Source organism: Pseudomonas sp. Q12-87 (assembly GCF_001269755.1).
Taxonomy (GTDB): Bacteria; Pseudomonadota; Gammaproteobacteria; order Pseudomonadales; family Pseudomonadaceae; genus Aquipseudomonas; species Aquipseudomonas fluorescens_S.
The window spans coordinates 169364-220920 of record NZ_LHVI01000029.1 but is presented as its reverse complement, the minus strand read 5'-3'; the positions used below and the strand labels follow the sequence as shown (position 1 = coordinate 220920).

General features: G+C 60.3%; 44 protein-coding genes, 2 tRNA genes, 2 rRNA genes and 2 pseudogenes (1 of these 50 cut by a window edge). 26 read left to right on the top strand and 24 right to left on the bottom strand.

All coding sequences use genetic code 11. The features are described 5' to 3' along the window. The 5 genes from AD663_RS29195 to AD663_RS22765 all read left to right on the top strand — a co-directional run. A 23S ribosomal RNA gene (locus AD663_RS29195) occupies positions 1 to 766 on the top strand; the annotation flags it as partial. Between the two features lie 168 nt (positions 767 to 934). After that, positions 935 to 1050, top strand: a 5S ribosomal RNA gene (rrf, locus tag AD663_RS22780). 148 nt (positions 1051 to 1198) lie between these two features. Next, on the top strand, positions 1199 to 1858 hold the full coding sequence (locus AD663_RS22775; protein WP_053214583.1) for a paraquat-inducible protein A: 660 nt from the start codon (positions 1199 to 1201) through the stop codon (positions 1856 to 1858). Further along, complete coding sequence (locus tag AD663_RS22770; protein WP_033046286.1) at positions 1845 to 2468, top strand: paraquat-inducible protein A; 624 nt, start codon at positions 1845 to 1847, stop codon at positions 2466 to 2468. Before AD663_RS22775 ends, AD663_RS22770 begins: the two co-directional genes overlap by 14 nt. Beyond that, on the top strand, positions 2461 to 4764 hold the full coding sequence (locus AD663_RS22765; protein WP_053214586.1) for a PqiB family protein: 2304 nt from the start codon (positions 2461 to 2463) through the stop codon (positions 4762 to 4764). The genes AD663_RS22770 and AD663_RS22765 overlap by 8 nt, the downstream gene beginning before the upstream one ends. Before the next feature lie 175 nt (positions 4765 to 4939). On the opposite strand, the gene mksF is transcribed toward AD663_RS22765, so the two are convergent. Genes mksF through mksB form a run of 3 tightly spaced genes read right to left on the bottom strand, consistent with a single transcriptional unit; the run spans position 4940 to position 9751 of the window. Continuing rightward, on the bottom strand, positions 4940 to 7780 hold the full coding sequence (gene mksF / locus AD663_RS22760) for an Mks condensin complex protein MksF (RefSeq protein ID WP_053214582.1): 2841 nt from the start codon (positions 7778 to 7780) through the stop codon (positions 4940 to 4942). Then, positions 7777 to 8481, bottom strand: a complete 705-nt coding sequence (gene mksE, locus AD663_RS22755) for an Mks condensin complex protein MksE (protein ID WP_003185441.1) — start codon at positions 8479 to 8481, stop codon at positions 7777 to 7779. Before mksE ends, mksF begins: the two co-directional genes overlap by 4 nt. Continuing rightward, complete coding sequence (gene mksB / locus AD663_RS22750) at positions 8471 to 9751, bottom strand: Mks condensin complex protein MksB (protein WP_033046284.1); 1281 nt, start codon at positions 9749 to 9751, stop codon at positions 8471 to 8473. Before mksB ends, mksE begins: the two co-directional genes overlap by 11 nt. 180 nt (positions 9752 to 9931) lie before the next feature. Between mksB and AD663_RS22745 the strand changes: the two genes are divergently transcribed. Together AD663_RS22745 and rimI are read left to right on the top strand one after the other, a co-directional pair. Next, positions 9932 to 10717, top strand: a complete 786-nt coding sequence (locus tag AD663_RS22745) for an energy transducer TonB (protein ID WP_172680629.1) — start codon at positions 9932 to 9934, stop codon at positions 10715 to 10717. Further along, positions 10710 to 11162, top strand: coding sequence for a ribosomal protein S18-alanine N-acetyltransferase (rimI, locus tag AD663_RS22740; protein ID WP_053214580.1), 453 nt, complete (start codon positions 10710 to 10712; stop codon positions 11160 to 11162). The genes AD663_RS22745 and rimI overlap by 8 nt, the downstream gene beginning before the upstream one ends. Before the next feature lie 199 nt (positions 11163 to 11361). On the opposite strand, the gene AD663_RS22735 is transcribed toward rimI, so the two are convergent. Beyond that, positions 11362 to 11766, bottom strand: coding sequence for a hypothetical protein (locus AD663_RS22735; protein WP_003185434.1), 405 nt, complete (start codon positions 11764 to 11766; stop codon positions 11362 to 11364). Positions 11767 to 11898: 132 nt separating this feature from the next. On the opposite strand from AD663_RS22735, the gene can reads away from it, so the two are divergent. Next, positions 11899 to 12543 carry a carbonate dehydratase gene (gene can, locus AD663_RS22730; protein ID WP_003185433.1) on the top strand — a complete coding sequence of 215 codons (645 nt, stop codon included), beginning with the start codon at positions 11899 to 11901 and terminating at the stop codon, positions 12541 to 12543. A gap of 125 nt (positions 12544 to 12668) precedes the next feature. Here the strand turns inward: can and AD663_RS22725 are convergent, their stop codons facing one another. Then, entirely contained in the window at positions 12669 to 13829 is a 1161-nt protein-coding gene (locus AD663_RS22725; RefSeq protein ID WP_003185431.1) for a hypothetical protein, read from the bottom strand. A 111-nt stretch (positions 13830 to 13940) separates the two neighbouring features. Next, a complete protein-coding gene (locus AD663_RS22720) occupies positions 13941 to 15359 on the bottom strand; it encodes a short-chain fatty acid transporter (RefSeq protein WP_053214579.1) in 1419 nt (472 codons plus the stop codon). Between the two features lie 112 nt (positions 15360 to 15471). Between AD663_RS22720 and AD663_RS29700 the strand changes: the two are divergent. The 4 genes and pseudogenes from AD663_RS29700 to AD663_RS22705 all read left to right on the top strand — a co-directional run. Continuing rightward, positions 15472 to 16359, top strand: a pseudogene (locus AD663_RS29700) (PAS domain-containing protein); the annotation flags it as partial. A gap of 108 nt (positions 16360 to 16467) precedes the next feature. Then, positions 16468 to 16899, top strand: a complete 432-nt coding sequence (locus AD663_RS29695) for a methyl-accepting chemotaxis protein (RefSeq protein ID WP_371261232.1) — start codon at positions 16468 to 16470, stop codon at positions 16897 to 16899. 94 nt (positions 16900 to 16993) lie between these two features. Beyond that, the gene (locus tag AD663_RS22710) at positions 16994 to 17548 is read left to right on the top strand and encodes a DUF2975 domain-containing protein (RefSeq protein ID WP_053214577.1); all 555 of its coding nucleotides are present in this window, start codon (positions 16994 to 16996) and stop codon (positions 17546 to 17548) included. Between the two features lie 7 nt (positions 17549 to 17555). Beyond that, positions 17556 to 17789, top strand: a complete 234-nt coding sequence (locus tag AD663_RS22705; protein WP_053214576.1) for a helix-turn-helix transcriptional regulator — start codon at positions 17556 to 17558, stop codon at positions 17787 to 17789. Here AD663_RS22705 and ggt read toward each other — a convergent pair. From ggt to AD663_RS22690, 3 genes are all read right to left on the bottom strand, one after another. Continuing rightward, positions 17771 to 19624: a gamma-glutamyltransferase gene (gene ggt / locus AD663_RS22700; RefSeq protein WP_053214575.1), complete on the bottom strand. Its 1854-nt coding sequence runs from the start codon at positions 19622 to 19624 to the stop codon at positions 17771 to 17773. The genes AD663_RS22705 and ggt overlap by 19 nt on opposite strands. A gap of 147 nt (positions 19625 to 19771) precedes the next feature. Beyond that, positions 19772 to 19848 (bottom strand) — tRNA-Met (locus AD663_RS22695). A 103-nt stretch (positions 19849 to 19951) separates the two neighbouring features. After that, entirely contained in the window at positions 19952 to 22009 is a 2058-nt protein-coding gene (locus AD663_RS22690) for a methyl-accepting chemotaxis protein (RefSeq protein ID WP_053214585.1), read from the bottom strand. A 332-nt stretch (positions 22010 to 22341) separates the two neighbouring features. Between AD663_RS22690 and AD663_RS22685 the strand changes: the two genes are divergently transcribed. The 6 genes and pseudogenes from AD663_RS22685 (at position 22342) to AD663_RS22665 (ending at position 29819) form a co-directional block, all read left to right on the top strand. Continuing rightward, entirely contained in the window at positions 22342 to 23559 is a 1218-nt protein-coding gene (locus AD663_RS22685) for an MFS transporter (protein ID WP_003185389.1), read from the top strand. Between the two features lie 612 nt (positions 23560 to 24171). Further along, a pseudogene (locus tag AD663_RS29690) lies at positions 24172 to 25434 on the top strand (HAMP domain-containing protein); the annotation flags it as partial. After that, positions 25429 to 26346, top strand: coding sequence for a methyl-accepting chemotaxis protein (locus AD663_RS29685; protein WP_371261231.1), 918 nt, complete (start codon positions 25429 to 25431; stop codon positions 26344 to 26346). The pseudogene AD663_RS29690 and the gene AD663_RS29685, both read left to right, overlap by 6 nt. A gap of 100 nt (positions 26347 to 26446) precedes the next feature. Continuing rightward, complete coding sequence (locus tag AD663_RS22675; protein ID WP_033046277.1) at positions 26447 to 26890, top strand: DUF3592 domain-containing protein; 444 nt, start codon at positions 26447 to 26449, stop codon at positions 26888 to 26890. 4 nt (positions 26891 to 26894) lie between these two features. Further along, positions 26895 to 27482, top strand: a complete 588-nt coding sequence (locus AD663_RS22670; RefSeq protein ID WP_003185382.1) for a hypothetical protein — start codon at positions 26895 to 26897, stop codon at positions 27480 to 27482. A 273-nt stretch (positions 27483 to 27755) separates the two neighbouring features. Further along, positions 27756 to 29819, top strand: a complete 2064-nt coding sequence (locus tag AD663_RS22665) for a calcium-binding protein (protein ID WP_053214574.1) — start codon at positions 27756 to 27758, stop codon at positions 29817 to 29819. An 89-nt stretch (positions 29820 to 29908) separates the two neighbouring features. Here AD663_RS22665 and AD663_RS22660 read toward each other — a convergent pair whose 3' ends face one another. The 9 genes from AD663_RS22660 to AD663_RS22620 all read right to left on the bottom strand — a co-directional run bounded on the left by AD663_RS22660 (position 29909) and on the right by AD663_RS22620 (position 38244). Next, entirely contained in the window at positions 29909 to 31117 is a 1209-nt protein-coding gene (locus tag AD663_RS22660; protein WP_003185378.1) for an MFS transporter, read from the bottom strand. A gap of 207 nt (positions 31118 to 31324) precedes the next feature. Continuing rightward, entirely contained in the window at positions 31325 to 32425 is a 1101-nt protein-coding gene (gene ychF, locus AD663_RS22655) for a redox-regulated ATPase YchF (protein ID WP_003185376.1), read from the bottom strand. Between the two features lie 22 nt (positions 32426 to 32447). Continuing rightward, entirely contained in the window at positions 32448 to 33032 is a 585-nt protein-coding gene (gene pth / locus AD663_RS22650) for an aminoacyl-tRNA hydrolase (protein WP_003185374.1), read from the bottom strand. Positions 33033 to 33198: 166 nt separating this feature from the next. After that, entirely contained in the window at positions 33199 to 33801 is a 603-nt protein-coding gene (locus AD663_RS22645; RefSeq protein ID WP_003185372.1) for a 50S ribosomal protein L25/general stress protein Ctc, read from the bottom strand. 142 nt (positions 33802 to 33943) lie between these two features. Continuing rightward, positions 33944 to 34885 carry a ribose-phosphate pyrophosphokinase gene (locus AD663_RS22640; protein ID WP_003171603.1) on the bottom strand — a complete coding sequence of 314 codons (942 nt, stop codon included), beginning with the start codon at positions 34883 to 34885 and terminating at the stop codon, positions 33944 to 33946. A 47-nt stretch (positions 34886 to 34932) separates the two neighbouring features. Next, a tRNA-Gln gene (locus tag AD663_RS22635) sits at positions 34933 to 35007 on the bottom strand. A gap of 37 nt (positions 35008 to 35044) precedes the next feature. Beyond that, positions 35045 to 35896, bottom strand: a complete 852-nt coding sequence (gene ispE / locus AD663_RS22630) for a 4-(cytidine 5'-diphospho)-2-C-methyl-D-erythritol kinase (protein WP_053214573.1) — start codon at positions 35894 to 35896, stop codon at positions 35045 to 35047. Position 35897: 1 nt separating this feature from the next. Further along, positions 35898 to 36515, bottom strand: a complete 618-nt coding sequence (gene lolB, locus AD663_RS22625) for a lipoprotein insertase outer membrane protein LolB (protein ID WP_003185367.1) — start codon at positions 36513 to 36515, stop codon at positions 35898 to 35900. 4 nt (positions 36516 to 36519) lie between these two features. Then, a complete protein-coding gene (locus AD663_RS22620) occupies positions 36520 to 38244 on the bottom strand; it encodes a tetratricopeptide repeat protein (RefSeq protein ID WP_053214572.1) in 1725 nt (574 codons plus the stop codon). A gap of 172 nt (positions 38245 to 38416) precedes the next feature. Here AD663_RS22620 and hemA point away from each other — a divergent pair, with 172 nt between their 5' ends. From hemA to AD663_RS22590, 6 genes are all read left to right on the top strand, one after another. After that, positions 38417 to 39706, top strand: coding sequence for a glutamyl-tRNA reductase (gene hemA / locus AD663_RS22615; RefSeq protein WP_003185360.1), 1290 nt, complete (start codon positions 38417 to 38419; stop codon positions 39704 to 39706). Further along, positions 39703 to 40785: a peptide chain release factor 1 gene (gene prfA / locus AD663_RS22610; protein WP_003185358.1), complete on the top strand. Its 1083-nt coding sequence runs from the start codon at positions 39703 to 39705 to the stop codon at positions 40783 to 40785. Before hemA ends, prfA begins: the two co-directional genes overlap by 4 nt. A 14-nt stretch (positions 40786 to 40799) precedes the next feature. Further along, the gene (gene prmC / locus AD663_RS22605) at positions 40800 to 41630 is read left to right on the top strand and encodes a peptide chain release factor N(5)-glutamine methyltransferase (protein WP_003185356.1); all 831 of its coding nucleotides are present in this window, start codon (positions 40800 to 40802) and stop codon (positions 41628 to 41630) included. Further along, positions 41624 to 42379, top strand: a complete 756-nt coding sequence (locus AD663_RS22600; RefSeq protein WP_003185354.1) for a molybdopterin-synthase adenylyltransferase MoeB — start codon at positions 41624 to 41626, stop codon at positions 42377 to 42379. Before prmC ends, AD663_RS22600 begins: the two co-directional genes overlap by 7 nt. Next, complete coding sequence (gene murI, locus AD663_RS22595; RefSeq protein ID WP_003185352.1) at positions 42372 to 43163, top strand: glutamate racemase; 792 nt, start codon at positions 42372 to 42374, stop codon at positions 43161 to 43163. The genes AD663_RS22600 and murI overlap by 8 nt, the downstream gene beginning before the upstream one ends. 114 nt (positions 43164 to 43277) lie before the next feature. Continuing rightward, positions 43278 to 43796 (top strand): acyloxyacyl hydrolase, encoded by a 519-nt coding sequence (locus AD663_RS22590; protein ID WP_003185350.1) that lies wholly within the window; start codon positions 43278 to 43280, stop codon positions 43794 to 43796. Between the two features lie 48 nt (positions 43797 to 43844). Here the strand turns inward: AD663_RS22590 and AD663_RS22585 are convergent, their stop codons facing one another. From AD663_RS22585 to AD663_RS22560, 6 genes are all read right to left on the bottom strand, one after another. After that, complete coding sequence (locus tag AD663_RS22585) at positions 43845 to 44150, bottom strand: YkgJ family cysteine cluster protein (protein WP_003185348.1); 306 nt, start codon at positions 44148 to 44150, stop codon at positions 43845 to 43847. Between the two features lie 27 nt (positions 44151 to 44177). Next, positions 44178 to 44951: an SDR family oxidoreductase gene (locus AD663_RS22580; protein ID WP_053214571.1), complete on the bottom strand. Its 774-nt coding sequence runs from the start codon at positions 44949 to 44951 to the stop codon at positions 44178 to 44180. A gap of 120 nt (positions 44952 to 45071) precedes the next feature. Beyond that, positions 45072 to 46523, bottom strand: coding sequence for a deoxyribodipyrimidine photo-lyase (phrB, locus tag AD663_RS22575; protein ID WP_053214570.1), 1452 nt, complete (start codon positions 46521 to 46523; stop codon positions 45072 to 45074). Positions 46524 to 46535: 12 nt separating this feature from the next. Then, on the bottom strand, positions 46536 to 47474 hold the full coding sequence (locus tag AD663_RS22570; RefSeq protein WP_053214569.1) for a MerR family transcriptional regulator: 939 nt from the start codon (positions 47472 to 47474) through the stop codon (positions 46536 to 46538). Beyond that, positions 47474 to 48436 (bottom strand): DUF523 and DUF1722 domain-containing protein, encoded by a 963-nt coding sequence (locus tag AD663_RS22565; protein ID WP_053214568.1) that lies wholly within the window; start codon positions 48434 to 48436, stop codon positions 47474 to 47476. Before AD663_RS22565 ends, AD663_RS22570 begins: the two co-directional genes overlap by 1 nt. 173 nt (positions 48437 to 48609) lie before the next feature. Continuing rightward, positions 48610 to 49596, bottom strand: coding sequence for an NAD(P)/FAD-dependent oxidoreductase (locus AD663_RS22560; protein ID WP_003185338.1), 987 nt, complete (start codon positions 49594 to 49596; stop codon positions 48610 to 48612). Positions 49597 to 49792: 196 nt separating this feature from the next. On the opposite strand from AD663_RS22560, the gene AD663_RS22555 reads away from it, so the two are divergent. Both AD663_RS22555 and hemH read left to right on the top strand, forming a co-directional pair. Continuing rightward, positions 49793 to 50692 (top strand): TIGR01777 family oxidoreductase, encoded by a 900-nt coding sequence (locus AD663_RS22555; protein WP_053214567.1) that lies wholly within the window; start codon positions 49793 to 49795, stop codon positions 50690 to 50692. A gap of 13 nt (positions 50693 to 50705) precedes the next feature. Further along, positions 50706 to 51557, top strand: the 5' portion of a protein-coding gene (gene hemH, locus AD663_RS22550; protein ID WP_053214566.1) for a ferrochelatase. The gene runs 174 nt beyond the window's last position; the window shows 852 of its 1026 coding nt (coding positions 1–852); it begins with the start codon at positions 50706 to 50708; the stop codon falls past the right edge of the window.

Genomic DNA, 51557 nt, shown 5'->3' with positions numbered 1-51557 from the left:
AAAAAGMCAGTTCGCGTGGAGCCATCCTTGAAATACCACCCTGGCAACTTTGAGGTTCTAACTCAGGTCCGTTATCCGGATCGAGGACAGTGTATGGTGGGTAGTTTGACTGGGGCGGTCTCCTCCTAAAGAGTAACGGAGGAGTACGAAGGTGCGCTCAGACCGGTCGGAAATCGGTCGTAGAGTATAAAGGCAAAAGCGCGCTTGACTGCGAGACAGACACGTCGAGCAGGTACGAAAGTAGGTCTTAGTGATCCGGTGGTTCTGTATGGAAGGGCCATCGCTCAACGGATAAAAGGTACTCCGGGGATAACAGGCTGATACCGCCCAAGAGTTCATATCGACGGCGGTGTTTGGCACCTCGATGTCGGCTCATCACATCCTGGGGCTGAAGCCGGTCCCAAGGGTATGGCTGTTCGCCATTTAAAGTGGTACGCGAGCTGGGTTTAGAACGTCGTGAGACAGTTCGGTCCCTATCTGCCGTGGACGTTTGAGATTTGAGAGGGGCTGCTCCTAGTACGAGAGGACCGGAGTGGACGAACCTCTGGTGTTCCGGTTGTCACGCCAGTGGCATTGCCGGGTAGCTATGTTCGGGAAAGATAACCGCTGAAAGCATCTAAGCGGGAAACTTGCCTCAAGATGAGATCTCACTGGGACCTTGAGTCCCCTGAAGGGCCGTCGAAGACTACGACGTTGATAGGCAGGGTGTGTAAGCGCTGTGAGGCGTTGAGCTAACCTGTACTAATTGCCCGTGAGGCTTGACCATATAACACCCAAGCAATTTGCTTGCTTCGAGCTGAAAAGCGAACGAGCACCAGATTGCGGTGTGTGAAGACGAAACGAACCGAAAGTTCGAACGTCACAAAACACCGAAACCTATCACATACCCATTCGCTGGAACGTGACCGCAAGGCACGCGCTGGCTACCGAATTTCTTGACGACCATAGAGCATTGGAACCACCTGATCCCATCCCGAACTCAGCAGTGAAACGATGCATCGCCGATGGTAGTGTGGGGTTTCCCCATGTGAGAGTAGGTCATCGTCAAGATTAAATTCCGAAACCCCTATCTGCTGACGCAGGTAGGGGTTTTGTTTTGCACGTAATAAAAGTCTTGGAAAGCTCGGAATAAATTTGCACAGTTATTTTCGAGCCTGAGCACTAGAATAGCCCCACCTTAGCTGAGCCAGAGCTCTTTATGCCCGATCCGTCAGACACTGAGAGGTTGTCAGAGCTACCCCTGGAGGATCTGGTAGCGTGCCATGAATGCGACCTCTTGATGAAAAAACCGCAATTGGCCCATGGCGAAAAAGCCGAGTGCCCCCGTTGTGGATATGAACTTTATGCTCACCGACACAATGTGGTCGAACGCAGTCTTGCCTTGGTGATCGCCGCGTTGCTGTTATATGTGCCGGCCAACTTTTTACCCATCATGCAACTCAATCTGCTCGGGCAGTCTGCGCAGGATACCGTTTGGAGTGGCGTGGTCGGCCTGTTCGACACGGGCATGCAAGGCGTATCGATGGTGGTGTTCCTGTGCAGCATGGGTATTCCGCTGCTCAAGTTGCTTTGCCAGTTGGTTGTGCTGCTGACCATCCGCTTGAATGTTGGTCGTGGCTACGGGTTGTTGCTGTATCGCATTTATCACCACTTACGCGACTGGGGCATGCTTGAGGTCTACCTCATGGGCGTACTGGTGGCCATCGTCAAGCTGGCAGACATGGCAGCTATTACCGTAGGCCTTGGCCTGGTGTGTTTCATCAGTCTGTTGCTGGTCCAGGTCTGGCTGGAGGTGGTGATGTCACCGCATCAGATCTGGCAAGCGTTATCAGGAGAAGATGCCCATGCGGGCGATTGATGCAGGGATACTGATCTGTACTGAATGCCATGAATTGAATCGGCAGGATGCCGAGGCCGACAACCAGACCTGTACTCGTTGCGGCGCACGGGTTCATCCCCGTCGCCCAAACAGCCTGATGCGGACCTGGGCCTTATTGCTCACTGCCGCGATCCTTTATATCCCGGCCAATTTGTTGCCGATCATGACGATCAACTCGCTGGGCCAAGGAGCCCCGAGCACTATCATGGCCGGCGTCATCGAGCTGGTGCATCACGGCATGATTCCTATCGCCGCCGTGGTATTCATCGCCAGTATCGTGGTCCCCACCTTTAAATTGGTCGGTATCGCCTTGTTGCTGTTTTCCGTGCAGCGGCACCAGCCCATGTCGGCCCGGCAACGCATCCTGATGTACCGCTTCATCGAGTTCATCGGCCGCTGGTCGATGCTGGATATTTTCGTGATCGCCATTCTGGTGGCCGTCGTGAATTTTGGCCGGCTCGCCAGTGTCGAAGCCGGTCTCGGCGCGATTGCCTTTGCCAGCGTAGTGATTTTGACAATGATTGCCGCAGTAACTTTCGATCCCCGACTGATTTGGGATAACACGGAGTCGGATGACGACCATGACTGATTTGCCTACCGCTAAAACCCGACCGGCTTCGAACTGGTCGGCCATCTGGATCTTGCCGCTGATCGCATTGATCATCGGCGGCTGGCTCGGCTGGCGCGCCTATAACGACACCGGCATCGAGATCAATGTGCGCTTTGAGAGTGGCGAAGGCATTCAGGTCAACAAGACTGAAGTCGTCTACAAAGGCATGTCAGTCGGCAAAGTGAAGACCCTGACCCTCGATGACGAAGGCAGCTCGAAAGGCGTGATCGTGACCATCGAGATGAACAAGGACGTCGAGCAGTACCTGAAGACCGGAACACGTTTCTGGCTGGTCAAGCCGAGCGTGACCCTGGCCGGGATTACTGGTCTGGAAACCTTGGTATCAGGTAACTACGTCGCCATCAGCCCTGGTGAAGGAGAGTCGACACGTAAATTCAAGGCGTTGGTCGAAGAGCCTCCATTGTCCGACACCAAACCGGGTTTGCACCTGACCATCAAGGCTGACCGGTTGGGCTCGTTGAATCGTGGCAGCCCGGTGTTCTACAAACAAATCCAGGTCGGCCAAGTAAAGAGTTATTTGCTGTCCGAAGACCAGAGCAAAGTTGAGATCAAGGTTTTCATCGAACCAACTTATGCCAGCCTGGTGCGCAAGCACACGCGTTTCTGGAACGCCAGCGGCATCAGCATCGATGCCAACCTGTCGGGCGTCAAGGTACGCAGTGAAAGCCTGGCCAGCATCGTCGCCGGGGGGATCGCCTTCGCTACGCCTGAGAACCGCAAGGACAGTCCGCCCACGGATCCGAGCCTGCCGTTTCGCCTCTACGAAGATTTTGATGCCGCCGCAGCGGGTATCCGGGTGAAGGTCAAGCTCAGCGATTTCGAGGGCTTGCAGGCTGGCCGCACGCCGGTGATGTACAAAGGCATCGAGGTCGGCAGCCTGAAGACCCTCAAAGTCGATCCGGACCTGTCCAGCGCCACCGCCGAGTTGACGCTGGACCCGTTGGCCGAAGACTACCTGGTGACTGGCACTCAGTTCTGGGTCGTCAAGCCATCGATCTCCCTGGCAGGGATTACCGGCCTGGAAGCGTTGGTCAAGGGTAACTACATTGCTGTGCGACCGGGTGACAAGGGCGGCGCGCCGCAGCGCGAATTCGAAGCCCGGGCGAAAGCGCCACCGCTGGACTTGCGTTCACCGGGACTGCACTTGGTGTTGCTCACCGAAAACCTCGGATCGCTGGAGGTCGGCAGCCCGATCCTCTACAAGCAGGTGAAGGTCGGATCGGTACAGAGCTATCAATTCTCCCGCAAGAAAAAGCAGTTGATCATTGGTGTGCACATCGAGAAGGAATACGAAGGGCTGGTCAACGGCTCAACACGGTTCTGGAACGCCAGCGGCATTACCCTCACCGGCGGTTTGACGGGCGGGATACAGGTCAAGAGTGAGTCCCTGCAAAGCCTGATGGCCGGGGGGATTTCCTTCGAGACACCGGAACCCAATGTGCCGCTCAAAAGACGCATCCCACGGTTCCGGCTGTTTGCAGACCATGAAGCCGCGCAACAGCGGGGCACCGAGGTAACGATCAAGGTTGACCGTGCCGACGGCCTGCGCATCGGTACGCCGATTCGTTTCAAGGGGCTGGACGTGGGCAAGATCGAGAATGTGGATCTCAGTGCCGATATGCAATCGGTGCTGCTCACCGCGCGGATCACCGAAGTGCCGGAGCGTATCGCCCGGACCGGTACGCAGTTTTGGGTGGTCAAGCCTGAGTTGGGCTTGATGAAGACGTCCAACCTGGAAACGCTGGTGACAGGCCAATACATTGAGGTGCAGCCTTCGGCAAAAAGCGTTGGGCCGCAAAAAAGCTTCGTCGCGCTGGCCAATCCACCGGAAAGCGTCGTACCTGAAGCCGGTCTGAGCCTGGTGTTGAGTGCGGCCCGTCGCGGTTCGTTGAAAACCGGCGTGCCGGTGACCTATCGCGAGATCACGGTGGGCAAAGTCACCGGTTATGAATTGGGCCAGACGGCGGATCGCGTGCTGATCCATATCCTGATCGAACCCAAATATGCGCCATTGGTCCGTAGCGGCACGCGGTTTTGGAACAGCAGCGGCTTTGGCCTGGACTTCGGTTTGTTCAAGGGCGCGACAGTGCGGACCGAGTCGCTGGAGACATTGATACAGGGCGGCATTGCGTTCGCGACACCGGACGGCGAGAAGATGGGTAACCCGGCGCGACCGGAGCAGACCTTCCCGCTGTTCGATAAGTTTGAAGATGAATGGCTGACCTGGGCGCCGAAGATCAGTCTCGGCAAATAACAAGCTCGGCGTTGTCTGTGTTGACGCCATCGCGAGCAAGCTCGCCCCCATTGGAGGGGCGGTGGATCTCGATGCCGTAAACACCGCACCCCCCCTGCGTGAGCGAGTTTGCTCGCGATATGAAAAAGGCCGCGATCCAATGGATCGCGGCCTTTTTCATATCCGGATAATCACATCACACCGGATCCAGCTCCGGCTCATCGGCCTGTACATTCACCGTGGCCTTCACGGCATCGTGGCGACGGATGTATTTCCAGTCTGCTTCGTCGATGTAGATACCGTTCGGGCCGCTGCCGCCCTCCAGGTCGATGGCGACACTGGCGCACACTTGCGGCTTAACGCTGGCCAGGATCGGCACGAAGCCCAACTGCAGGCTGGTTTCCAGCAGCGCGGCCTGGTTCTTCTCGTCGATGTCCGCCGCTTCGTCCAAGTAGTACGGCAGGCGCACGCGACCAGCTTGTTCACGGTCCATCAAGTGCAGCAACAAGTACATGTTGGTCAACGCCTTGATAGTCATGGTGGTGCCGTTGGATGCCGCGCCGTCGATGTCGGTGTGGATCACCGGCTGGCCGTTGACCTTGGTGATCTCGAACGCCAGCTCGAACAGGTCCTTGAGCCCGAGTTGGTTGTGGTTAGCGGCCACCAGGCGCGCGAGGTATTCCTTGGCCTCTTCGTTCTTGTTGTCCTGCTCGGCGCTCTGGCTGAGGTCGAACACTGACAGGGTCTCGCCTTCCTCGTACTGGCCGGCGCTGTGGATGATCTGGTCGATGTGCTTGAGCGCTTCCTTGTTCGGCGCCAGCACGATCCGGAAGCTCTGCAGGTTGGACACCTGGCGCTTGTTGATCTCGCGGTTGAACAGCGCCAGTTGGTGTTCGAGGCTGTCGTAGTCGCTGCGGATGTTGCGCAGGGTACGGGCGATATCGGTCACGGCCGCACGGCGCGCCTTGCCCAGGGTCAGGGCCTCGTCGGTGCGGTGGGCATAGGCGTTGATCAGCAATTGCAGGCGCCGCTCTATGTCGTCTTCGCTGTCGAACTTGGCCACGCCCTTGAGACGTACTTGGGCATACAGCGCTTCGATCTGGCCGTCGACCCGCAACAGACCTTGCCAGCTGTCCTGATAGTCGTTGAGCAGCGGCAGCAGGTTGTCCATGGAGTCGTCGACCGGGTCCATGAACGGCGTGCCGAACGGCAGGTCCGCCGGCAGCAATTGACGGCGGCGCAGGGCGTCGTCGAGGGTGCGCTGCTTGGCTTCCATGTCGGCGATCTGCCGGCCCACCAGTTGCAACTTGGCGGACAACTGCTGGACGCGCTCGGTGAAGGCGTCGCTGGAACGCTTGAGTTCGTCCTGGGCCGCTTCCATCTGCGCCAGCTGTTCAAGCTTCTCGCCTTCTTCGGCGCTCAGGGTCTGGGTCCGGCGGAAATCTTCCAGGGCTTTTTGCGCGTCCAGGACCTGTTGATACAACGCTTCGGTCTGGGTCTTGCTCGCTGCACGGTCGGCCGCCACGGCTTGTTGGGTCTTGAGCTGCTTGAGTTCTTTTTCCAGGCGTTCTTTCTGGTCACGCAACGCCGCGCGGTCGGCCAGGGCTTGCAGGGCTGGCGGTTCGATGTGGGACAGGTCGATGGACAGGCCCGGCACTTCGAAACGTTCACCCTTGAAGCCGTCGAGGATCACTTCCATGGATTTGACCCACTCGCCGTTCTCGTCCAGCGCGATGCCGTGTTCGCCCAGCGGCAGGCTGAAAAGGGCACTGTTGAACAGGCGCATCAGGCGCTCGACGTCCTGCTGCGAGAACTCTTCCCGCAGGCGGGCGTAGCTGTTGTTGTCGGCGTGATCGAGTTGCTGCTTGACCGATTTCAGGCGTTTTTCCAGATCCCGCAGGCGCTCTTCCAAATCTTCGGCGCTGAACTGCCGCGACTGGGCCAGGGCGCCGGCCAGTTCATCGTGGGCGTCCTTGGCGGCGAGCAACTGCTGCTCCAAGACCTTGACGTCATCCACCAGGGCGAAGCGGTTCTTGAGCACCGACAATTCGCCGATCCAGCGCTGGATGCCGCTGATCTCCCGCTCCAAGCGCATCAGCTCCTGAGTGCCGCCGCGTTGGTCGTTCTGCAGCGAATCCTGTTCGTTGCGGTAATGTTCGGCCTGGATCGTCAGCTCTTCCTTGCGCGCGCTGGCATAGTCCGACCAAGTGCCCAGCAACGAGTCGAGCAAGGGCGAGAGGCGATGCAGTTTGCCGCGCAAAATGTCGCGCTGCTTCACGCCATTGGCCAGGGCTTCGACCAACGGGCCGGCCGCTACCAGGGAGTTGTAGTCCTGCTCCATGCGTCGTACATCGCGGAAGGCTTCTTCGCACGCGGCGATGTAATCCACGCTACCGGAACGCAGGCTGTGTTCGAACGCGTCGAGGAACAGTTGCTTGAGCTTGGCCGCAGTGATTTCGCGCATGTGCAGCAGGTTGATGAACAGCGCGCGGAAGGTCTTTAGGCTTTGCTCGCTGGTGGAACGCAGCGGGATCAGCGTCAGGTCCAGTGGGATCGATGTGTGCCCACCCACCAGCAGGCGCCGCAGTTCATCCGGTTTGAGTTCGTAGGCCTTGAGGCCTTCGCGCTCCAGGTTGGTGAACAGCTCTTTCTGACGCAGGCAGGTGTCGTCTTTCTGGTAGTGAGCCAGGTCCAGCTTGCCGGCGTAGGCAAAAAACTGATGACCGAAACCGCCGCCAGGGCCGCGACCGACCACGCCGATCACGTGCGGGCCGTGGGGCAGGGCGACTTCCACCAGGATGTAGCTGGTGTCCGAGGCAAAGTAGAAACGCCGGGACTGCTCCAGGCTGTACTTGCCGAAGCTCATGTCCGACATGCGCGCCAGGATCGGGAACTGCAGGGCGTTGATCGAAGCGGATTTGCCGAGGTTGTTCGCGCCGTACACCGACAACGGTTCTTCCAGCGGGAACAGGCCGAGGCTGTAGCCGGCGGTGTTCAAAAGGGCAAAGCGGCGGATGCCGTAGCGTTCCTTGCTCATGCGTCGGTCTCCTGTTCTTCGGCAATGGCGCGGGCCAGTGCGTCGTCTTCGCTTTCTTCGCCGTCAAAGGGGCTCAGGTCGAGCGGATCGTCGGTCTGTAGCAGTTTTTCGTCGCTGTCCTCGTCGATCAATACCGGCGCGGGCAATGGCAGCACGCTGTGCAGGCTGGCCGCCAGGTCGCGATCCTGCTGGACCGACAGGCAGACATCGAGGAAACGGTGCATCGGTGGCAGGAAGCGGTAGATGCCGTTTTCTTCGCCGGCAAAGCCCAGTTGGGTCATGCGGCGCATGATTTTTTCTTCCAGCTCTTCCTGGGTCTGCACTTCGGCCTGGATGAACAGGTCGCGGTACTTCTCCAGCAGCGAAGGCAATTCATCGCGGCCCAGGCTGCCGCCGTCGAGCACGGCGATCGGGTCGCGGCCCTGGTCGGCCAGATGTTCGACCAGGATGAAGGTGAACAGGGCCAGGCGCTGGGCGGTCTTGTTCACTGCCGCGGCGGCCAGGTCCGGCACGAAGTAATAGAAGCCACGGGTGTCGCACACCAGTTCGAAGCCCAGGGCCTTGAACAGCGTGCGGTACTGGTCCTGGAAGTTGGACAGTTGCGCGTACAGCTCCGGGTCGCGGCGGCTGACGTGGTAGCCCTTGAACAGCTCGCGAAAGATCGGCGCCAGCTGGGACAGTTCGGATAGATCAAGATGCATGGGGAATGCTCGCAGAATCCTCGGCGGCGGTGTCGCGGGCCGAGAGCAGGGCGAAGGAGCGCAGGCTGACCTGATGCTCGTGAGTGTGGTAATCGCGGCGTTCCAGACGCTCGCGCTTGAAACGTTTTTCCCGCGACAGGCGCGAGAACCAATACAGCAATTCGTCGGTGGCGCCGTCCGGCTCCTGCTCCAGCAGCCAGGTCATCAGGTCCGGCATCGGCAAGGCGTCTTCGCAGCGCTCGACCATCTCGCGCACGGTGCGTGGCGCACGCGGTGCCTCGCCGCCCTTGTGGGTCTTGTGGGACTTGGGGAAGCGTGCCGGTTTCGGTTCGAAACGAGCCAAGGCATAGACATAAGCTTCGACCTGGCTCGCACTGCCCAGGAAGGTACTTTGCGGCCGGGTGAACAGCGGCATGGCGGCTTGCGGCACGGCATCGATGCCTTTGCGGCGAATGGCAGACAGGGCCAACGCGGCGCCACGGGTCACGGCGTTATGGCGGCGAGCCTCTTCACGCAATGGCAGCAGCAGTTCCCGGGCGTGACGCAGCGTCAACTGGGCGCTGGTCTGCATTTCAAGGATGCGCGCGTGGGTGCGCAGCAGCATGTCGTCGTCCACCAGGTGGCCGAGGCGCTGCTGTTCGGTGAGCATGCGCAACAGCACGTTCTCGACTTTGCGCACGCCTTGCTCGAACGCCCCGTCGGCGTTCACCAGTTGAATCATCGGCTCGACATATTCGTCCCAGGTCGCCAGTACTTCGGCGTAGCGCTGGCGCAACGGGATCTGCCGGTCGCTGGTCTTGGCGCGTTCGGCCACGGCCACCAAGGCCTGCTCGTCGTTGGCGAGTTTCTTGAGAACATCGCGCACGCGCATGTCCAGCAGGCGCAGCTGGCGGGCCAGGTCGTTGCCGTCGCGCACGTCGAAAGCGTCCTGGATGTAGCCGGCCAGGCGCTCGAGGTGGCGCAGGTAGGCTTCGATTTCCAGGCACAGGCCCAGGCGGTGTTCGCGGCGCAGGTAGGCGAGGAAATCATGGATCTGGGCGTTGAGCTCGAAGCGGTTCGGGCTTTTCGCCACCGGCACGAGAATGTCCAGGCGGATCCACACGTCCAGCAGGCTGGTGATGTCCTGGGGCGTGCTGTCCAGTTGTTGGGCGGCCAGCTGTGAACGCAATTCGTTGAGGCTCAGGGTGCCCTGGTCGAAGTGCTCGCACAAAGGTTCCAGCAATGCCCAGTGTTCAGCGAGGGCGCGCAAGACGCGCTTGGGTTCGATCATCGCAATGGCCGTCGGGTTGGCAATTAAAAGCGGCGATTGTACTGCATCGGGCCGGTTGCGATTCACCCCTGAGACGGACTGTCGTTCGGATCGAGCAACTATTGATGCAACAGGGAAGCGATCTGCGTCGAAGGGCGGTAGAATCCCCACCACTTTCCGTCATCCACAAGTGGCCGACCCTTGCTTATCGAGTCCCGTCGCCGCGCCTATCTGACCGCCATGCAGGTGGTCAATTGGCTGCCGCGCACCGAATTGCCGTTCGCCGCCCCGTCGCGGCCCGAGCTGCTGGAAGCGCCCGAGCCCGAGTACATCGCGCCGGTCGTGATCGCGCCTGAGGCCAAGACGGTTGCCGAGCCAGTGGCACCTGCCGTCGAACGGCCGAAAATCGAGGTACCGCGTCCGAGCCTGGCCTCGACCCGCACCAACGCCAAGCCGGTTGAGGCGGTCGATGACACCCCGGCCCCAGCCAAGGCACCCTACGTCGCACCGCCGCGCTTCGCCCTTCAGTTGCTGCGGGCGGGGCGTTGCCTGTTACTCGTCGAGCTGCCCACGGGCGAACCCTTCCAGAGCCGCGATCCGGCATACCTGCTGCTCAAGGACATGCTCCGCGCCGCCGGCTTGCCCGATGCGCCACAGATCATTGGCGAACCGGTGCGCTGGCCGCTGTTGTCCCGCGGGACCATGGACCAGGGACCGGAAGCAGCACGGGATTTCGTCCAGGGTTTTGTCTCGGCGCGGCTCGAAGATGAGCCGTGTGTATGCCTCTGGCTGATCGGCCTGCCGGCGGTGAAGTTTGCCGGCGAGGCGGATGCCGAAGCGTTCAATCGCGAATTGCAGGTCGAAGGCCTGGGCTCGGCCTGGGCGTTGCCCGGGCTGGAACTGTTAATGGAAACGCCACAGCGCAAGGCTGAGGTCTGGCAAGCCATGCGCCGGCTGATGGCGCGCTGGAAAGAATCGAATGAGTGACGCTGTATCGTTCCGCCCGATGACCGAGGCGGACCTCGACGCTGTGCTGAAAATCGAATACGCGGCCTACAGCCATCCGTGGACGCGAGGCATATTTCTCGATGGGTTGGGCAAGTATCAGATCTGGCTGATGTTCGAAGGCCAGCAGCAAGTGGGCCACGGTGTGGTGCAGATCATCCTGGATGAAGCCCACCTGCTCAACATCACCGTCAAGCCGGAAAACCAAGGCCGTGGCCTGGGCTTGTGCCTGCTGGAGCACCTCATGTCCATCGCCTATAAGGCTGAGGCCCGGGAGTGCTTCCTGGAAGTGCGCGACAGCAATCGCACGGCGTTCCGGCTGTACGAGCGCTATGGCTTCAACGAGATCGGCCGGCGCCGGGATTATTACCCGGCGGTCGGTGGGCGTGAGGACGCGGTGGTCATGGCCTGCACCCTCGTTGATTGAGGCGGCTGCGAGCCAGCAACACAACTTCCTATCCACAGCAGATCCAATGTGGGAGCGAGCTTGCTCGCGAAAGCGTTGGTTCAGCTTGCATCGATGTTGAACGTACCGCCGCCTTCGCGAGCAAGCTCGCTCCCACAGGGGATCTGTGGCGTACGTGACCTTCGCGTTCAGCCGCTAAGCAGTGCCTGAGCTGCTCCGATCAACGCTTGCCATCCAGCGGATCGATGTCCGCCATTTCCGCCTCATCCAGCCCGTCGCCGCCGCCGATATCATTTTCACCTACCACGCTCAGGTCCCAGTCGGCCTGTTCGTCCTCGCCGGCTTCGTGGGCGTCGCGGGCGCCGTCGTCGCGGATCAGGGTTTCGGGGCTCAGGTCGTCGTCGGTCGGCTGATGATCATCCGTGGACGCGCCGGTCATGCCTGCTTCGCGGACCCGTTCACCCGGCATCAGTTTTTCCCGTTCGTCTTCCGGCAACTCGTCGCCGATTTTCGCGCTGGGCTGGTCCTCGTCGAATTCCAGTTCGTGCATCGAGCCCATGCGGTCTTCGTTGTCGTCGATGGGTTCCGGTTGCGCCGCATCGAAAGGACGTCGTGAATCATTCATGGCAATTCCTCATACTGTGGGCCTTACTGTTGTCGACCGGCAGGGCAGCCAGGAATTCCAATGCATTGTCGACGTGACCTGGACGGAGGGTCGTCTGTCACAGTTGCGCACTCTCTATCGAGGCTGGACAGCATGAACGAATTACAAGATCTGATTGATAACAACGCGCGCTGGGCCGATGCGATCAAGCAGGAGGATCCTGACTTCTTCGCCAAGCTGGCTCGTCAGCAAACCCCGGAATACTTGTGGATCGGTTGTTCCGATGCGCGGGTGCCGGCCAACGAGATCGTCGGTATGCTGCCGGGCGATCTGTTTGTGCACCGCAACGTAGCCAACGTGGTGCTGCACACCGACCTCAACTGCCTCTCGGTGATCCAGTACGCCGTGGACGTGCTCAAGGTCAAACACATCCTGGTCACCGGTCACTACGGCTGTGGCGGTGTGCGCGCCTCGATGCAAGACCGCCAACTGGGCCTGATCGACGGCTGGTTGCGCTCCATTCGCGACCTGTACTACGAGCATCGCGAGGCATTGGGCCAGTTGCCGACCGAAGAGGAACGTGTGGATCGCTTGTGCGAACTCAACGTGATCCAGCAGGTGGCGAACGTCGGCCATACCAGCATCGTCCAGAATGCCTGGCATCGCGGCCAGAAACTGTCGATCCATGGCTGCATCTACGGCATCAAGGACGGACGCTGGAAAAGCCTGGACACCACGATCAGCGGTTTTGAACAGCTGCCGCCGCAGTATCGGCTGCGTCCGGTCGGCGCGCCCTGAGTCCAAGTAGCCAGGCGCGATGACATTTATCCAGGGCGACGGCTTTTCCCATCTGAAATGAAACCGCGAATCGATGGGTGCCTCCTCGCATCAGCACCGGCTGGCGCGGTGAGGCACCCGTCGGTTTACACCGCTTCAGCCGGTAACGGCATCGGCACTTTCAATTGCGGCAGCTGCGACTTGATCGCGGGTGTCTCGCATGTCTTGGTCGCTTCCTCTGGCGTCAGCTTGCGAACCGAGGTGTAGAACAGCTCGCAGGTTTTCTCCTTCTGCGTGACCTGCCAGGTCTGCGTGCACTGGTTCAACAACGTGGTCGGATCGGTGCCGGGCTTGCTGCCCATGCCCGCTTGCCAGCACGCAGCGCTGAGGTCCTGGCCCATGACTTTCAGGCCTGCGGCATCCGCCTTGGCTTCGTCACCGTCGTAGTTTTCCTTGTCCGCGGCGTACCAGATATAGCTCGGGTGGTTGGAGCCCAGCACCGGCACCTTGACCCCTGGTGTCGGCGTGATGGTCGCCAGGCCGAGCACGCCCACGGTCTGGCCGTACTGGGTCTTGATCCAATTGCGCACTGGGGCGCCGAAGGCCACCATCGGTAGCGCGGTCCCGCTGGTGCCCTGGGTGACTTGCTTGACCATGGTGGTCTGGTAATCGTTGAAGTAGCCGTAGAGCCCCTCCAGCGTCTGGCCAGCATTGGACGGCGCCGCGATAGGTGCGATGTCGATGATGGTCTGGTAGGCCGGCGTCTGGTCAGCGGCAATGCCGTTGATGGTCAGCAGCGTGGCCCAGCGGTCAGTGGTAGCCGATTCCAGATAATCCTGAGCCTGGGTCAGGGAGTAATCCGGCGGGAAGTGCAGCAGTTCGACGCTCTTGCGGTTTTCCAACGCCATGCCCAGCGGCAGGAACAAATACCAGTTATAGGACCATTTCTTGTCGCTGTTGAGCTTGCTGGCCCCGTTGTACGCCAAATCCCCAGCATTGAGCAGCGCGGTCAGCGGTTGGCCGTAGCTCTTGGGCACGCCGCTGAAGTGGGCATGAATAACGCCTTTTTTGTTTTTGACGCTGACCTTGGCCGCGCTGTAGCCGTCGCGCTGGACGCTTTGGGTCAGGTAATGCTCGACAGTCTGTTCCAGGGTCCAGTTGCGAAAGCAAATGACGTTGCAGTTGTTGGGGAAAGCGAAGAGGCGGGTGACGCGTTCAGTGCTGCCAAGTTGCACGTCGATGTCGGCGGCGTTGGCGGCGGCACTGAAGGCCAGGGCGGCAAGTGAAAATACGGCAAGTCTGGACATGCTCAGATCCTTTTCAGCGTGTGGACCCCTTGAAACAGGGTGTCTCCATACTGAAACAGACCGAGGCGAAGAAGAAGTGGGCCGATGAAAATATCGGCCCTGTTTATGGCTTTATGGCATCACTGGCGGCAAATAACTCAATGTCGTCCCCAGCGCCCACAGCAGCAACAGCACCAGCGGCGTGTGGACCAGCAACTGTACGAAGGAAAACCCGATCAGATCCCTGGCCTTCAGCCCCAGCACACCCAGCAACGGGAGCATGTAGAACGGGTTGATGAGGTTCGGCAGCGCTTCGGCGGCGTTGTAGATCTGCACGGCCCAGCCCAGGTGATAGTTCAGGTCATTGGCCACCTGCATGACATAGGGCGCCTCGATAATCCATTTGCCACCGCCCGAGGGAATGAAGAAGCCCAGTACCGCCGAATAGACGCCCATCAACAACGCGTAGGTGTCGTGGGAGGCGATCTGTACGAAAAAGGTCGAGATGTGGTGGGCCAGTGTCTGGGCGTCGCTGCCCTTCACGGTGGTCAGCAGGGCGGCGATCGAGCCGTACAGCGGAAACTGGATCAGGACGCCGGTGGTGGTCGGCACCGCCCGGGCGACGGCGTCGAGGAAACTACGCGGGCGCCAGTGCAACAATGCACCGAGCATCAGGAACAGCAAATTGTACGTGTTGAGCCCGGAGATGGCGCTGATCGCGGGTTTCGTCGAAAACTCATGGAACAGCCAGCCGGCTGCCAACAGCACCAGGGCGATGGTCAGCAGCGGGCTGTGCTCCAGCCATTCCCCAGGACGGGTGCGTGGCTGCAACGCCGGCATGCTGAAACTCGGGTCGATGCCGCAGGCGGCGGCATCGCGGGCGCTGTTCGGCCCAGGGGCGGTGGCATAGGCGACAATCAACGAGATCACGATCAGCGCCAGTAACATCACCCCGGACTGCCAGAGGAAAATGGTCTGGGTGAAAGGAATGACGCCGGTGATCGACAGGATCGAAGGCGGCAGGCTCGCCGGGTTGGCCTGCAATTGCGCCGCTGACGAGGACAGCCCCAGGGCCCACACCGCGCCGAGGCCCAGATAGGCGGCGGCACCGGCGGCGCGATAGTCCATCTTCAGATCGGTACGCCGGGCGAGGGCGCGTACCAGCAAGCCGCCGAACACCAGCGACAGGCCCCAATTGAGCAGTGATGCGACCATGGAAATCAACGCCACCCAGGCCACCGCGGAGCGGCCGTTCTTGGGAATGCGTGCCAGACGATCGATCAACCTGACGGCCGGTGGCGAGCTGGCGACCACGTATCCGCCGATCACCACGAAGGCCATTTGCATGGTGAACGGGATCAGGCTCCAGAAACCGTCGCCGAATGCCATGGCGGCGGCCGTGGGCGTGGCGCCGATCAATTGCGTCGCCAGCGCGACGACCAGCACTGCCAGTGCGGCGAAAACCCAGGAATCGGGGAACCAGCGCTCGGCGAAACTGGAGCAGCGCAAGGCGAAGCGAGCGGAACGGCTATCTTCTATGTCGGTGGTCACGGCAATTACCTCGTTTTTATGGTTATGGGTATTCGTGGCGGCATGGCTTCGGTGGCCCAGTGCCAACAATAGGTCAAACCACTGACCATGGCAGGTTGATCAGGGTTCGAGGATGTCGCCGATTATTTTTCAGGTTCGGCCCGCCATGCTCTTTAGAAAAAAATCGCCGGGCCGATGGCTAAGAGACACGCCACATTTCTCTCCTGCCTTCGGAGCATGCCCCATGTTCAACAACCGCTTGAAGCAGGAGCTGTCGGCTCTTCGCCAAGAACTGTCCAGCCTCATGCAAGTAAAAGAAAGCCTGGACCGCGAGATGCTGGCCGTTACGCTGGATGCCGAGGGGCGGATACAAACGGTCAACCAGAATTTCCTGGACACTATGCACTACAAGAGCCAGGACCTGATCGGTCGGACCTTGGAAGAGTTTGTTCCTGGCTACTTGAAAACCAACGAATTCCAGATTCGTTTCAAGTCGGCGATCAGCCGTGGCGAGCATTTTTCCGGTGCCGTGCGGCTGTTGCGAGGCAATGGCCAGGAAGCCTGGCTACGCTCAATCCTTCAGCCGGTACGGAACGCTGACGGGCGGATCCGCTACTTTTCGATGTACTCCAATGACCTGACCCGCACCATCGAGGCCTCTCGCGAGCATGAAAACCTCATCGGCGCGTTGGTGCGTTCAACGGCAGTGATCGAGTTCGACTTGAGCGGTCACGTGCTGACGGCCAATGACCGCTTCCTCCAGGCCATGGGTTACAGCCTGGCGCAGATCAAGGGCAAGCACCACCGCACATTCTGTGAAGCTGAAGAGTACAACAGCCCGGCCTACCAGCAGTTCTGGAAACGGCTGAACAGTGGCGAATTCGTCGCGGGTCGCTTCAAGCGCCTGGACAGCAATGGCCGTGAGGTTTGGCTGGAAGCGTCCTATAACCCCGTGGTCGATGCCAATAATCGGCTCTATAAGGTGGTCAAGTTCGCCACTAACATCACCGATCAGGTCAACCAGGAAAAAGCTGTTGCACAAGCAGCCAACATTGCCTACAGCACCTCCCTGCAAACCGATAACAGCGCACAGCGCGGCACCACGGTGGTGACCCAGGCGGTGGATGTGATGCGTGATCTCGCCCGGCACATGCAGACCGCCGGCCAAGGCATCGAGGCGTTGAATGAGCAATCCCTGGTAATCGGCACCATCGTCAAGACCATCAGCGGCATCGCCGAACAAACCAACCTGCTGGCGCTCAACGCCGCGATCGAAGCCGCTCGCGCCGGCGAACAGGGCCGTGGCTTTGCCGTGGTGGCCGACGAAGTGCGGCAACTGGCATCGCGCACCAGCCAGGCGACCGACGAAATTGTCGGCGTGGTTCGCCAGAACCAGGACATGGCCCGCAACGCCGTCGCCCTGATGACCGACGGCCAACACCAGGCCGAACAAGGCCTGGCCCTGGCTGCCGAGGCGGGTACAGTCATCGTCGAGATTCAGGACGGGGCGAAGAAAGTGGTCGATGCGGTGAGTCAGTTTGCCAATCAGCTGTCGAGCTAAGCGTCTTCTATTATTGTTTTTTACACATTAATTATTGTCCTGCGATAATGTAATGGCTATGTTTCGGGCTCCTTTCATTCTGCTGGAGCCCCACATGCGTACGAATCGCCTCGCCTTGTACAGCCAACGCATGGCTGCCATCACGCTTGTTTTCATTGTTACGATGATGACGGTCAATGCCGCCGCCTGGTTCTTTCCTGACGTTACGGCAGAATACGGTTTGGGGTTCGCCCTGACCGACCGGCAACTGTCGAGTTTGTCTGGAGAGGCGATGAACTTGACTGGCTGGCAGTCTCTCGGCGGCATCCTGCTGTCGAGCATCCCTTTGCTGGCGCTAGCGGCCGGGTTGGCCAACTTGCGGCAGCTGTTCAAGCGGTATGCCCAGGGCCAATATTTTTCCAGCGAAGCGGCGGCTTATTTAGGTAAGGTCGGCCGTGCGGTCGCGTTGTGGGTATTGCTGGATTTCCTATGTGAGCCGTTTCTCAGCCTATTGATGACCATCAACGCACCAATCGGCCAGCGATTGCTGACGCTGAGCATCACCGCCCCGTCCTTTGTCGCATTGTTTCTTGCCGCCTGTATCGCGATCATTGCCCGGATCCTGACCCAGGCCAGTGAAGTCGATTCAGAAAACCGAACTTTCATTTGAGACACCCATGCCTATCGTGATTCAACTCGACGTGATGCTGGCGACGCGCAAGGTCAAATCCAAGGACCTCGCCGCCGCCATAGGCATCACCGAAGCCAACCTTTCCCTGCTCAAGCAAGGAAAGGTCAAGGGCATACGCTTGGCGACCCTCGAAGCCATTTGTAACTACTTGCAATGCCAGCCCGCCGATCTGCTGGTTTACCAACCGCAGAGTGAACTCGATCAATCACCTAGCGCCTGACCTTCGCGCCGCGGGTCCGCGCCACCAGCCAGTGACGCTTTCCCTTGCGCATCACGCACCCGGACGATGGCCTGGGTGCCGCTGTTCATATCGATCTCGCTCACCGCATGACCTTTTTCCTTCAACGCCTGGATCAGCGCCGGGCTGAATTGCCCCTGTTCCAGTTCGGTGGGGCCGTTGCGGCTGCCGAAGTTTGGAAGGTTGATGGCGGCTTGCGGGTCGAGGTTCCAATCGAGTAGGCCGATCACTGACTTGGCGACGTACTCGATGATTTGTGAGCCCCCTGGTGAGCCGACAGCGGCTAGCAACTCGCCTGTCTTGCGATCGAAGATCAGCGTCGGGGCCATGGACGAACGGGGGCGTTTACCGGGTTCGACGCGGTTGGCGACTTTCTGTCCGTTCTCTTCGGGGATGAACGAGAAATCGGTCATCTGATTGTTGAGCATGAATCCCTGGACCATCAGGTGCGAGCCAAATGCCGACTCCACTGTGGTGGTCATGGACACGGCGCCACCCTGGTCATCCACCGCCACCACTTGCGAGGTGGAAATGCGCAGCGGTGATCGGTCCGGCGCGTAGGCGACCTGGATACCAGGTGGCGTTCCGGGCTTGGCAACGCCCATGCTGCGCGGGCCGATCAGGCTGGCGCGGCTGGCCAGATAACCAGAATCGACCAAGCCCTTGACCGGCACAGGGACAAAGTCCGAGTCCGCGACGTATTGGGCGCGGTCGGCGTAAGCCAGGCGTTCTGCTTCGGCGATCAGGTGCGCCGCTTCAGGCGCAGGTTCGATGCCCGCCGGCTTATCGGTCTTGCGCGGTAGCAACGGGGCGAGGGCCAGGCGGCTGTCGCGCTGTTCCAAGGCCTGCAAGGTGCCGAGGATCTGCGCCACGGCGATCCCGCCCGAAGAGGGAGGTGCCATGCCGCAGACTTGCCAGCGCTTGTAATCGGTGCACAACGGTGCACGCTCCCGAGCGGCATAACCCTTGAGGTCGTTCAATGAAAGGCTGCCGGCATTGGTGTGGCCCTGCACCTTGGCGACGATTTCCTCGGCCACGGGCCCTTTGTATAGTGCATCAGGGCCCTCAGCGGCGATGCGCTTGAGCACACCGGCCAAGGCCGGATTTTTCAGCGTCGTGCCAACGGCTTTCGGGCTGCCATCAGCGTTCAGGAAATACGTGGCCATGTCTGGCGCGCCTGGGAGGGACGGGTCGCTCGCGATCAGTGAATGCAGGCGGGGCGAGATGGCGAAGCCTTGTTCCGCCAAGGCGATGGCCGGTTCGAACAGCGTCGCCCATTTCAGGCGACCGTGCTTGCGGTGGGCCAGCTCCAATGCACGCAATACGCCGGGCGTGCCTACAGAGCGGCCGCCAATCTGTGCGGCAGTAAATGGCATGGGTTTGCCGTCGGCTTGCAGGAAAAGTCTCTCGGTGGCGCCGGCCGGTGCGGTTTCGCGGCCGTCATAAGTGCGCACCGCCTCGCCATCCCATAGGACGATGAACGCGCCGCCGCCGATGCCGGAAGACTGTGGCTCCACCAGGGTCAGCACCGCCTGCATTGCAATTGCCGCGTCGATGGCCGAGCCGCCACGCCGCAACATCTCCCGCCCGGCCTCGGCCGCCAACGGATTGGCCGCGGCAGCCATATGTTTGCTGGCATGACGGGTCTGCAAGTCGGTGCGGTAGCCGGAGGTATTTTCCGGTGGGGCTGGTAATGCAGTGGTGGTGGAGGCGGGCGGGGCCTTACAGGCCACAAGAGCCAGGGCGACAGCCAGCAGCGAAATGGCTGACAGGCGATGCAGGTTTGGTTTCAGATATGTAGGCACGTGTCGCTCCATCCGTGGGCCAGGGGTATAGAGGCCGACTGTAGCGATGCGAGGCGAGCGGTGCAAATCAGCACAGTGAATCAAAGGGCCCGGGCGGGCAGTTACTTTTCTCGAGGCATAAAAAAACGGCTTATCTTTCGATAAGCCGTTTTTAGTACTTGGTGGCTACACAGGGACTTGAACCCCGGACCCCAGCATTATGAATGCTATGCTCTAACCAACTGAGCTATGTAGCCAAGTGGCGCGCATTATTCGCTGGTAACGTAGATGTGTCAAGCGTAAATCTGAAATATTTCTCTGCGCTTTCAACCGCTTAACAATCCTCACCACAAAACTCTTTCAGCCGAGTTGAAATCTTCCCGTGTTGGCACTCAATGCCTGGCTTCCCTGGCTCAGGGTGTCGGCCGCCAGATTCACGGCGCGGGCGCCTTCGAGCAAGCGCACTGCCGCTTGGTCGACCTGCTGGATGTTGCCGCTGACCTCGTCGGCGGTGCTGGCCTGTTCGTCCACTGCCGTGGCGATTTGCGCCAGGGTATCGGTGACGCTTTGCACGGCGCTGGCGATTTCTCCCAGCCGCTCGCCAAGCCCGGTGACCGATTGCGCATCGGCCTGGGCCTGGCCGCAGGCGGCTTCCATCAGGCTGACTGCTTCGTTGACGGTGGCGCGCAAGCTATCAACGGTGCCGGCAATCTGTTGCGTGGAGGACTGGGTGCGTTGCGACAGGCTGCGCACCTCATCGGCCACCACCGCGAAACCACGGCCTTGTTCACCGGCACGGGCCGCTTCGATGGCGGCGTTGAGGGCCAGCAGGTTGGTTTGCTCGGCCACGCCACGGATGGTGTCGACCACCAGTTGAATCTGCTGCCCTTGTTCGCTGACCCGACCGAGCGCGGCGGCGGTCTCGTTGAGTCGCTGGTTGAGCTGCTGGATGCTGGCCGTGGTGCGCTGGCTGTCACGGCTGCTGTCGGTGGCGATGCGCCGGGTCTGCTGGGCGCTGTCGGAGGCTTGCTCACAACTTTTCGCGACACCTTGGGAGGTCGCTGCCAGTTGCGTCGCGGCGGCGGCAATCTGGCTGATCTGCATCTGCTGGGCCTCGACTTCGCTCAGGGCGCCGCTGGAGTGTGTATTCAGGGTGCGTACGGCATTGCTCAGTTGCAGCGTTTCGTGATCCACCCCCAGCAGGCTGTTGCGCAGTTGCACCACAGCGACGTTCAGCGCGGTGCTGATAGCGGCGAGTTCATCGCGCCCCTGCACCGGTACTTGCAGGCTGAGATTGCCGTCACGCAGGGCTTCGGCCAACAGGGTGATACCGCTGGCGCTGCGCCGGATCGACGCTTGCAGGCAGATAAACAGGTAGAGCGCGGCGAGCAACAGGCAGCCAAGCACCGTCGCCACCAGGGTGAACTGGCGGACGGCTGAGCCGTGGTAGTAGTCCAGTCGGGTATCCAGTGCCACCAGCGACTGCTGACGCAAGGTTGCCAGGTCGCCCAGCAGGGCATCCATGTGTTTCTCGAAGTCCTCCGGCTTGAGACTGATCGAGCCACCGAAGACGCCATCATCGAGTACTTTCAGGCCGGCATCCAGATGCTGGAGGCTGCCCCGGAACTGTCCGGCCCAGGCTTGCAGCTCGCTGGGCAGGCGTGTTTCCAGCAGCGCACCGGTCTTGATCAGTTGATCGCGCGCGTCGCCGATCCGGCTGCGCAGGTCGCGCAGTTGCAGGCGACTCTGCAAGGTGAACTGGCCCGACACCACGGAGGCCTGGCCGACGCTGGCCAGGCGACCGACCCGTTCGATCAGGTCCGGCGTTTGCTGGGTCGAAATCTGTGTCAGTAGATAAGTCTCCAGCCAAGAGGCGAGCGTCAGGCGGTTGTCCATGACCATCTGCTCGCGCAAGGCTTGCAGGGCACTGAGTGCGGCGGTGAAGCGGTCGTAGCCATCCGGCCACCAGCCGACGCTGCCCAGGCTTTTGGAATCCAGGCCATTGAGGCTGGTTTGCAAGGCTTGATAGCGGGCGAGTGTATCGGCTTGGGCGCCTTCGGCTTGCAAGGTGCTGCCCAGGTCAATGGCCGCCTGGTTGAGCGCCGGTTGTACAGCGTCGAACGCTGCCATTGCAGCAATGGTCGCGGGGGTCGGTTGGCGATTGGTTTCCGTGGCGCGCCAGCGTGCGGCACGGTTGCGCTGGGCGGTGAGCAGGTTGTCCAGGTTATCCAGGGCCAGCAATTGGCGGACCCCGGCGCGTTCTCCTGAAACCAGGCTGAGTTTGTCCCGATAGTCTTGGCCGATCAGCCACAGGCTGCCCATGAGCGGCAGGATGAAAAGCAGGAACAGTAGCTGGAATTTACGGGCGAAGCCGAAACGTCCCAACAATCTGATGCCCGGTGATAAAAAAGCCTGCATGCCCATACTCCCCTGAACACCTTTGCACTGTTTTTGTGCGTATCTACACAAGTGCCGACACAGGTGCCCTTTTAAAAGGCCTCGAAAGTTCTGTCCAAATCGGCTCTGTAGGCCAGCTCTGTAGCGAAACTTCCCATTCTCGGTCCCCTTTGTAAGAGGCCGCGTTGTAGGTGGTTTACAAGGCAAGATTCAGACCATGGCGTTGCGCTATCACCTTGGTTTCCGACAACTTTCACGGTCGATAGCAAGCTAAGGGGATAGCCTTGGCGCACTGAAAAATGGCACATTGGCGCACCTGCCCGCGTGCACCCTTTGTCGCATGGAAAACTTCAATGGCTATCAGCAATACCCAGGTCGACGCGCCGTCCATACCTGCCACATCGCAAAGCAGTCCTTTGGTCATGCGCATTATTGGTGCCGTGGCCCTGGCGCATTTGATCAACGACTTGATCCAGGCAGTGTTGCCTTCGATCTATCCGATGCTCAAGGACAGTTATGGCCTGACCTTTACCCAGGTCGGGCTGATCACGCTGACCTTCCAGTTGACGGCATCCCTGCTGCAACCCTGGGTCGGCTATCACACTGACCGACACCCCAAGCCCTGGTTGCTGCCGGCCGGGACGGTGTGCACGCTGATCGGCATCGTGATGATGTCCATGGTCGGCAGTTTTGCCCTGATTCTGGTGGCGGCTGCTTTGATCGGTATCGGCTCGTCGACCTTCCACCCGGAAGCGTCACGGGTGGCGCGACTGGCCTCGGGCGGTCGCTACGGGCTGGCGCAATCGACGTTCCAGGTCGGCGGCAATGCCGGCTCGGCCTTCGGCCCGCTGCTGGCGGCGGCGATCATCATTCCCTACGGACAAGGCAACGTCGCTTGGTTCGGGTTGTTCGCCCTGTTTGCGCTGTTCGTGCTGTACCGCATCAGCCGCTGGTACGCCAATCACCTGAACCTGTTCAAGCTCAAGCAAGGCCAGGCGGCCACCCACGGCCTGTCCAAGGGACGAGTGACCAGTGCGCTGGTGGTGCTGGGGCTGTTGGTGTTTTCCAAGTATTTCTACATGGCCAGTTTCACCAGCTACTTCACCTTCTACCTGATCGAGAAATTCGACCTGTCGGTGGCTTCCTCGCAGTTGCACCTGTTCCTGTTTCTCGGCGCGGTGGCGGCGGGCACGTTCTTCGGCGGCCCTATCGGTGACAGGATCGGGCGCAAGGCGGTGATCTGGTTCTCGATCCTAGGCGTGGCGCCGTTCACCCTGATCCTGCCTCACGTTGATCTGCTGTGGACCAGCATCCTCAGCGTGGTGATCGGCTTCATCCTGGCCTCGGCGTTCTCCGCCATCGTGGTATATGCCCAGGAACTGGTGCCAGGCAATGTCGGGATGATCGCCGGGGTGTTCTTCGGCCTGATGTTCGGCTTCGGCGGCATCGGCGCCGCGTTGCTGGGGCATTTGGCGGACATCCGTGGCATCGAGTACGTGTATTGGTTGTGCTCGTTCTTGCCGCTGTTTGGGGTGTTGGCGATTTTCCTGCCCAGGACCAAAAAAGCCTGATTCGGGCGTGATGCTGTTAGCCAAAATCATCGTGGCGAGGAGCTTGCTCCCGCTGAACTGCGAAGCAGGCCCAGGTTCCTTGCCTCAGCCCATAGATGCCTGGGGCAGCTTCGCCAGCAGATGGGAGCCAGTTCTCTCGCCACAGGTTCATGACCGGATAGATAATCACTATTTGATGCGCCCGCTGAAATCACGACCAAAGTACTATTTTGTATAACGCCTAAGTTCGATTTTGTATAAAAGTCGACCGTGTTAATTTGCGGTTGTGGTTCTTGGTCTGAATGGATTCTGCGGCATTACTCAAGGGTAACCCTGTGGTTACTGGACTAGCACGTTTCGTATTCTTTCCAGCGATCACCCTTATTGTCTTGGCACATAAGGCCCCTGGTTCTTGATTTGGACACCTTTACTGCTTTTCAGGCAGATAGAGGGATTACGCCAACCTGCCATGCTTCAAATATCAATAAGCAGCTGTATCGCTGAATCCTTCAAGGCGAGTGTCTTGTGGCCAGCGTAAATAGCCGTGATCGATTGTTATTCGCCGCGTCGTGCATGAGTTAAACACCGTCGTCTTTAACGTTGGCAATAAACAAGAATCAGGCAGGGGATGATATGAAGTTCAAGTCATTGCAGGCACGCATTTGTGTCACGGCAGGCATTTGCCTGTTTGTTTCATCCATCAGCCTGGTGGTCTACGGGCTCTTTACCGCTAGGGCCAATGAGCAATACGTGGCCGGAGAAGTCTCGGCGCTGGTTGAAAAATCGACGATCCGGGAAATCCAGAACCTGGCCGAGTCCCGTGCCAACGCCATCCAGGCCAAGCTGCAGAATGCACTGGATGCGGCCCGCACCATGGCCAATACCTTTGCCGCCAGCAAGGCCGCGCAAAGTCCGTTGGCACTGGGACGTGAGCAGATCAACAGCGTGTTGTTCGGCGTCCTCAAGGACAATCCCGACTTCAACGGCACTTATTCCTGCTGGGAGCCGAATGCGCTGGACGGGCAAGATCTCGCGTTTCGCAATGCTCAAGACGGCAATAATCCCCAGACGGGTCGTTTCACGCCTTACTGGACGCGCAGCGCGGATGGGCATGTCGCGGTGCAGCCGTTAGTGGAATATGACTCGGCGGACCGGCATCCCAATGGCGTGCCCAAGGGCGGTTGGTACAGTGGACCACGCGACACCCTGAAGGAAAGCGTGCTCGATCCCATTCCTTATGTGGTCCAGGGCAAAAACGTCTGGCTGACCACCTTGTCGGTGCCGATTGTCGCCAACGGCAAGTTCTACGGCGTGGTCGGGGCCGACTTCGATATCGCCTTTATCCAGAAGCTAAGCGAGCAGATGTCCGCCGATCTCTATGGCGGTAAAGGCACGGTTTCGATCCTCAGCAACCAAGGGCTGGTGGTCGCGGACAGCCGGCGCACCGACCTGATTGGTCAACCCATCAAGGCCGTGTTGCCTGAATCCTGGGAAAAAGTGCTCGGCGACATCCAGGGCGGTCGCGGCGATGGGGTGCTCAATCCGCAAACGCAGGATATCGAAGTACTGATGCCCATTAGCCTTGGCCGTACCGGCAAACCCTGGGCTGTGTTGATTCGCCTGCCCAAGGCCGTGGTCATGAGCCAGGCCATCGCCTTGGAGCAAGAGCTGCAGGCGCGCAGCCTCGACAACAGCATCTGGCAGGTGTCGGTAGGAATCGTCATCTCCCTATTGGCCTTGGCCGCCCTGTGGTTCGCTGCCGCAAAAATCGTCGGGCCGATCCGCGAAGCCGCAGCCTTGGCTGCCAACATCAGCCTGGGGGATTTTTCCCGGCGCTTGGTGCAGAAGTCCGAAGATGAAGTCGGGCAGTTGTCCGTGGCCCTCAACGACATGTCTGAAAGCCTGCAGCGGCAGGTGAGGGTGGCCGAGCGTATTTCCGAAGGCGACCTGGACCTGGAGGTCCGCTTGTCTTCGCCCCACGACACTCTCGGCAAGTCCTTGGAAAAGATGGTCAGCAATCTGAACCAACTGATTTCCGAGGTCCAGGCCAGCGCCACGCAGATCACCGGCAGCTCCGCACAAGTGACAGATCTGAGCCAGTCGCTGTCTGACGGCGCGTCCAATTCGGCTTCGTCCATCACCGAAATCAGCGCAGTGATGACGCAAATGGCCGCCCAGACCCGGGACAATGCCGCCAACGCCAAGAAAGCCGATGAGCAATCCCAGGCTTCACGCGCCGATGCGGGGGAGAGCGACAAACTGATGAGCGAACTGATAGCCGCAATGGCCGAAATCGATAATTCCGGCAAGGACATCACGGCGATCATTACCACCATCGATAACATCGCCGCGCAAACCAACCTGCTGGCCTTGAACGCGGCCATCGAAGCGGCCCGGGCGGGCGAGCTTGGGCGTGGTTTTGCCGTGGTGGCCGACGAAGTGCGCAGCCTGGCCGCGCGCAGCGCCGAGGCCGCCCAGCAGACGGCCGCACTGATCGCCGACTCCTCCAGCAAGACCCAGCGCGGCATGGTCATTGCCGGCCGGACCGCTGAGTCGCTGAAGAACATCGTCAGTGGCACCGATGCGGTCTCCAGCCTGGTTTCGCTGATCTACCAAGCCTCCAGCGAGCAAGCCTCGGGTTTGCAGCAGGCGAGCCTGGGGCTTGAGCAGATCGATGAGGTGACCCAGAAAAACCAGTCGAGCTCCCAAGAGTGTGCGGTGGCCGCCAAGGATCTCTCTGCGCGAGCCTCGCTGATGCAGCGCGTGTTGGGACGCTTCAAGGTCAAGGCAGGCCGAAGCGCCGCGTAGCGGCAGGAAACGCACGGATAAGTTTCACTTGAGGGTGCGGCACGGCGAAGCTTCTTGCTATCCTGCCCACCCTTTTTCATGGACGAATACCGAGACAGTCATGGCCAACGACACCCCGTCACACCTCGGGAAACTATTGCTGGGCGTGCTTTTTGCCCTGATCGGTATCGGCTTGTTGGGCATTGCCCTCAACCTCACGCTGGACCGACGCGACTTCCTGACTCACGCACAGACCGCCGATGGCTCTGTCAGCCATTTGAATGCCGGCGGTTCGCATCCTGAAATCGCCTTCACCACCGGCACTGGCGAAAATATCTCTTATCCCCAAGGCGGCTTGATCTTCGGCTATCAACAGGGCCAGTCGGTCCGCGTGCATTACTTGCCAGAGCAACCGGCCGGCACAGCTGTCGTCGATGATGCGGGGGCACTGTGGGGGCCTTCCGGGCTGCTGGGATGCCTTGGCCTGTTGTTTACCTTCGCCGGTCTGGCAAAAGCCATTCGCCATCGCGGTCACGGTGCGGTTCATTCACATAAAGGACTTTGAACGTATGAGCTTCAACATTCCCCTGCCGGTCAACGAAAGTCGCTGGCAGTACCAGACCGCCAGCGGCGGCGGCCTGACCGTGGTCATGGTGGCGGGCAGTGGCGGCTCGATCATCCTGCGTTCCCCCCAAGGCGAGGACGTCAGCTACCGCTACGGCGGCGTTGGGGTGGGGGCTGGATTCGGCGCGCGGCTGCCGCGTTTCGGCAAGATCAATATCCAGGTCAAGGGCAAGAGCGTCGGAGCAGCCGGTGCGGCAGAGGCTTTTCCGAGCTTCGGCAAGGTGTTTGTCAGCGATGCCTTGGCCAGTCGCGACCTGACCAGCGATGACATCACCGGGCCGTGCATGTACACCGAGGTGGCAGGTGGCCTGGTGGTCGGCGCTTCAGCCACGGCGCTGTTGTTCGGGCTCGATCCCAAGTTGCTGGCGTTGTCGGTGGCCTTGAGTGCCAACCCGGCCACTTCGTTGATTGCGTCCACCACGGTCAACCGGCAGTTGGCGAAATCGGCCAAGGGGGCGCTGGTCATGGCTGGCATGAACGCTGGCCTGCAGGCGGGCGGGGGTGGTGCGATCTACATTGGGTACCTGTTCTAGCCAGGCGTTAGAACACGCCCGACAACTAGCACCCATGAAAAAGCCGCGAATTATCGCGGCTTTTTCATGGCGGTAACGTTACATATTTAATAGAAGTTAGCTGAGCTGCGTAACTAAAGAAGCGGTGATGCGCATGTTCCTTAGTTCAATAGCGAAGCCAAGCGGCAATAACAAACCATTGGTCGATCTCTGTCCGCTTCAACGATAGTGAGGCGTGCAAATCCTTACTGCTCTACTAAAGTGACGGATCCAAACCTGTTAAAGGATTAACCCATGGCAACTACCGATAACACGATGGCAAGTACCCATACCGTGAGGACTGGGCCGGGCACTGTCCAAGTCGATCTCACCGGCCAGTTCGATGATAACCAGAGCATCATTATCCAGCCGGACGGCAAGGTATTGGTCGCCGGCTATACCGAGTACCTGGCATGGGGATACCCCGGGGCGCCAGGCGAGGAAAGCTACGGCTACGAACAGAACTACTCCGTGATCCGCCTCAACGCCGATGGCAGTCTGGACACCAGCTTCCATGAAGGTGGCGTCGACATCATACCGACCACGACAGCCCCAGAGTCGCGCTACGAGCTGACGGCGGTGCAGCCCGATGGCAAGATGCTTGTCGCCATAGCGCTCAATACCGACGTACGAGTGGAGCGTTTCAACAGCGACGGGACGCGTGACACAACCTTTGGCCAAAACGGCGCTGTTACAGTCAACATTAACCATGAGTTCAAGGACATCGACCTGACGGCCAACACGGACGGCACATTTCAGGTCAGCGCCCGCGGGTTTGACCAGGCGTCAGTGACCAAGATCGACAATGACGGCACTTACGTCGATGGCTTTGGCGACGATGGCGTTCTGACCGTCAGCATCCCCACCGACGAGTTCTACAACGGAAGTATCTCCACGGCGGTGCAGGCCGATGGAGGCGTTGTAGTCGGGGCTGCCTACAATGCCGCCGGCATCGGTGACCCGACTTACGCCCTGCAGCGCTTCAACCCCGACGGTCAGTTGGACCCCCGTTTCGGTGATGACGGAGTCCTTCACTTGAGCTCCGCCATGGGGTTTGGCGAAGACTCAGTGGTCACCGTGCAGGCTGACGGCAAGATCATCGTGATGGGCCATGGCGGCGGCGATACCTTGACGACCGTGGCACGGCTCAACGCCGACGGTTCGTTTGACTCCAGCTTTGGCGCTGATGGCAGGGTGACCTTCGAGGCTGGCACGCCGGTGGCTTTGACGATACAAGCCGATGGCAAGATTCTCGCCGCCGGCACGAACAGCGGGGATTTCAGTGTCATCCGCTTGAACGCGGATGGCAGTGTGGATTCCAGCTTCGGCAGCCAGGACGGCAAGCTCCATGTGGACGGATACGCCGGTGCGGAAATCCTGCTGGGTAGCGATGCCGCTGAAATCATCCACGGTTTGGCGGGGGATGATGTGCTCCAGGGCAACGGCGGGCGCGACGTCCTGCAAGGTGGCGCTGGCGCGGATATCTTGCGCTTTACTGAATTGGGCGACAGCTTCCGCACCGCTACGCAAAACAACAGCGACCGAGTCCAGGACTTCGACGTTTCCCAGGACCGGATTGACCTGATTGCCCTGGGCTTCACCGGCATTGGCAACGGCCATGACGGCACCTTGGCAATCTCGGCCAGCGAAGACGGTACTCGCACCTACCTCAAGAGCTACGATGCGGATGCCTCTGGACAACGGTTTGAACTGGTCTTGGATGGCAACCTGGTTGGGCAGTTGGACAGCAGCAACCTGGTCTTCACCGCGCCGACCATTGAAGGCTCGTCTGGCAAAGAGACGATTACCGGTTCTGCGCTGTCGGAAGTCATCTATGGCCTGGACGGCAATGACTTCATCAATGGCGGCGCTGGCGCTGATGTCATCATAGGCGGCGCAGGTGCCGACCGCCTCAACGGTGGAGACAGGGCGGACATCTCGCTTTGGACCGATAACCACCAAAACGACGATGTGTTCCGCTACCTCTCCACCGAGGACAGCTACCGTACTGACAGCCAGAGCTTCAGCGACCTGATCGAAGGCTTCACGGTTGACGACAGGATCGATGTATCGACCCTGGGCTATACCGGCTTCGGAGACGGTACGGGCACGACGCTGGAGATGGTTTACAACCAGGATCTGGACCGCACTTATCTGAGGGATGCAGAAGCAGACGCACAAGGCCATTGGTTCCAGATTGCGCTGGCTGGGGACTGGCGGGAGAACCTTAGCGAAGACGACATGGTCTTTGCGCCCGACCAGGAGGTGGGGCTGATTGGGGTGGCCCCAGAGGTTGATCCGGGGCATCTATTAACCTGACGGCTAGATGCGAAGTCGCGTGGCAGGCAGTCGTTGCCACGCGATGGACCAGATCGCAGTCGTGGCTCACTGCTGATCCGCAATGCACATCAATGGTAGGTAATCTCGTGATTGGTTGCAGATGAGGCCCGTAATGTACGCAGCCCGTTGAGCACAATCAGCACCATGATCAGCCCCGCGACAATCGCGACACCGAACCCCGCCTGCGCGCCATAGGCGTCGGTGACCAGGCCTGCCAATACGCCACCGAGCGCTACGCCGATACTGACGCCGGTCGACATCCACGTAAATCCTTCAGTGATCCTGGATGGCGGAACAATCATCGTACCGAGATTCATGATGACGACCATCGTTGGTGCAAACGCCATACCTGCCACGAACAGCATCCCGGAAAGAACGTAGACGTCTGGTGAAAAAATGGGCAACGCAGCAGTGACTGCCATGACCAGCGCCCCGATGAAAAACTGCTGGTCAATCGGTATGGACAGTCTTGAAGCGCCAAACGTGAGGCCCGCGATCAGTGAACCGAGGGCATAGGCGGCCAAGATGAAACTGGCAGATGCCGGCCAGCCTTGTGCATTGGCGAAGGCGACAACCGCCACATCGACTGATCCGCCAATCACACCCATCGCCAATAGCGCCAGCACAATGGTTGGAACGCCGGGAATCAGCAAGGTCGACCCCGCGCGCTTTCCTGTGCTCACGACCACCTTCGGTTCTGTCTGCCGCTGCATAAGAAACGCCGCCACGCCGACCACCTGCAACAAGACTGCGACCAGCGGCCCGGCTTGAGGGAAAAAACCGACACTCAAACCGATGGCAAGCGGTGGACCGATAACGAAGGCCAGTTCAGTTATCACTGTGTCCAGGGAAAAGGCGGTGTGTAGCAGTGGCTTGCCACGGAAAAGCTGCATCCAGCGTGCCCTTATCATGGCGGGCATGCTTGGCATCGTGCCCGCCAATGCCGCAAGAATAAACAACAGCGTGGCGGGAGCGCTCAGGTACACGGCAACGATCAACGCGAGCAGCATGCTGATACTGAAGGCTGCCAACGGGGGCAGAACCTGGCGCTGTCCTCGCCGGTCGACAAGTTTCGACACGTGTGGACCGATAAGCGCAGTCACCAGGGTATAAGTACCGGCGACCGCGCCTGCCAGCCAATAAAGTCCTGTCTGCTGAACCAACATGGTGATGATGCCTATGCCGATCATTGCCTGTGGCAGGCGGGCAATAGCGCTCGTGATTACTAACCCGATGGCGCCCGGGGCGGAGAAAAGTTCGCGGTAGGGGTTTGCCATGATGCTTCCTTTATCATGTGGCGCTGGCCGGACACCACGGTACACGTCACTGCCGTTCAAGCAAGCGCAGGCTAGGGGATCGGGCGACGGATTGATGTCGGACGGTTCTGAAATTGCAATGAAATGCCTTAACGCAAAAAAGCCCCGCATCGCGGGGCGATAGCGGGGCTTTTTGAACGCTGCGTCGAAGCGGTGCAGCAGGGCGGCTTAGACGTTGAAGCGGAAGTGCATCACGTCGCCGTCCTTGACGATGTATTCCTTGCCTTCCAGGCGCCATTTGCCAGCTTCCTTGGCGCCGGCTTCGCCTTTGTACTGGATGAAATCCGAGTAGGCGATGACTTCGGCACGGATGAAACCTTTTTCGAAGTCGGTGTGGATAACGCCGGCGGCTTGCGGCGCGGTAGCGCCAACGCGGACGGTCCAGGCGCGGACTTCTTCGACACCGGCGGTGAAATAGGTCTGCAGGTGGAGCATTTCGTAGCCAGCGCGGATTACGCGGTTCAGGCCAGGCTCTTCCAGGCCCAGGGCCTCGAGGAACATGTCTTTTTCTTCGCCATCGTCCAGCTCGGCGATTTCCGCTTCGATCTTGTTGCAGACCGGAACGACCATGGCACCTTCTTCTTCGGCGATGGCCTTGACCACGTCCAGGTGCGGGTTGTTCTCGAAACCGTCTTCAGCGACGTTGGCGATGTACATGACCGGTTTGGTGGTCAGCAGATGGAAGCCCTTGATCACCAGCTTCTCATCGGTACCCATGTTCTTCATCAGGCTGCGTGCAGGCTTGCCTTCGGTGAAGTGGGCAATCAGCTGCTCCAAAAGGCCTTTCTGGACGACGGCGTCCTTGTCGCCACCCTTGGCGTTGCGGGCGACTTTCTGCAGTTGCTTCTCGCAGCTGTCGAGGTCGGCGAAAATCAGTTCCAGGTCGATGATCTCGATGTCGCGCTTCGGGTCGACGCTGTTGGAAACGTGAATCACGTTCTCGTCTTCGAAGCAGCGCACCACGTGGGCAATGGCATCGGTTTCGCGGATGTTGGCCAGGAACTTGTTGCCCAGGCCTTCGCCTTTCGACGCGCCCGCCACCAGCCCTGCGATGTCGACGAATTCCATGGTGGTCGGCAGGATGCGCTTGGGGTTGACGATAGCTGCCAGTGCGTCCAGGCGTGGATCCGGCATCGGCACGATACCGCTGTTCGGCTCGATGGTGCAGAAGGGGAAGTTTTCGGCCGCGATACCGGATTTGGTCAGGGCGTTGAATAGGGTGGACTTGCCGACGTTAGGCAGGCCGACGATGCCGCAATTGAATCCCATGGTGTTTCCCCTCGGATAAGTGTCAGGCCTTCTGGCTGTGCAGGTTTTTCATCGCACGGTTCCATTCACCGGCGAGGATATCCGGCAGCACGCCGAGGGCAAAGTCGATGCTGGCATCGAGTTTTTCCTGTTCGGCGCGAGGCGCACGACCCAGGACAAAGTTTGAGACCATACTGGCAACGCCCGGGTGGCCGATGCCGAGCCGCAGGCGGTGAAAGGTATTCTGATTGCCCAGCTGCGCGATGATGTCGCGCAACCCGTTATGACCGCCATGGCCGCCGCCCTGCTTGAGCTTGGCAACGCCCGGAGGCAGGTCGAGTTCGTCATGGGCCACCAGGATTTCTTCCGGCTTGATGCGAAAGAAACCGGCGAGTGCCGCCACGGCTTGGCCGCTGCGGTTCATGTAGGTGGTGGGAATCAACAGACGAACATCCTGACCTTGATGCGAGAAGCGTCCGGTCAGGCCGAAATATTTGCGATCGGCCGCCAGGCTGACGCCTTGTGCGTGCGCGATGCGCTCAACAAAAAGGGCCCCTGCGTTATGCCGGGTCTGTTCGTATTCAGCGCCTGGATTTCCCAGGCCAACGATCAGTTTGATGGCAGTCACGATAGGGGCCCTTCCTGGAGTGTGGATAACAAAGTCGCAATCAGGCGGTGTTGCGACAGCGGACAAAAATGGCGGATCTACCGTTAAGTAAACTTCGCGTTCTCGCCCGCTGTCTCGCTACGTTCCAGTCCGCGATGTTTCCGGTCACTCCGGCGACAGAGTGAAATTACTCTGCAGCGCCTTCTTCGGTAGCTTCTGGAGCAACACGTGGAGCGTGGACGTTGGCAACAGCCTTGTCATCGCCGTGTGCCAGAGCAACAAACTCAACGCCTTTAGGAGCCTTGAGGTCGGACAGGTGAATGATCGTGCCGACTTCGGCGTCAGCCAGGTCGACTTCGATGAATTCAGGCAGGTCTTTCGGCAGGCAGGAAACTTCGATTTCCGAAGTCACGTGCGAGATTTCGCCGCCTTTCTTGACCGGAGCAGCTTCGTTGATGAAGTGCACTGGAACAACAGCAGTCAGCTTCTGACCGGCAACAACGCGGACGAAGTCAGCGTGCATCACGTGGCCTTTGGCCGGGTGACGCTGCAGGGCTTTGATCACGACGTTTTGCTTGGTGCCGCCAACGTTCAGCTCGATGATGTGGCTGTAGGCCGCTTCGTTTTCGAGCAGTTTGGCAACTTCTTTGGCCAGCATGCTGATGGACTCAGGGGCTTTCTCGCCACCGTAGACTACAGCTGGAACCAGGCTTGCGAGACGACGCAGGCGGCGGCTCGCACCTTTCCCCAGGTCGGAACGCACTTCAGCATTCAGAGTAAAATCGTTCATGTTGTATCTCCAAAATAGCCATGACCGAGTGGCGTTTGCGACCAGCGCCAGGCACGGTATGGGCAAAAAAGCCCCGCCCCGGCAGTGAATGCCGGGGCGGGGCGCTTTTCGTCAATGAGATGTCACGGGAAGGGCAGGGCCCTTAGCGGAACATCGCACTGATCGATTCTTCATTGCTGATGCGGCGAACCGCTTCGGCAACAACCGGTGCGATATCCAACTGACGGATACGCGCACAGGCTTGTGCTGCAGCGGACAGCGGGATGGTGTTAGTGACCACCAGCTCGTCCAGCACGGAATTTTCAATGTTTTCGATCGCTCGACCCGACAGCACAGGGTGTGTGCAGTAGGCAAAGACCTTGGCAGCGCCATGCTCTTTCAGGGCCTTGGCCGCGTGGCACAAGGTGCCGGCGGTATCGACCATGTCGTCGACCAGAATACAGGTACGCCCTTCGACGTCGCCGATGATATGCATCACTTCGGAGTGATTGGCTTTCTCACGACGCTTGTCGATGATACCCAGATCCACGCCCAGGGATTTGGCAACGGCCCGTGCACGCACAACGCCGCCAATGTCCGGGGACACGATCATCAGGTTTTCGAAGCGCTGATCTTCAATGTCATCCACCAAAACTGGGGAGCCGTAGATGTTATCTACCGGAATATCGAAGAAGCCCTGAATCTGGTCAGCATGCAGATCAACCGTGAGGACACGGTCGATGCCGACTACGGTGAGCATATCAGCGACGACTTTCGCGCTGATTGCCACGCGTGCGGAACGCGGACGGCGATCCTGACGGGCATAACCAAAGTAAGGAATAACAGCAGTGATACGAGTTGCTGAGGAGCGGCGGAAGGCATCAGCCATCACGACGAGTTCCATCAGGTTATCGTTGGTCGGAGCGCAAGTCGGCTGAATAATGAAGACGTCTTTACCGCGAACGTTTTCATTGATCTCGGCAGTGATTTCGCCGTCGGAAAACTTACCGACAGAAATGTCACCGAGCGGGATATGCAGCTGACGTACGACACGTCGAGCCAGATCGGGGTTGGCGTTCCCCGTAAAGACCATCATCTTGGACACGCGCAGTACCTGAAGGCTGAGGGTATACCTGGATGAGTATAGGAAAATGGCAGGGGCGGCTGGATTCGAACCAACGCATGGCAGGATCAAAACCTGCTGCCTTACCGCTTGGCGACGCCCCTGTATCTGTTGCTGCGAGTGCCCAGCACTCGATTCCGTTTAGAGCAGACTTTGAAGCTTGCGATGCAACATCGAAACGTTGCTTCCTTTTGCTACAAACCCTGTAAGGGTCTCTGTCAGAAGGGCCGAGACTTTATCAGCTTCAGCTTTGCTTGGGAAGCCCCCAAACACACAACTTCCAGTTCCGGTGAGTTTTGCTTCGGTAAATTTACCTAACAAATTCAATGCGTTACGAACATCTGGATAACGCCTTGCTACCACCGGTAAGCAGTCATTTCGACTGTTTCCCTTGGGAACGGGGCGCACTTTAATGGGAGGAGAGTTACGTGTCAACAGTGGATCTGAAAAAATTTCTGCTGTACTTACAGATACTTGCGGCACCAGCACCAGGTACCAGGGTTCTTCGGGTTCTACCGGGGTGAGTTTTTCCCCGACTCCCTCGGCGAAAGCCGCGTGGCCACGCACGAAAACCGGCACATCGGCACCCAGCGTCAGGCCCAGGGCCGCGAGGCGATCCATGTCCCAGCCAAGTTGCCAAAGGTGATTGAGTCCCAATAAAGTCGTCGCCGCATTCGAGCTGCCACCGCCGATCCCGCCACCCATGGGCAGAATTTTCTCGATCCAGATGTCGATGCCCTGCGTGCACCCGGATTGCTCCTGGAGTTTTTTTGCCGCCTTGACGATCAGGTTGCTGTCGTGGGGAACACCCTGGAACTCGGTGTGCAGGTGAATCTCGCCGTCGTGACGCACGGCAAAGGTAATTTCGTCGCCGTAGTCCAGGAACTGAAAAATCGTCTGCAACTCGTGATAGCCGTCCGGACGACGACCGAGGATGTGCAGCATCAGGTTGAGCTTGGCCGGGGAGGGCAAGCTCAGGCGTGGAGCGGTCATGTCATTGCCCCAGCTTGCGCGGCTGCCATTGCTTGATCACCAGGGTGACGTCAAGGTTGCTGCCGTGCAGCTTGATGCGCTCGGGCAGCCAATAGCCGTTCTGCTGGGCATAGCTGAGGTATTCGATCTGCCAGTCATCCTGCTCCAGGTTCGACAGGCGACTGTCGGCGTCGAGGGTCAGGCGGCTCTTGCTGTCCGGCGCCGGCAGCCCGCGAATCCACCAGTTCAGGTGCGATACTGGCAATTTCCAACCCAGTTGTTCTTCCAGCAACGCTTCCGGGGTGGGCGCCTCGTAGCGGCCCTGGTTGGCGACCTCCAGCGAGACCTGTCCCGGCCGGCCGGTGAGGCGTGCCGCGCCGCGACCGAGCGGGCCGGAGAGGCGAATGTCGTAGTAATCCTGGCGCTGCAGCCAGAACAGCGTGCCGCTGCCCGAATCCTTGGGTGCGCGTATGCCGATCTTGCCGTCGATTTGCCAGCCATCCAGGCCGCTCAGTTGCGCCTTATGCTCGCGCCACTGGACTTGGTTGCCCTGGCCCTGGACGGATTCACGGGCGCCGAAGCCCGCGCAACCGGCGAGCAAGGCGATGAAGCTGAAGACGATGAAATGGCGCAAAAACATAATCTTAAAGAGTCTCGGATCCGGTCAGGCGTTTGATAGTGCTGCGCAAAAGGGGGCTGTCGGGCTGATCCTTGAGGAATTGGCTCCAGATTTGCCGGGCTTCGCGCTGTTTGCCGTTGGCCCACAGGACTTCGCCCAGGTGAGCGGCGACTTCCTGGTCGGGGAAACGCTCCAGGGCTTGTCGCAACAGGCGTTCGGCCTCGTCGAGATTGCCCAGGCGGAAATTCACCCAGCCGAGGCTGTCGAGTACGGCCGGATCTTCCGGGTTGATCTGGTGGGCCTGTTCGATCAGCGCCTTGGCTTCGTCGTAGCGAGTGGTGCGATCCGACAAGGTATAGCCAAGTGCATTGAGGGCCATGGCGTTGTCCGGATCGCGCTGGATGATCAGGCGCAGGTCTTTCTCCATCTGGGCCAGGTCATTGCGTTTTTCCGCCAGCATTGCGCGGGTATACAGCAGGTTCAGGTCATCCGGGTATTGTTTCAAGGCTTGTTGCAGGACATTCCAGGCTTTGTCGCCCTGCTTGTTGGCTGACAGGGTTTCGGCCTCGATCAGGTACAGCTGGATGCCGTAGTCCGGTTGGGAATCACGCTGCACGGCGAGACGACTCTGGGCCTCGGCCGTCTTGCCGTTGCTGATCAGGATATCGGCCTGGCGCAATTGCGCCGGCAGGTAGTCATTGCCCGGCCCGACCTGGGCGTACTCGATCAGCGCGCTCTCCGGGTCGTTGCGTTCTTCGGCAATGCGCCCGAGATTCAAGTGGGCCGAGTCGACGTGGCTGTCCCGAGCGATCAAGTCTTCCAGATAACCCTTGGCCTCGTCCCAGGCCTTGGCTTCCAGGCACACCAGTGCCAGGGAATAACGCAGCTCGTCGTCTTCCGGGTATTGTTGGACCAGGCTGGAAAACTCCACCTTGGCGTCGTCCATGCGGTTGTTTTCTACCAGCATGCGGGCGTAGGTCAGGCGCAGGCGCTTGTCGTCCGGGTACTTCTTGATGCTTTTTTCCAACAGCGGCAGGGCTTCGTCGCCACGGTCCAGGCCTTGCAGCAGACGGGCGCGCAGCAGGATCGGCGCTACCTCACCGGCTTCCGGCGGGTTGTTTTCCAGCAGGGTAAGGGCGCCCTGGGTGTCGCCGTCCTGTTGCAGCAGCAAAGCCTTGCCGAAAATCAGCTGGCTGTTGTTCGGATGACGCTGCAACAGGCGATCGAAGCTTTTCATCAGCCCGTTGCGGGTTTCCTGGTCGGTGTCGGCGGCGGACAGCGCAAGGAAATCGAAGTGGGTGTCGCCCTTGCCCAGCAGGACCTTCTCCATATAGGTCATGGAATCGTCGTAGCGCCCGGCCCGCGCCAGTTGCACGGCAGCGGCGCGCTGCGCTTCGAGGTCGTCCGGGGCATTTCTGGCCCAGATCAGCGCCGTATCCAGCGCAGGCTGGTCGGCCCCCAGGTATTCGGCGATGCGAAACGCCCGCTCGGAGATGCCCGGGTCCTGGGTATTGATGGCCTGGGTCACGTAGTTATCCAGCGCAATGTCGAAGCGATTGCGCTGGCCCGCCAGTTCGGCGCTCAACAGGCTGAAGATGGTTTCTTCGCTGAACGAGCCGTAGACCTTGGGTTTTTCAGGGGCCTGCGCGCTGTCTTCGACCGGCGGCGTACCGTCCGTCGAAACGGGAGCCATGGACTGGCAGCCACTGAGCAAGGCAAGAGCGAGGAGCAACGCGGAAGATCTATTCATATAGGAAGAGGACGACTAACCTGCGGTCGGATCATCATGACACAAGCCTTCCGTCAAACATAACCGCCCCGTCGATTTACCATGCAGGGCAAGGCGATAGAGATCGAGTGGTTGTTCTGGATCTGGCGAAGTAGGACAATTGCCGGCTTCACGTCACTATCAGCGACCTTGAATGGCCTTCCTTGCACTTGGTATTAACCACAAGACTGCTTCAGTAGACGTCCGCGAGCGCGTGGCCTTTACGCCTGAGCAGCTGGTTGAGGCCCTGCAGCAGCTCTGCCGACTTACCGACAGCCGCGAAGCTGCGATCCTCTCCACCTGCAACCGCAGCGAGCTATATATAGAACAGGATCACGTTTCGGCCGATTCGGTACTGCGCTGGCTGGCGGAGTATCACAGCCTGAGCCTTGAAGAGCTGCGCGCCAGTGCCTATGTGCATGAGGATGATGCGGCCGTTCGTCACATGATGCGCGTCGCCTCCGGGCTCGACTCGCTGGTGCTGGGCGAGCCGCAGATTCTCGGCCAGATGAAATCGGCCTATGCCGTGGCCCGCGAGGCGGGCACCGTCGGTCCGCTGCTGGGGCGGCTGTTCCAGGCCACGTTCAACGCCGCCAAGCAGGTGCGCACCGACACCGCCATCGGCGAAAACCCGGTGTCCGTGGCGTTTGCCGCCGTCAGCCTGGCGAAGCAGATTTTCAGTGATCTGCAACGCAGCCAGGCGCTGCTGATCGGTGCCGGCGAAACCATTACCCTGGTTGCGCGCCATCTGCACGACCTGGGCGTGAAGCGCATCGTTGTCGCCAACCGGACCCTGGAGCGCGCCAGCACCCTGGCCGAACAATTCGGTGCCCACGCGGTGCTGCTGTCGGACATCCCGGCCGAGCTGGTGCACAGCGACATCGTCATCAGCTCCACCGCCAGCCAGTTGCCAATCCTTGGCAAGGGCGCGGTGGAAAGCGCCCTGAAGCTGCGCAAGCACAAGCCGATCTTCATGGTGGACATCGCCGTTCCCCGTGACATCGAGCCGGAAGTCGGCGAGCTGGACGACGTTTATCTCTACAGCGTCGATGACCTGCACGAAGTCGTCGCCGAGAACCTCAAGAGTCGACAAGGCGCAGCCCAGGCGGCGGAAGAGATGATCACCGTCGGCGCCGACGATTTCATGGTGCGCCTGCGCGAACTGGCGGCCGTGGATGTGCTCAAGGCGTATCGTCAGCAAAGCGAGCGCCTGCGCGACGAAGAATTGCAAAAGGCCCAGCGCCTGCTGGCCAACGGCGGCAATGCCGAAGAGGTGCTGGCGCAATTGGCCCGCGGCCTGACCAACAAATTGCTCCACGCTCCCAGTGTCCAGCTCAAGAAGCTGACCGCCGAGGGCCGTCTTGACGCGCTGGCCATGGCTCAAGAATTGTTTGCCCTCGGTGAGGGTTCACCGGATAGCTTTTCGGATAAAAAACCGCAATGAAAGCGTCACTGCTCAATAAACTGGACATTCTCCAGGACCGTTTCGAAGAACTGACCGCGTTACTGGGCGATGGCGAAGTCATTAGCGACCAGAATAAATTCCGCACGTATTCCAAGGAGTACGCGGAAGTCGAGCCGATTGTCGCCGCGTATAAACAGCTGCTCAAAGTGCAGGACGACCTCGAAGGTGCCCAGGCGCTGCTCAAGGACAGCGATCCGGACATGCGCGAAATGGCCGTGGAGGAAGTCCGCGAAGCCAAGGAGCAATTGGTTGAACTGGAAAGCAGCCTGCAGCGCATGCTCCTGCCCAAGGACCCGAACGACGGGCGCAACGTGTTCCTCGAAATCCGCGCTGGCACCGGCGGCGACGAGGCGGCGATTTTCTCCGGCGACCTGTTCCGCATGTATTCGCGTTACGCCGAGCGTCGCGGCTGGCGGGTGGAGATCCTGTCGGAGAACGAAGGCGAGCACGGCGGCTATAAAGAAGTCATTGCCCGGGTCGAGGGCGACAATGTCTACGGCAAGCTGAAATTCGAATCCGGCGCCCACCGCGTTCAGCGTGTGCCGGCCACCGAATCCCAGGGTCGTATCCACACCTCGGCCTGCACCGTGGCGGTATTGCCCGAGCCGGACGAACAGGAAGCCATCGAGATCAACCCGGCGGACCTGCGGGTTGACACCTACCGTTCCTCCGGCGCCGGCGGCCAGCACGTCAACAAGACCGACTCGGCCATCCGCATCACTCACTTGCCTTCGGGCATCGTGGTGGAGTGCCAGGAAGAACGCTCCCAGCACAAGAACCGCGCGCGGGCCATGGCCTGGCTGTCGGCCAAGCTCAATGACCAGCAGACCAGCGCCGCCGCCAACGCCATTGCCAGCGAGCGCAAATTGCTGGTGGGCTCGGGCGACCGCTCCGAACGAATCCGTACCTACAACTTCGCCCAAGGGCGAGTCACCGACCACCGCGTCAACCTGACCCTGTATTCCCTCGACGAAATTCTCGCCGGGGGGGTCGATGCGGTCATCGAGCCGCTGCTGGCCGAATACCAGGCCGACCAGTTGGCTGCGATTGGCGAGTAAGCACAGGTGAAAAAATGACCATCATCGCCAGTCTGTTACGCGCCGCCGAGCTTCCCGATTCGCCCACGCCACGGCTGGATGCCGAGTTGCTGCTGGCGGCTGCGCTGGGCAAGTCCCGCAGTTTCCTGCATACCTGGCCCGAGCGGATTGTGCCGAGCGAGGCGGCGCTGCTGTTCTCCGAATCCCTGCGTCGCCGCCGCTCCGGCGAGCCGGTGGCCTATATCCTCGGGCAGCAGGGCTTCTGGAAACTCGACCTGGAAGTCGCGCCCCATACGCTGATCCCGCGTCCCGATACTGAGCTGTTGGTTGAAACCGCACTGGCCTTGTTGCCCGCCACGCCGGCCAGAGTTCTCGACCTAGGCACCGGCAGCGGTGCGATTGCCTTGGCATTGGCCAGCGAACGCCCGGCCTGGAAGGTCACGGCGGTCGACCGTGTGCTGGAAGCGGTGGCCTTGGCCGAACGCAATCGCCAGCGCCTGGACCTGCGCAACGTCACGGTGCTGAGCAGCCACTGGTTCAGCGCGCTGGAGGGCGAGCGTTTCGAGCTGATCATCAGCAACCCACCCTACATTGCCGCAACCGATCCGCACCTGGCTGAAGGCGATGTGCGTTTCGAACCGGCCAGTGCCCTGGTTGCCGGCCAGGATGGGCTCGATGACCTGCGCCAGATCATTGCCCAGGCACCGGCTCACCTCGAGCCGGGCGGATGGCTGATGCTCGAGCATGGATACGATCAGGCCGAGGCGGTGCGTGACCAGCTGCAAACCCAGGGTTTTGCCGAAGTCCACAGTCGCAAGGATCTTGGCGGCCATGAGCGGATCAGCCTGGGGTGCCTGCCGTGCTGAACGATCAGGAGCTGTTGCGCTATAGCCGGCAGATTCTGTTGCAGCACGTCGACATCGACGGCCAATTGCGCCTCAAGCGAAGCCGTGTATTGATTGTCGGCCTCGGCGGTCTCGGCGCCCCGGTGGCGTTGTACCTGGCCGCCGCCGGCGTTGGCGAACTGCACCTGGCGGACTTCGACACGGTCGACCTGACCAACCTGCAACGCCAGATCATCCACGACACCGACAGCGTCGGCCTGAGCAAGGTCGATTCGGCGATGCGGCGCCTGACGGCGATCAATCCCGACATTCGTTTGGTTCCCCACCCGACGGCCATGGACGAAGACAGCCTGGCTGCCGTGGTCGCGACGGTGGACGTGGTGCTGGACTGTTCCGACAATTTCTCGACCCGCGAAGCGGTGAACGCGGCGTGTGTCATGGCCGGCAAACCGCTGGTCAGCGGTGCGGCGATTCGCCTGGAAGGGCAGTTGTCGGTGTTCGATCCGCGCCGCGCCGAAAGCCCTTGCTACCACTGTCTCTACGGCCATGGCAGCGACGCCGAGCTGACGTGCAGCGAAGCCGGCGTGCTCGGGCCGTTGGTGGGGTTGGTGGGCAGCCTGCAGGCCCTCGAAGCCTTGAAGCTGTTGGTCGGTTTTGGTGAGCCGCTGGTGGGGCGCCTGTTGTTGATCGACGCCCTGGGCACACGGTTCCGTGAGCTGCGGGTCAAGCGCGATCCGGGTTGCAGCGTCTGTGGTCGCCCACATGAGTGAAGCCCCGGTCGGCGTGTTCGATTCAGGTGTCGGCGGGCTGTCGGTGCTCGGGGAGATCCGCCAACTGATGCCCAACGAGTCGCTGCTCTACGTTGCCGACTGTGGGCATATTCCTTATGGCGAGAAAACCCCGGATTACATCCGCCAGCGCTGCGCGGTCATCGCCGACTTTTTCCAGCGCCAAGGGGCGAAGGCCTTGGTGGTCGCTTGCAATACGGCGACGGTGGCCGGGGTCGCCGATCTGCGGCGTGATTACCCCCACTGGCCCATCGTCGGCATGGAACCGGCGGTCAAGCCCGCCGCCGCCGCCACCCGTAGCGGTATTGTCGGTGTGCTGGCCACTACCGGTACGTTGCAGAGCGCCAAGTTCGCTGCTTTGCTCGATCGATTCGCTACTGATGTGCGAGTGATCACTCAGCCGTGTCCGGGACTTGTGGAGTTGATCGAGGCGGGTGACCTGCACAGCCCGGCCTTGCATCATTTGCTGCAAGGCTACGTCGAGCCCTTGCTGGCTGCCGGCTGCGACACGCTGATCCTGGGCTGCACGCATTACCCCTTCCTCAAGCCGCTGCTCAAGGACATGATCCCGGCGCACATCAGCCTGATCGACACTGGGGCCGCCGTGGCGCGGCAACTGCAACGCCTGTTGGCCGAGCGGGCGCTGTTGGCTGGCGGCCCCGCCCGCGATACGCAGTTCTGGAGTAGCGCTGACCCGATACATTTCGGAAAAATCCTACCGACGCTATGGCATTCTTCCGGCGTTGTGCGAAGCTTTGGTCTGTAAAAAAAACGTGAAAAATCTGTAAAACGGGGTGAACTTCTGTTTTGGCGCAGATTTCTATAGCTTTGTCTGTCTGTAACAAAATTAATTAAATCTGTTCGGGAAAGGATGTTTCTAATGAAGCGCTTATTCTGCTTTGCCGCGCTTGCGGCTGCGTTGCTGGGGCACACTTATACTGCGCAGGCAGCGGGTGTGGAGTTTGGGGTGGGCCAGACCAGCGATTCGACGATGACTTATCGCCTGGGCATGCAGTTCGATTGGGACAAAAGTTGGTGGCAGACCGACGTCGGTCGTCTGACCGGCTACTGGAGCGGCGCGTACACCTATTGGGAGGGGGACGAAACCTCCAGCAACCACAGCTTGTCGTTCTCGCCTGTGTTTGTGTATGAATTTTCCGGTCAGAATGTAAAACCTTACGTTGAAGCTGGTGTTGGCGTGGCGTTGTTTGCCAATACCGAAGTGGAATCCAACAAGTTGGGTACGGCGTTCCAGTTCGAAGACCGCATCGGTTTCGGCCTGCGCTTCAACGGCGGCCATGAAGTGGGTATTCGCGCGACTCACTACTCCAACGCCGGCATCAAGTCGACCAACGACGGTGTGGAAAGCTACGCGCTGCACTACACAATGCCGTTGTAATACCCCAACAATTGTGGGAGCGGGCAAGCTCGCTCCCACATGTTTTTACTACCGATACGCCGTCGCAATTCCCCGGCGTTCTTCAATGCATTCCGGCGCACCCATTTCGAATTCCCGGCAGATCAGCGGGCGTTTTTCGTAGATGGTGCAGAGCATGCTGTCGCGGTCCAGCGCCGCGCACCAGCCATCGTCCAGCCGGAGCATGACTTCCCCACCCCAATCATCCGTGTCGATGAAACGCTCCGGTACGCCGGTGTCGGTGATCAGCATCACTTCCAGCTGGCAACAGCACGCCGCGCATGTCGAGCAGGTGACAGCTGGCGTGACGATTTCATGGAGGGGGATGGTTTTCATGGCCAGCAGTGTAAGGCAATCGGCAGCTCAGGGTTGTCCCTTGATCGAATAACCCTTATTTGCCTGGCATGAGTCGACGTACGTTGATGGGGTTTCGGCCGACGAAGGCAAGGGCCAGAGCACGGCTACGGATGCGATGGGGAGTGCCATTTCTGGCGGGCGCTCGGCGAGGCGGCCCAGGACATGCTGCGCCGCTTCGGCCGCCGACCAGTGAACCGGCGCGGATAGACAATCATCGGCGCCCGACGGTGGACTATCGAAACCCGGGTGTACCAGCGTGACATCGATGCCCTCGGCGGCCAGTTCCAGGCGGGTCGATGCGAACAGATGGTGCATGCCGCCGCCAGTCGCTTCGGCTCGGGACGGCGGCAGGTAAGTTGCCGGGCTGGCAATGCCCACCAGATGAGGTTTGCTCCCGGCACGCAACAAGGGCTTGGCCACTTCGATGCAGAAGCTGGCGGCCAGTAGGTTGCTGCGCACGATATGCTCGATCATCGTGTGGCCCGCATGGTTCTCGTCGGTGTATTCCGTTGTTCCGGCGTTGAGGATGACCTCGTCCAGGGAACCCCACAGCCGGGCAATCTGCTCGCCGATTTCACGTACGGTCTGGCTGTCGGTCAGATCTCCGGGCACCGCCAGCACTTGTCCCGGATAACGGGCCGAAAGGGCTTCGCACGCTTGGATCGAGCGGGTACTGACGGCCAGGCGCGCGCCGGTCTTGAGTATCGCTTCGGCCAGGGAAGCGCCGATTCCATTGCCGACGCCGGTGAGCCAATAGCGTCGTGGCAGTTCTAGACCCATACCAACTTCCCCCTCCATCTGGCGATGCTTTGGTGCGCAGCTACTGGAGTTCCCGCGATGAGTAGGACTATAGGGACAACGGACCCATCATGCATCCCGAGCCGCGACATTTCGTGTGCGCTAATCGCCCGTCTCGTGTGCGGCTACGTCCTGCCGCGCCGGCAGGTTTCTGAACGCTGCCAGCGCGCGCGCCCTTGACTGGCCGAGATCGACAATCGGCGCAGGATAGTCCAAGGCACCGAACAAGCCGCCCTGGGTATTTGGGCTATGGACCTGCTGCTTCTCCAGGTCGTTCAGTTCAGGTAGCCAGCGTTTGATGAACAGGCCCTCGCGGTCAAATTTCTCCGACTGGCTCAGCGGGTTGAATATCCGGAACCAAGGCGCCGAGTCTGTGCCGGTGGAAGCACTCCACTGCCATCCGCCATTGTTGGCAGCCAAATCGCCGTCGATCAGGTGCTGCATGAAGAAGCGCTCGCCTTCACGCCAATCGACCAACAGATTCTTGGTCAGGAACATCGCCACCACCATCCGCAAGCGGTTATGCATCCAACCGGCCTCCAACAACTGACGCATGGCCGCGTCGATAATCGGCAGGCCAGTGCGCGCTTGTTTCCAAGCCTCGAGCTCTGCGGGAGCCTTGCGCCACGCCAGTGCCTCGGTTTCCGGACGGAAGGCGCGGTGGCGTGACACGCGCGGATAGCCCACAAGGATATGTTTATAGAACTCGCGCCAAAGCAATTCATTGACCCAGGTCACAGTACCGACACATCCGCTTTCGAATTCACCCTGATTGGCTTGCAACGCTGCATGCAGGCACTGGCGCGGCGAGACGACGCCGGCCGCCAAATAGGCCGAGAGCTGGCTGGTCCCGGGCCTGGCGGGAAAGTCGCGTTCGCTCTGGTAGGCATCGATGTGCTGGTCGACGAATGTATCCAGGCGCCGCCGGGCTTCGGTTTCGCCGGCGGGCCAGAGGTCGCGTAGCGCCTCACTGGGAGTGGCGAAGCCGTCGATCTGTCCCGGCACCGGATCGCTGGCCAGGCCGGTGGGGGCCTGTCGCCCTGGCGTGGCGACCAGGCTTGGCAGCGAGAAGTGCAGGTGGCTGTAGCAGACCTTGCGGAACTGGCTGAAGACCTGGAAATAATTTCCGGTCTTGGTCAGCACGCTGCCGGGCTTGAACAGCAATTGGTCCAGGTAGCTATGAAAGCCCAGGCCCTGGCTCTTCAGGGCCTGGGCAACCTCGGCGTCGCGACGGGTTTCATTGAAGCCATACTCTTCGTTGACATGAACGGCGCTGATATTCAGTTCGCGGCATAGCGTCAGCAGCACGTGTGGCGCCTGCTGCCAATGCGGCGCGTCGCGGATCAGCAGTGGGATGTTCAGTTTCTCCAGGGCCGCTCTCAACGATGCGAGGTTGCGCAGCCAGAAGTCGATCTTGCAGGGGGCGTCGTCGTGGGCGCGCCATTGTTGCGGGCTCGTCAGGTACACCGCCACGCAGGGGCCCTGGGCTGCGGCTGCTGCCAGGGCGGTGTTGTCGCGCAGGCGCAAGTCGCTGCGCAGCCAGATCAGTTGCAAGCTGTTATCCCTCTAAAGAAGTTCTCTGCGGCTCAGTTCACGATGAGCCGATAGCGGGTCTTCGGCCCAGGACACATCGATCATCGAAACGCCTGTGGATATCCGGGCGTGGTGGATCGACGCGGCCGGGCCGGCGATGATGATCGGGCAGTCGACACCTCCCAGTAGCTTGGGCAGTTGCGACAGGTTGATGGCGTTGCTTGAGTACAGCAGGACACCCCGGGCCTTGAGCCGTTCGACCGCCAGGGCCAGTTCACCTGCCGGTATCGGCCCGTCGAACACTTCCACCGGGCAATCGGCGCTGCTGGCCAGCCAGGCCGTGAGCCACAGTCGCGGTTCCAGGGGCATGTCCGAATGGTTGATCAACAGCAATGGCGCACCGCGCAGTTGCCGGTTGTTGTGGTAGATCCGGCTGCCAAACTTGCTGCGCAGCCAGGAATACAAGAAGACCCGTTCCAGCTGTGCCCCGAACTGGCCTTGCCAGCGCACCTGCAACTCGTCCAGCAAGGGCAGCAGCAATTGCTCGCACACGGTCCTGGGCGGGTACAGCGCCATTGCCTGATTGATCAAGTCATCGATCTGACGCTCGGCCAACTCCGTCACCGCCAGCACCAAGGCGTGGCGCTGGCGCTGCCAGGGGTTTTCCAGTGGCTCGGCTGGCGGTTGCGGGGTGTCGAGCAGCGGCTTGATCTTGCTCACGGCCATCCCGCGATTGATCCAGGTGAGGATGTTCTGGATCCGCTGCACATGCTCGGCGTTGAACAGCCGATGGCCCTTGGGGGTGCGGCGCGGCACGATCAAGCCATAACGCCGTTCCCAAGCGCGCAGGGTGATGGCGTTGACGCCGGTCAACCGGGCGACTTCACGTATGGGCAGCCAGCCTTGCGCCAGTGCCTGGGCAAAATCGGCTCCCAGGTCTTCGCTGGCGCTGGAATCGGGTTCGTTCTTCATCAAATGGCGTTTCGCAAGCTGAGGTTCTCCGGGTGCGGTTGCAGGTAGACCTGCTGTGCCAGGTAAGGATCGGGGTGCTGGCGCAAGTGATGCTTGAGCAGCGTCAGCGGCACCACCAGCGGGACGATGCCGAGGCGATACTGGCCGATCAGATGCTGGACTTCCTGTTTGTCTTCAGCGCCGATGGCGCGCTTGAGGTAGCCGCTCAGGTGTTGCAGCACATTGGTGTGAGTGCGGCGCGTGGCGCATTTTTTCAGGGCAGCCATCAGTGCGCTGAAATAGCGCGGGCCCAGCTCATTGGGATCGGCCTTGCCCATGTTGCCGAGCATATTGCCCAGGGTCTTGTATTGGACCGGGTTGTGGGCCATCAACAGGTATTTGTAGCGCGAGTGGAATTGGATGAGGTTGCGGCGGGTCAGGCCCTGGCGGCACAGGTCCTGCCAAGCGGCATAGGCGAATACCCGGGTAAGAAAATTCTCTCTCAGCACCGGGTCGTTGAGGCGACCGTCTTCCTCCACCGGCAGGTCGGGATGGCGTTCGCAGAATGCCTGGGCATAGATACCGCGTCCGCCGCCGTCCTGGGGCACGCTGTTATGGTCGTAGACCTTGACCCGTTCCAGCCCGCAGGACGGTGACTTCTGCATGAAAATGTAGCCACAGATATCGTCCAGCTCGTCGGCCATGCGGCGCCCGTAATCAGCCAGCGGTCGCGTTACGTTGAGGTCGCGGTTCACCGTACCGACGGCTTCAGGGTGATCGGGGTTGCCTACCAGTCGGATAGGTTCGCGAGGAATGCCCAGGCCGATGGCGACTTCGGGACATACCGGCACGAAGTCGAAGTATTCCACCAGGGTACGGCTGCACAGCGGCGATTGCTTATGCCCACCGTTGAAGCGAACTTCAGCACCCATCAGGCAGGCGCTGACGGCGATTTTCGGTTTGGCGACGGTTTCGCTGGGCATAGGCGACCTCTGATAGCAAAATCTTATACAGTTAAGTAATTTTGTATAATATTTTCATCATAGGTCCGAACCCGCACAAGTCAACCGGTTTTGCTCGCGAGGCCGCCTTTATGGGTGTTTTACAGATGGGCTGCTGTCTGTTTCGACAGCAGCATGACAGGCAGATGACGCGATTATTGCAAGCTGGCGTGCAAACGACGGGCGGCATCCTGGCCGCTGAGCCATGCGCCTTCGACCCGGCCGGACAGGCACCAGTCACCGCACACGTACAGGCCCAGGTCGGCGTCGGCCAACGCGCCCCATTCGTGGCTGCCGGCTGGGCGGGCATACAGCCAGCGATGGGCCACGCTGAAGCTCGGTGCGGGCATGGCGCTGTGCAGCAGTTCGGCGAAAGCGCCGTGCAAGTGCTCGATCACCGCTTCCTTGGGCAGGTCGATGTGTTGCCGGCTCCATTCGCTGGTGGCGTGTAGCACCCAGGTGTCGAGCGTGCTGTCGCGCCCCGGTTTGCTGCGATTGCGGGCCAGCCAGTCGAGGGGGCTGTCTTGCACGAAGCAGCCTTCCATGGGCGTATCCAACGGTTGTTCGAACGCCAGGGCCACCGCCCAGGTCGGGTCCATTTTTACCCCGGCGGCCACCCCGGCCAGCTTCGGTACAGCCGCCAGCAATGCGGTGGCCTGGGGCGCGGGCGTGGCGATCACCACTTGGCCGAAGGGGCCGTGGGTGAAGCCTTCGGCATCTTGCAGGTGCCAGTGTTCCTGGCCGCGATACACCTCGGTGATCCGGCAGGAAAACTGCACTTGCAACTTGCCGAGCAACGCACGGGTAATGGCGCTCATGCGCGGCGTGCCGACCCATCGGGTCTGCTCGTCAGGCGAAGGGCTCAGCTGTCCGCCCTGGAAGTTATACAACTGCGGGTTCCATTCGGCGGCCCAGCCGTTGGCTTGCCAGCGCTGGACCTCCGTGACGAAGCGCCGGTCGCGGGCGGTAAAATATTGCGCGCCCATGTCCAATGCCCCAGCGTCGCTGCGTTTGCTGGACATGCGTCCGCCGCTGCCGTGGCTTTTATCGAAGAGTTGAACGACATGCCCGGCCTCCGTCAGGGCCTGGGCGGCTGAAAGTCCGGCGATGCCGGTGCCGATGATTGCGATGGGTACAGTCATGAGGGCCTCGTTTACCTTTCTGTACAGACTACGCCGTCGTTTAAACCTGTACAATTGTGGTTTTTGGTATAAGTTTCACCGTTTGCGTTTGGACAGGTTGTCCTATTGTTAAACACAGACCCTGTCCGATACGGAAAATCCCTATCTATAAAAATAGACTAATGGGCCGGGTAAAACGCGATGCGAGGAACATCTCATGCACATATTGCTGACCGGCGGTACTGGTTTGATCGGACGTCAGCTCTGCCGCCTCTGGTTGGAGCAGGGACATCGCTTGACGGTCTGGAGTCGTCGACCCGAAGAAGTCGGGAAAATCTGCGGCGCGTCGGTGCGTGGCGTGGCCAGGCTCGACGAAATCAACGAGCCGGTGGACGCAGTGATCAACCTCGCGGGCGCACCGATCGCCGATCGGCCCTGGAGCCATAAACGCAAGATGTTGCTGTGGAGCAGCCGCGTCACCCTGACGGAAGTCTTGCTGGCGTGGCTGGAGCGTTGCGAGCAGAAACCGCAGGTGTTGATTTCCGGCTCCGCGGTGGGCTGGTACGGCGACGGTGGCGAGCGCGAGTTGACTGAAGCGTCGGGCCCGGTCAGCGAGGACTTCGCCAGCCAACTGTGCATCGCCTGGGAAGAAACCGCACAACGGGCCGAAGCCTTGGGCGTGCGCGTGGTGCTGGTTCGTACCGGCCTGGTCCTGTCCGCCGAGGGCGGCTTTTTGCCGCGGCTGCTATTGCCGTTCAAACTGGCGCTGGGCGGGCGTATCGGCAATGGCAGGCAATGGATGCCGTGGGTACACATTGACGATCAAATCGCCTTGATTGATTTTCTTCTGCACCGCTTCGATGTCAGCGGTCCTTATAATGCCTGCGCGCCGAACCCGGTGCGCAACCGTGATTTTGCCAAGGCCCTGGGGCGCGTGTTGCATCGCCCGGCCGTGGTGCCGATGCCGGAGCTCGCGTTGAAAGTCGCGCTGGGGGAAATGTCGTTGTTGCTGCTGGGCGGCCAACGCGCCACGCCGGCCCGATTGCAGGCGGCGGGTTTTACATTCCGGTTCACCGATTTGCCTGCGGCCCTGGACGATCTGTCCAGCCGCTTCTGAAATAGGACGTTGCATGACCGATCACGCGTTGCTTCTAGTGAACCTGGGTTCGCCTGCCTCCACTTCGGTGGCCGATGTACGCCGTTACCTCAATCAATTCCTGATGGATCCGTATGTCATCGACCTGCCATGGCCGGTGCGGCGGCTGCTGGTGTCGCTGATCCTGATCAAGCGCCCCGAACAATCGGCCCATGCCTACGCCTCGATCTGGTGGGAGGAGGGCTCGCCGCTGGTGGTGCTCAGTCGCCGGCTGCAACAGGCGATGACCGCGCAATGGACCCAGGGCCCGGTGGAACTGGCAATGCGTTATGGCGAGCCGTCCATTGAAACGGCGCTGGTGCGCCTGGCGAGCCAGGGACACAAGAAAATAACGTTGGCGCCGCTGTATCCGCAGTTCGCCGACAGCACGGTCACCACCGTAATCGAGGAAGCCAAGCGGGTCGTGCGGGAGAAGAAACTCAATGTGCAGTTTTCGATTCTCCAGCCGTTCTACGACCAACCGGAATACATCGATGCGCTGGTCGCCAGTGCCAAGCCCTACCTGATACAGGATCACGATCACCTGTTGTTGAGTTTCCATGGCTTGCCGGAACGGCACCTGACCAAGCTCGACCCAACGGGCTTTCACTGCTTCAAGGACGCCGACTGTTGCAAGAACGCGCCGCCGGAAGTCATGGCGACCTGTTACCGCGCCCAGTGCATTCGCACCGCGCAACTGTTTGCCGAGCAGATGGGGTTGGCAGGGGGTAGTTGGTCGGTGTCGTTCCAGTCTCGACTGGGTCGCGCCAAGTGGATCGAACCCTACACCGAAGCGCGCCTGGATGAACTGGCCAGGAGCGGCGTGAAGAAAGTCCTGGTCATGTGC

Coding starts and splice junctions, on each gene's coding strand:
- AD663_RS22570 (WP_053214569.1), bottom strand. CDS start 47,474: ATGAAGAACGAACCCGATTCCAGCGCCAGCGAAGACCTGGGAGCCGAT.
- AD663_RS29685 (WP_371261231.1), top strand. CDS start 25,429: ATGTCTGAAAGCCTGCAGCGGCAGGTGAGGGTGGCCGAGCGTATTTCC.
- AD663_RS22620 (WP_053214572.1), bottom strand. CDS start 38,244: ATGAATAGATCTTCCGCGTTGCTCCTCGCTCTTGCCTTGCTCAGTGGC.
- AD663_RS29695 (WP_371261232.1), top strand. CDS start 16,468: ATGCGTGATCTCGCCCGGCACATGCAGACCGCCGGCCAAGGCATCGAG.
- AD663_RS22705 (WP_053214576.1), top strand. CDS start 17,556: ATGCCTATCGTGATTCAACTCGACGTGATGCTGGCGACGCGCAAGGTC.
- mksB (WP_033046284.1), bottom strand. CDS start 9,751: ATGATCGAACCCAAGCGCGTCTTGCGCGCCCTCGCTGAACACTGGGCA.
- AD663_RS22675 (WP_033046277.1), top strand. CDS start 26,447: ATGGCCAACGACACCCCGTCACACCTCGGGAAACTATTGCTGGGCGTG.
- AD663_RS22560 (WP_003185338.1), bottom strand. CDS start 49,596: ATGACTGTACCCATCGCAATCATCGGCACCGGCATCGCCGGACTTTCA.
- AD663_RS22670 (WP_003185382.1), top strand. CDS start 26,895: ATGAGCTTCAACATTCCCCTGCCGGTCAACGAAAGTCGCTGGCAGTAC.
- AD663_RS22765 (WP_053214586.1), top strand. CDS start 2,461: ATGACTGATTTGCCTACCGCTAAAACCCGACCGGCTTCGAACTGGTCG.
- AD663_RS22585 (WP_003185348.1), bottom strand. CDS start 44,150: ATGAAAACCATCCCCCTCCATGAAATCGTCACGCCAGCTGTCACCTGC.
- prfA (WP_003185358.1), top strand. CDS start 39,703: ATGAAAGCGTCACTGCTCAATAAACTGGACATTCTCCAGGACCGTTTC.
- hemA (WP_003185360.1), top strand. CDS start 38,417: ATGGCCTTCCTTGCACTTGGTATTAACCACAAGACTGCTTCAGTAGAC.
- AD663_RS22565 (WP_053214568.1), bottom strand. CDS start 48,436: ATGCCCAGCGAAACCGTCGCCAAACCGAAAATCGCCGTCAGCGCCTGC.
- AD663_RS22775 (WP_053214583.1), top strand. CDS start 1,199: ATGCCCGATCCGTCAGACACTGAGAGGTTGTCAGAGCTACCCCTGGAG.
- ispE (WP_053214573.1), bottom strand. CDS start 35,896: ATGACCGCTCCACGCCTGAGCTTGCCCTCCCCGGCCAAGCTCAACCTG.
- murI (WP_003185352.1), top strand. CDS start 42,372: ATGAGTGAAGCCCCGGTCGGCGTGTTCGATTCAGGTGTCGGCGGGCTG.
- AD663_RS22645 (WP_003185372.1), bottom strand. CDS start 33,801: ATGAACGATTTTACTCTGAATGCTGAAGTGCGTTCCGACCTGGGGAAA.
- AD663_RS22735 (WP_003185434.1), bottom strand. CDS start 11,766: ATGAATGATTCACGACGTCCTTTCGATGCGGCGCAACCGGAACCCATC.
- mksE (WP_003185441.1), bottom strand. CDS start 8,481: ATGCATCTTGATCTATCCGAACTGTCCCAGCTGGCGCCGATCTTTCGC.
- can (WP_003185433.1), top strand. CDS start 11,899: ATGAACGAATTACAAGATCTGATTGATAACAACGCGCGCTGGGCCGAT.
- mksF (WP_053214582.1), bottom strand. CDS start 7,780: ATGAGCAAGGAACGCTACGGCATCCGCCGCTTTGCCCTTTTGAACACC.
- AD663_RS22725 (WP_003185431.1), bottom strand. CDS start 13,829: ATGTCCAGACTTGCCGTATTTTCACTTGCCGCCCTGGCCTTCAGTGCC.
- AD663_RS22555 (WP_053214567.1), top strand. CDS start 49,793: ATGCACATATTGCTGACCGGCGGTACTGGTTTGATCGGACGTCAGCTC.
- AD663_RS22690 (WP_053214585.1), bottom strand. CDS start 22,009: ATGCAGGCTTTTTTATCACCGGGCATCAGATTGTTGGGACGTTTCGGC.
- AD663_RS22770 (WP_033046286.1), top strand. CDS start 1,845: ATGCGGGCGATTGATGCAGGGATACTGATCTGTACTGAATGCCATGAA.
- AD663_RS22665 (WP_053214574.1), top strand. CDS start 27,756: ATGGCAACTACCGATAACACGATGGCAAGTACCCATACCGTGAGGACT.
- ggt (WP_053214575.1), bottom strand. CDS start 19,624: ATGGAGCGACACGTGCCTACATATCTGAAACCAAACCTGCATCGCCTG.
- AD663_RS22660 (WP_003185378.1), bottom strand. CDS start 31,117: ATGGCAAACCCCTACCGCGAACTTTTCTCCGCCCCGGGCGCCATCGGG.
- AD663_RS22710 (WP_053214577.1), top strand. CDS start 16,994: ATGCGTACGAATCGCCTCGCCTTGTACAGCCAACGCATGGCTGCCATC.
- prmC (WP_003185356.1), top strand. CDS start 40,800: ATGACCATCATCGCCAGTCTGTTACGCGCCGCCGAGCTTCCCGATTCG.
- AD663_RS22590 (WP_003185350.1), top strand. CDS start 43,278: ATGAAGCGCTTATTCTGCTTTGCCGCGCTTGCGGCTGCGTTGCTGGGG.
- ychF (WP_003185376.1), bottom strand. CDS start 32,425: ATGGGATTCAATTGCGGCATCGTCGGCCTGCCTAACGTCGGCAAGTCC.
- AD663_RS22685 (WP_003185389.1), top strand. CDS start 22,342: ATGGCTATCAGCAATACCCAGGTCGACGCGCCGTCCATACCTGCCACA.
- AD663_RS22580 (WP_053214571.1), bottom strand. CDS start 44,951: ATGGGTCTAGAACTGCCACGACGCTATTGGCTCACCGGCGTCGGCAAT.
- rimI (WP_053214580.1), top strand. CDS start 10,710: ATGAGTGACGCTGTATCGTTCCGCCCGATGACCGAGGCGGACCTCGAC.
- lolB (WP_003185367.1), bottom strand. CDS start 36,515: ATGTTTTTGCGCCATTTCATCGTCTTCAGCTTCATCGCCTTGCTCGCC.